Source organism: Leuconostoc carnosum (assembly GCF_014207505.1).
Taxonomy (GTDB): Bacteria; Bacillota; Bacilli; order Lactobacillales; family Lactobacillaceae; genus Leuconostoc; species Leuconostoc carnosum.
In genome coordinates this window covers 1-57671 of sequence record NZ_JACHGL010000001.1, presented here as the reverse complement: position 1 = coordinate 57671, position 57671 = coordinate 1, and the positions used below count along the sequence as shown (strand labels likewise).

Genomic DNA, 57671 nt, shown 5'->3' with positions numbered 1-57671 from the left:
ATTCCGATACCACTTAAGGATTGTCCTTCCCAAAATCCAACAATAGCACGTGCTAAAAAAATACCTTGTGCTAGAATGGACAACCCTTGTAATCCCGTCATCAATACTAGCCCAATGAGCGTTTTAATGATCCCATTTAATTGAAATAACCTTTTATCGATCACTTATCTTTATTCCTAAACAAATTTATTTTTGATAACTTATTGATCATACTATAAAATCAAAAAACGTTTACATGTTAATTGTAAACGTTCCGCTCAGTATTATTCAACTACTTTATGTGAGATTATTCGCTTGCGAAATACCCAGAAACTCCATATTTGATACACTAAAGTAATTGGCAAAGCTGTTAATACAACGATTGTCATTAGCTTTAATGTATACGCTGATGAAGCAGTAGATACAATCGTTAGATTGTGTATTGGATTATTTGCCACGATAACACGCGGGAACAACCCAACAAATAATAGCGTAACAACACTAGCTAATGATAAACCGGATAATATAAATGGTATTATCTCATGTTGTTTCTTCAATGCAATGTACCAACCTGAAACAGTAATTAAGACAATAAATGCCAAAATGATGATTGTCCACATCGCTTTTGTTTGATAAAAATCGGTGTAGAAAAACAATAATACTGCAAATATCACTTCACCAGCTAACAAAACTGGATATAGGTATCGTAATTGTGTCAAAGCACGTTGCTGAATTTTCCCTTCGATGCGCAGGCGTGTATAATTCAAGCCATGCACATAACTCATCAAAGCAACGGCAACCCCACCGACAAGTGTCATTGGTGTTACATAATCAAAGAATCTAGCAGATAGATCACCATGTGCATCAATCGGCATACCTGAAACAGTTGCTGTTAAAATCATACCTAGGAAAAATGGTACCAAAAATGATGTTAAGGCAATTAAGCGTTCCCATAAGTGTGTTGCTTGAATCGTTGGCATGTGCTCACGAAATTCAAATGAAACGCCACGGTAGATCAATGATAACAGCACAATAAACAACATTAAGTAAAATCCTGAAAACAACGAGGCATACCATCCTGGAAAGGCAGCAAAAGTTGCCCCACCAGCAGTTATCAACCAAACTTCATTAGCATCCCAATTAGGTCCTATAGCTTGATATAAAGCTTCACGATCTTTGTCATCACGCGCATTAAAAGCGAACTGCATCCCAATGCCAAAATCAAATCCTTCTAAGAAAAGGAAACCTGCCCACAAGACACCAATCAAAATAAACCATACTAACTCTAATGTAGTCATTAAGCTTCGCTCCCTTCTATCAAATGCTCATAAGGATCTCTTGATTCTACCGCATCATCCGCTTCTTGCTCAGCAGATGGTCCACTATGCAACACACGACGTGATAACCAAATCATAATGCCGCCAATTGCCGCAAATGTCAAAAAGTAAATGATATTAGAAATCAATAATGATGCAACCGAGACATTAGGTGAAACCGCATCACTAATAGGCATCAACCCATAGACAACCCAAGGATAACGACCTAATTCAGTGACTAACCAACCAGCTGTATTAATCACAAATGGTATAAACGTAGTAATACCTAAAATCCATAAGAACCAACGCTGAGTGAGAATTAACTTTGATTTTTTACGATTCATCCACAGGGCAACAACGCCTAGCATCATCAAGCCACCACCACCAACAGCCATCACGCGGAAGGCATAAAATAATGTGTTTTCTGGTACATAGTAATTTTTAATATCACTATGCGTCTTACCATATTTCTTTTGGAACTCTTTTTCCAGTTCATTGGTTCCAGTTGTATTCCCACCTGTTAATGAGTGATTACCTAAAATAGATAATACGTATGGAATTTCAATTTTAGCAATGACCTTGTGAGTATCTGGATTAGTAACCGAAATTAACGACCAAGGTTGTGCCTTATCTTTACGTTCAGATGATGTGATAGTTTCATCAACACCTTCCATAGCAGCATATTTCATTGGCTGCATTGACTGCAGATCAAACGCATGCCGATCTCCAGTAATCAAGGCACCAACGACACCGATTAAACCAATTACCAGCGCAATATTGATTGATTTTCTGAAAAATGGTATTTGTATATCATTTTTCTTTAATTTCAATAATTTGAAAGCTGACATACCCGCAACAAGAAATCCGGCTGTAACAAATGTACCGACAATTACATGCGGAAACTGTACCCACAGCTGTTTATTGGTAATTAAAGCGCCAAAACTTGTTAATTCTGCACGCCCTTGATGATTATCAATCGCATAGCCAATTGGATTTTGCATGAATGAATTAGCTGCCAAAATCCATAATGACGAAAGACCAGATGCAATGGTAACAATCCAAATCAACAAGACGTGAAGACCTGGCTTGAAGCGGTCCCATGTAAACGACCATAAACCAATAAATGTTGATTCCGCAAAAAAGGCAACTAACGCCTCAATAGCTAGTAATGAACCGAATATATCACCAACATATCGTGAATATCTCGACCAATTCATACCGAATTGAAATTCTTGAATCAATCCTGTGGCAACACCAACAGCAAAACTCAATAAGAAAATTTTCCCCCAGAATTGCGCCATGTCTTTATATATCTTATCTTTTTTGAAAACATACATTGTCTCCATAACAGATACAACGAGACCTAGTCCGATAGACATTGGCACAAAAAAGAAGTGAAAAATTGTTGTCATTGCGAACTGAAAACGTGCCAGCTCAACAATGCCTACTAAAGTAACCATCTTTTCCTCCAGAATATACTGAATGATTGCACTATCTCAGTATATATTTCATATTCAAGAGACTCACATACATGTGAATATCTCCTCTGTATATAGTTTATCACTTGATAAGAAATAAAGTTGTTAAAAAAATGTAACAAAAAAACGCTTCTCGCGTTTTTTCTGTTTATGAAAAGTTAGTATCATCATCCAAGAAAGTATTCAACACTTCTTCAACCATGTCCCATTCCTTGTCATCTTCAATTTGGACAAGGTCTTCTTCTGTAGCATCGCCATTTTCATCAGGATTGAAAATATAAGCTTGAATATCAACTTCTTCGTCGTCCTCAACACCTTCCGGAACTAGCAAAATATAGTCTTTACTATACTCTTCTGAATGGAAAGTAAACAATATTTCGTATAGTGTTTCATCACCATTTTCATCAACTAAAGTTATTTTTTGTATTTCTTCTGGATTTGCCATTATTTTAAAAGTAATTGTCATTATTGCAAAATAACAATTACATTCCCTTCAAGTTTAATAAGTTCATTATAACGTAAAAACAACGTTTCGTATAGAAACGTTGTCAGCGATTATTTTGTCAACTTACCATTTGCATCTAAATAATTTTGTAAAATAAATTCAGCTGCTATTTTATCAATCACTTGCTTACGCTTTTTACGCGATACATCCGCTTCCTCAATGAGCATACGCTCAGCTTGAACAGTTGTTAATCGTTCATCTTGAAAATCTGTTGGTAAATTGAATTTCTCTGTTACCATCTTTGCGTAATCACGCGCAGCTTTAGCACGTGGGCCTTCGCTGTTATTCATATTTTTAGGTAAGCCTAAAACAACCCCATTGGCTTGTTTTTCTTTGATAATCTCACCTAATCGATCAAGACCGAATTGCTCTTCATCTTCGTTAATTCGAATAATTTCAACGCCTTGAGCTGTCCATCCCATAGGATCACTTACCGCTACGCCAACTGTTCGACTACCTACATCTAATCCAAGTATCCGCATTATTTTTTCAAATAGGCGTGCACAAGTTCCTCAATAATTTCATCACGTTCATGGCGCTTAATTAAATTACGCGCATCATTGAGACGTGGAATATAAGCTGGATCTCCTGACATCAAGTAACCTACAATTTGGTTAATTGGGTTATAGCCTTTCTCTTCTAAGGCATTATAAACAATCTCTAATGTATCATGAATATCTTTTGGCATTTGGTTACCAAAATCAAATATTGTTGTTTCGTCGTTTACTGACATAGTACACGCTCCTTTCTATAAGCTATTGGTGCTATTATCTTTTCTTGCCAATCATATCATCTATTTTACAAGAAAATTATGACAATCATATGACAAAAACCGTGATTCAGCATAAATTACTGTGATGATGTCTATAAATTAGCTAAGAAATCTCCTACTGCTGTAAAGGCATCATTAATACCAGCAGCATTTTTACCACCTGCTTGTGCCATATCAGGACGGCCGCCACCACCACCACCGACAAGTGGTGCAATTTGCTTTATTAATTGTCCTGCTTTGATACCCTTTTGGTTGGCATTAGGTGAAGCAGCAACAATCAGACTAACCTTTTCTTCAATTACTGCTGCTAATACCAATACATCAGATGGATAACTTTCTTTCCAATTATCAGCAACTTGACGTAAGCCATCCATACCAGAAACTTGCAGTTGAGCTGTGATATAGGTGTGCCCATTAATTGTCTTCACATCACGGAACAAGTCACCAGCAGCTGCATTAGCCAGTTTAGATTCCAGTGACTCAACCAGTCGTTGTGCTGCTTTCAAATCATTTTGTAAATCTGCAACTTTTTCTGGTGTATCTGTTAACTTTTGTGCTTTAAGCTGCAAAGCAATCGCTTTTAGGGCTTGTTCTTCTGATTTATATATAGCTAATGCTGGCAAACCTGTGACTGCTTCAATACGTCTGACACCAGCACCAATACCAGATTCAGATACTATTTTAAATAAACCAAGTTCTGCTGTTGAGTTGGCATGTGTCCCACCATCAAATTCCTTATTGAAATCACCAATTGACACAACACGAACCTGTTTGCCGTATTTTTCACCAAAAACGGCAACTGCTCCCATCTTCTTAGCCGTTTCAATATCTGTTTCAACCCATGTTATAGGTAAATTTTTAGCAATTTCATCGTTAACAAGTGATTCAATTTGATCTAATGTGCTTGGATTGACCGGTCCTTCATGCGTGAAATCAAAACGTAAATAATCTGGTTCCACAAGTGAGCCAGCCTGATGTACATCGCCACCAATAACTTGACGTAATGCTTGATCAAGTAAATGTGTTGCCGTATGGTTTTGAGATACTGCTATGTGACGAGCCAAATCAACACGTAAGTTAACATGATCCCCTGAATTTATATCACTTAAAACATCGACAGTATGAATATGTTGCCCATTTGGTGCGCGTTGTACATTAACGACATGACCGATCACATCATTTTTATCATTTAAAATGTCTCCTAAATCTGCTACTTGACCACCCATTTCTGCATAAAATGGTGTACTATCAAAGACAAATTGTAACTGGTTATTGGCTTGAGCTGAATCTAATAAGGCATCAATTCCTTGCTCATCTTGACCAATAATAGCAACTACTTGTGCTTGTTCTACACGTGTAGTCGTCCAACCAACATATTTTGAAGCCACTTTCAAATCTGTTAATACCGCATTTTGAACGCCCATTGAACTGCTGTTATTATTTCTAGCAGCCCGAGCACGGATACGTTGTGCTTGTAATGCTTCATTAAATCCATTAACATCAACTGTTAAACCAGCATCTAGTGCTTGTTCTTGCGTTAATTCTAAAGGAAAACCATACGTATCAGATAGTTTAAATGCATCTACCCCTGAAATCTGTTTTTCTCCAGCTTGCTTAGCCGTATCAATAACATTATTGAGTAATACCAAACCACCTGTCAAGGTTGCATTGAATCGTTTTTCTTCGGCAGCAATCGTCTTTTGGATTTTAGTCATATTATCTGTGATTTCTGGATAATAACTGAACATAATTTGACCGACAATAGGCACAAGACTAGTTAAAAACTCACCTTTTATACCCAATTTACGACCATGCAAAACCGCGCGGCGTAACAGTCGTCGAATCACATAACCACGACCTTCGTTTGTAGGTAAGGCACCATCACCGATTGCAAAAGTTATAGCACGCACGTGGTCTGCGATAACTTTAAAACTAGTATTTGTTTCTGAATCTTTAGTCCCATCATAAGCAATCTTGTCAGACAATTTTTCTGTTGCTTGAATAATTGGTAAAAATAAATCAGTATCAAAGTTCGTTCGACCATTTTGGAAAACAGTCACGACACGTTCCAAGCCCATTCCTGTATCAATATTTTTATGCGGCAACTCTGGATACTTTGCATTATCTGTTAATCCAGGTAGATGATTGAATTGTGAAAAGACGATATTCCAAATTTCTAAATAGCGTTCATTTTCACCACCTGGATACATTTCTGGATCATTGTCTGGTAGATCTTGAAATGCAGGGCCACGATCAAAGAAAATTTCTGAATCAGGGCCTGAAGGGCCTTCACCAATATCCCAAAAATTATCTTCTACTTCATAAATATGTCCATCTGGCAAATCAGTTTTTTCTTGCCAAATCCGCTTAGCTTCTTGATCTTTTGGATAAACTGTCACATAAAGTAAGTTCTTATCTAAACCATACCATTCAGGACTGGTTAATAATTCCCAAGCCCAAGGAATCACTTCTTCTTTAAAATAATCGCCAATAGAAAAATTACCCATCATTTCAAAAAGTGTATGGTGACGTGCTGTTTTTCCAACATTTTCAATGTCGTTTGTACGAATAGCTTTTTGAGCATTAGCAATACGTGGATTTTCAGGAATTACACTACCATCAAAATACTTTTTAAGTGTCGCAACACCAGAATTAATCCATAGTAATGTTGGATCATCTTGTGGTATCAAGTTTTTTGACGGCACAATGTCATGCCCTTTTGTCGCAAAGAAATCCAAAAACATTTGCCGAATTTCAGATGACGTGAGTTCTTTCATTATTTTTCTCCTTAAAAATAAAAAAACCATTACAAAATGCGGACGAGCTACCGTGGTACCACCGCAATTTGTAATGACCTTTGATCTTTACCTTAATTAGCTCATAACGCTGAGGCGCGATGACTTTTCAGTCATGATTTATCCTGGGAGCACAACCTTTATTGCGTGTATTTTTCATTAACCAACACATTTCTGAGTATCGCTTATAAATGTTGCATATCCAGTTCATAGTTATTGTACCATATTTTAATTTAAGCGTGTATCATTTCAAATCATTCGATTACCAACCAATATGATTATCTGTTTCTGGTAATTTTAACAAACCATTATCTAACTCATCAAAGGCACGTTGCATAATCTCAAAAGCTTGGGACAACTCCTCTTCTGTGATGACAAGTGGTGGTTGAAAACGCAACGTATTGCCCCGTAAGCTAATCATAATCGCTCCAAGTTCGAAGATACGATAAATTAACTTAGTTGTTGCCTCATCATCTGGTTGTCCTTGTGCATCAACAATGTCAATACCACCATTCAAACCATATAGTCGCACATCACCTATAAATGCATGCTTTTGCGATTCTTGTTCAAAAAAATGTCGTGCGACTTCACCTAGACGATGAGAGCGTGCCACTAATTGCTCTGATTCAATGACATCTAAAGTAGCCAAAGCCGCTGCTGATGTTACCGGATTTCCTGCAGTTGTGTAAACGTTAGCTGGAGCTGATAAGCTTGACATGATATCTTTGCGACCAATAACAGCACTCAATGGTAAGCCACTGGCAATTGATTTTCCTATACTCATCAAGTCCGGCGCAATACCAAAGTGATCAATCGACCACATTTTTCCAGTACGACCAAGCCCTTGATTCACTTCATCAACCGCAAAAACAATCCCATGTTGCCGTGTAAATTCATATACTAACTCCATGTAATGCTGCGGTGCTTTAATAATACCACCATCACCTTGAATTGGTTCAATGATAACTAATGCCACTTCATCTGCAGGCAAATATGTTTCAAAAGGGAGTTTAAATGCTTTAAATAAGCGTTCAGAAAAGGTTATTTCATCTTCTCCTGCTAATCTTTGGCTTCTATCGGGGTATGGCACCTTGACAATGCCTGGCAATAATGGTCCAATATGGCGCGTCATATTCAAACTAACACCAGAAATTGAAAGCGCACCATAGGTCGATCCATGATAGGCGCCCGTATAACTCACAACATATTGACGTTTTGTATAAGCACGCGCAAATTTAATAATTGCATCATTAGCATCTGATCCAGAATTCCCGAATACTACTTGTTTATCAAAATCTCCGGGCGCCAATTCTACCAATTTTTTTGCTAATTCAGCCGTTGTTGTGTTGGCAAAATAAGCCGGCGTATATTGAATTAGTTTTTTAGCTTGCGCAGTGATCGCTTCAACCACTTTAGGATGAGAATGACCGACATTAATTGCACTTGCACTGGCTAGTAAATCAAGATATTCACGACCATCTGCATCTGTAATTTTAGCACCTTGACCATGATCGATTACAATGTCAAAATATTTAACTCGTGTGGCATCTGCTACATGCTTTTTCTCTTCATCTAAAATCTCTTTGTTTTTCGACATATTTACCAACTCTTTTCTACTTATTTTTAAATTTATATACAAAAAAAGCCCTGTAGAATCAGGACTTTTCTTGTCAATTTACTTTTGAGACAATTTACTATGTTTAGCGCCATATACGGCATAAATAATTAGGCCAAGGACAAACCATCCAAAAGCGTATAGTTTTGCTTGATTATCTAATTCATAGAAAATATATCCAGATCCCAACGCTGCCAATGCTGGCATAACTGGGTAAAATGGCATTTTAAATCCTGGTTCTTGAATGTCTTTACCTTCACGGGGGCGCAATGCGTAAATACCAAGTGATACAATCATAAATGCAATTAATGTACCAGCAGAAATCAAACCAGCTAATTCGGTAAAGCTAAATACTGAGCCAATCAAAATTGCAATAACTGACAATACCAATAAAGCATTGTTAGGCAAGCCTTTATCATTGACTTTTCCTAAGAAACTTGGCAATAAACCATCACGACCAAAAGCGTAAAGCAAACGTGATCCGGCAAGCATCATACCAATAATCGCTGTAAACATACCAACCAATGCCACAATTGACAACAAGTTAGATGTAAATTCATGACCCGAGTGCAACAATGCCCACGCAGCGGGCGCAGCGTTATTTGCATAGTCAGAATAATGGAACATACCAACCAAGACAAGTGAAACTGTTACGAACAATATTGTCGCAATGATCAATGACCCAATAATTCCGCGTGGCATTGTCCTTTTTGGATCCTTCGCTTCTGCTGAACTAGCAGCAATTGAATCAAAACCAATATATGCCAAGAAAATTTGAGATGCACCCATCGAGATACCTGTCCATCCACCAAATCCAGTACCAGGCTTATGTTCTGGAATGAATGGTACGTAATTACTTGGATGAATAGCAGTTAATCCAACACCAATGAAAATCAAAATAACTAATACTTTACCAACAACAAGTACATTTTCCACACGAGCCGTTGTATTCGTACCACGCCATAGCAACACTGCCACAATCAAAACGGCAAATAATGCGGCAAGATCAATGACCCCACCATTGCCAGCAGCAAATGATCCTGCCAGTGCAGGTGGTAACGCTAAATCATGTGAGCTAAGAAATAATTTAAAGTTCGCTGACCAACCTGAAGCAACAAAGGCCACGGCAATAAAGTATTCTGCTAGAAGTGCCCATCCGGCAATCCAACCAAACACTTCACCAAAGACAACGTTGGCCCAAGAATAGGCCGACCCTGCAAATGGTAAGGCTGACGCGAATTCAGCATAAGCAAATGCAGCTAACCCTGAAACAATCGCTGCAATCACAAACGAAATGGCGACTGCTGGACCAGCGTGATTAGCCGCAACAATGCCTGGTAGGGTAAAGATAGCTGTTGATACGATTGTACCAATACCTAAAGCCAGCATTTCTTTGACACCTAAAGTTTTACGTAAATGTTTATCACTGCTAGCAAAACTAGCTGGCGTTGCTTTATGCAGCCATCCTGTTTTTATTTTTGATTCTGACATATGTTTAAATCCCCTTCAACTTTATAAAAGTTACTTGATTATATTAACATTTTCTAATTTTATTGTCAATGTTTCCCATATATTTAAAGGGTCTAACAATGTGTCCTTTGTTTTCGTTGGAATTTGATAATAAAAAGCATTTTCAAATGTAAAATACTTAAGTCAGATGGTCACCTCAAAAATTTGTTTTTTCTCAAGTGTTTATTTGATTTTGGTTAGTCAGGACAAGATATTTAATATATTGCAATAAAAAAGCTATTCCCAGAGGAATAGCTTTTTTATTTAGGCAAATATTGTAGTCAAAATCAAAATAACTATCAAACCAGTCACAGAAATAATTGTTTCAAGCACTGTCCAAATTTGAAAAGTTTGTTTGACAGACAAATCAAAGAACTCTTTGAAAATCCAAAATCCAGCATCGTTAACATGTGATGCAATTAATGATCCAGCACCAATCGCCAACGCAACGAAGACTGGTAACAAGGTATTTCCTGGGTTTGCGGCTAAGATACCAGTAACGATACCAGCAGCTGTCATACCAGCAACCGTAGCTGACCCAACTGATACACGTAAAATCGCTGCAACACCCCAAGCAAACAATACAACAGCAATGGGGCTCATAGCACCACCGGCTTGGAACGTGGAAGCAATTTTATCTGACAAACCTGATGTCACTAAGACACCACGTAATGCACCACCACCACCGACAATAAGTAAAATACCAGCAACAGCACTCATACCTGAGTTTAAAGACTTACCAACTTCAGACATAGACTTGTGTTGCCAAGTACCCATTGAAAAGATTGCAAAAACCAAGGCAACTGTCATCGCAACAGCTGGATTTGCTGCAAATTCAACAATTTGATCAGCCATTGTTGGATTCTTCGGTGTGATCCCACCTGTATAAATCAACTTATAAATTGTAGCAATAATCATGAATATAAGCGGAAATACAGAAGTTAAGACCGACAAACCAAAATTAGGTGTTGTTTTTAAATCATATTCCTTCACAGGACCAACAGCTTCAATTTCTGTTTTGAACTGAAAAGCGTCTGGTGCATATTTTTGTGCTAATTTTGTAAATGCTGGTCCAGCCACAACTGCTGTAATGACAGAAACTATCAAACCAAAAATCAACATCATACCAATGTTAGCACCTAAAGCAGAGGCAACAGCCGTTGGCGCTGGCTGTGGTGGCAAGAAACCTTGTGCTGATGACAAAGCGGCTGTCATAGAAATACCAAGATACAGCAAAGGTACACCCGCCTCAATGGCAACAGCAAACACAATCGGAATCAACAAGACCATACCAACACCAAATATCATTGAAATACCAATAATAAATGACGCAATCAAAACAGCCCATTGCAAACGCTTAACGCCAAACCAGTCAATCAATGTCTTTGCAATACGATATGATCCACCGGCATCAGCGACTAATCGACCAATCATCCCACCAAAAATGAAGATGACTGAGTTTGGTCCTAGAATATTTCCTACACCTTCTGCACCTAAGACTGCATCTGGAATCTTCATAGGTTCCATACCCAGTAATAGCGCTAAAATAAAGGCAGTAATAATAAGTGCAACGAATGTGTTCAACTTTAATTTTGCAATCAAGAGCAGCAGAATTAAAATTGAAACAATCAACATGACAAATTCCATGTTATTTACATATAACGTATCTCCGTAACAATACGTTTTCTCCTAATTTATTTTTTATTTATGATAAACGGATATAAAACAAGTAATGTTCCCTAAAAATTGTTTTTACTTTGCATGTTTACGTTGATAATTAGCAATATTTTCATATTCTGTTTGTAATTGGCGTGATAACCGGATAAATATTGGTGCTAATTCACGATATGCTTCAAAATTTTCTGGCTTAGGTTGGTAAGTATTTGATGACCCTATATATTGTTCGATATCATAGAGATCATCAATCTTACCTAAGGCTTTTTGGGCAACAATGACCGCTGCTAAAGCGCCCGACTCAAAAGCTTCTGGAACAGTTACTGGTTGTTCAAAAATATCAGCAAACATTTGACGCCATAATGGTGAACGCGCAAAACCGCCTGTCGCTTGAATAGATGTCAATCCACCAACAACCTCTTCCAATGCCAAACTTACCATATAAACGTTAAATGTGATACCTTCCAAAACTGAACGTAACATATGTGCGCGTGTATGACTATGGTTCAACCCAAAGAATGAACCACGTGCATTAGCATCCCAGATAGGCGCCCGTTCGCCACCCAAGTACGGATGGAAAATTAACCCTTCCGAACCAGCTGGCACGCGCGAAGCAATTTGTGTCATCAAATCATATGCATCAGTGCCTAACAAAGCAGCTGTCGATTTCTCAGCATCAAACATATTATCACGTGCCCAACGGAATACATCCCCACCATTATTAACTGGACCACCAACGACCCAATGATCTTTATCCAACGCATAGGTGAATGTACGACCCTTTGGATCAATCACTGGTTTATCCGACACAACGCGTATTGCGCCAGACGTACCAATCGTAATGGCAGCAACACCTGGTTTAACAGCATTAACACCTAAATTAGATAATGGGCCATCACCAGCACCATATACAAATGGTGTATCATCAGGAATACCAATTACTGTGGCATATTCATGCACCATACTCGTTTCATATTCATAGGGTTCAACAGGTTGTGGTAACTGTTCTTTTTGCAAACCTGTAACTGCTAATGCTTGTTCATCCCAATCCAAATCAAAAATATTAAATAAACCTGTACCAGATGCGATAGAAATATCCATTTTATTAACATTAAATAAACGATGGAATAAATATTCTTTAATACCTAAATAATGCGCTGCATTGTTATAAATATCAGAATGCTCTGCTTTCAACCACAGTAACTTAGACAATGGTGCCATCGGATGAATCGGTGTACCTGTTTTGGCGTAAATTTCTTGGCCTAAACCTGATTTTTTTAACTCTTCTGTATATTTGACAGCACGCGTATCTGCCCACGTAATAACACGCGTTAGTGGTTGCCAGTCTTTATCAAATGCTATTAATGAATGCATAGCTGATGAAAATGAAACAGCGGTAATTTTATCATCAGCTTTTAAATTGGCTGAACGAACAATATCTCCCAGTGCATCAATAAATGCTTCAAAAATTTCATTTAAATCTTCTTCAGCCATATCAGAACTATCACGATAAAGTTGATACCCTTTATTGACAGTGGCAATGACTTGATTCTTATCATCAAATAACACAGCCTTTGTCGATGTTGTCCCAAGATCAACACCAATCATATAATCCATAATTCACCTCGTTTAATTGATAACCGTTCTTCAAATGCTCTTCAAGACAGAAAAAGCTCCCTTAGCGGGAGCATTGTTCCTGAATAGAACTGTTTTTATATTACTTAGCTGAATCTATTGCATGACCACCGAAGCCGTTACGCAAAGCTGAAACAACCTTACCAGTAAATGTATCATCTTGCAATGAACGGTAACGCATTGCCAATGATAGGTAAATAACTGGTGCTGGTACATCAAGATCTAGTGATTCTTGAACTGTCCACTTACCTTCTCCAGATGAGTGCATACGACCAGCAATGGCATCCAAGTGAGGATCCTTGGCAAATTGTTCTTCGGCCAATTCCATCAACCATGAGCGGATAACTGATCCGTGGTTCCACAACTTTGAAACAGCTTCATAGTCGTAGTCGAATTGTGAAGCTTCAAGTACTTCGAAACCTTCAGCAATAGCTTGCATCATACCGTATTCGATACCATTGTGGACCATCTTCAAATAATGACCTGATCCCAAGCGACCTGTATACAAGTAGCCATCTTCTTCAGCAATTGCCTTGAACAATGGTTCGATAACTTGCCATGCTTCGGCATCATCGCCACCAATCATGAAGTTACCACCGTTACGAGCACCACTCATACCACCAGAAGTACCGGCATCGAAGAACTTAATACCTGCAGCACTTGTGCGCTTGTTTTGTTCCAAGTTGTCCTTGTAGTTAGAGTTACCACCATCAATAATGATGTCACCCTTGTCCATCTTTTCAATCAAAGTATCAATCGTTGAGTTTGTTGGTACACCAGCTGGTACCATTACCCAAACAGCTTTGGGTGAAGGCAACTTTGACAACATATCGTCGATGTCTGATGCACCGTCGATTTTGTCAGAATAATCCGTTGCTTCCTTTACGAAGTCAGCGTTTAAATCAAACGCAACAACTTCATGACCGTTATCAACGGCGTTCTTAACCAAGTTCAAGCCCATCTTACCAAGGCCGATCATCGCAAACTTCATTGTTTACATACCTCTTTATTTTCTGTGTTTTTATTACTACTTAATTATATGAAAATTTTTTACACTTTGCAACCCCAATATTGAAAATTCTTTTCGTATCTTGTATTATTAAACTATTGGAGTAGAACATTATGTCAAATAATATTATTGCCCAATTACGGGCACAACGTAAACAATATAATATAACTGAACAAAAGTTAATCAATTTTATTATCAATCATACTTTGGCAGCTAAAGAAGCCAATATCCAAGAAATGTCTGATGGTTCTGGCGTCTCAACAGCGACCATTTCTCGCTTTGTTAAAAAAATTGGGTTTGACTCTTTTCGTGATTTTTCATTTACACTGGCAAATGCGATGATAGAAGACACGCCAACCGATTTTTTTGGTGAAATTTCTGATAACGACAATACTGTTGCCATCGCCAAAAAAGTATTTCGTGGTGCAGAAAATGCCTTATCTGCTACAATTGATAGTCTCACAGCAGCGCAACTCGACCAGGCAACCCATGAACTTATTACGGCTCACCGTGTTGGATTTTTTGGTATCGGTGGCTCCTCATTAGTAGCATTTAATGCCTACCATAAATTCCTTCGTACACCAATTGATGTGATTGCTCATCCGGATTACGATGTACAGCTCATGCAAGCAGTTAGATTAGATAAACACGATGTAGCCGTTATTATTTCACATTCTGGTCGTAACAAAGATACACTTTTGATTGCACAAAAATTGCATGAAAATCATGTTAAAATTATTGCTATAACATCATTTCCAGAATCACCACTTGCTAAAATAGCCGATCTTGTTTTGTTATCTTTGGCAGAAGAAGTCAATTTCCGGAGTGAATCTATGAGTTCATTAATTGCTCAGATTACTATTATTGATACATTGTTTACCCTTGTCGGCTCACAACTATCGCGCGAAACACAAGAAGTTGTTGACACGATGCGCGATGTCATTGAAGAAACTCGTGAACACTAAAAAGCATTGTTACCATATCTTCAAAAAGATGTGGCAACAATGCTTTTTTAGTCAAATTTTTTCAACATAGCTAAAATTTGATTAGCAATCATATCAATAGCTACCTTATTTTTGCCACCTTCAGGGACAATAATATTAGCGTAACGCTTTGTTGGCTCAACAAACTGATGATACATTGGTTTCACCGTTTGTAAATATTGTTCGATCACACCATGAACTGTACGCCCACGCTCTTCAATATCTCTTTCCAAACGACGCAAGAAACGAATATCATCGTCTGTATCAACATAGACTTTCAAATCTAATAAATCACGTACGCGACTGTCATTAAACAACAATACACCATCAACAATAATCACATCAGATGGTGCTACAGTAATCACTTCGCTCGAACGTGTGTGCTGTTCATAATCATACACTGGTTTATTAATCGACCGATGACGCAATAACCGTTGTAAATCAGCCACGAAAAGATCTGTTTCAAATGAATCAGGATGATCATAGTTGGTTTTAATCCGCTCTGCAAAAGGCTTATCAGATTGATCACGATAATAAGCATCTTGCTGTAGAAAAACTGGATGGTAATCAGCAATACGCGCCACCAACTCACGACTTACAGTTGTTTTACCGGAACCTGAGCCGCCAGTCACACCAATTACTAATGGTTTTTGTCCCATTATCGTTTACCACCTTCGCTCGCTTCAATACCTTCATGCAAACCAGACATATCTTGATTAATTGATCGGAAGGCCGAATTTTCAACAGGTAGATGTTGAATAAAATCATCAAATATTTGTAACGTACCAATGATTGAAACAGCTGAAAAATCTAATACATGACCTGCAAATGTATGATCATCTGATAGAAAATGCAAATGCCAACCTGGTGCTGAAACACCGCCAAACACAGCTGGTGAATAATAACCCAACAACGTGCCAGCAACATTCTCTCGCTCAAACTCTGGTTGCATCTGTGCCACTTCTAATAGGCTAGGATATGGTCTTGATTGTTTGGGTGCAATACGAACATGTACACGCGAAAATTGTCCATGTACTTTTAATGCAGAAAAAACGTTGGTAATTTGTTGATTACTTAATATATCTGAAAGATTTTCAAATGCTACTTTGTTCAAATTCAATTCTGAACTTGTTGCTAATTCATCAAAATGGACTGTTGCAAATGGCAGTGTCGTTAACTCATCTGTAATATGGTTAACAGTACCGGTACTATCTGCTTGATATGTCTCACCTGCCAGAAAAATAACCTCACCATCTAATCCGTCCAGAGTGCCAATACCGGTATCACCGTGCTTTTTCAACTCCTGAATCGTGATGGTACCTGCCATTTCTTTGGCCATAAGTTGCGCTAACGTACCATGTTGATATAATGTTGTCATAATCTGCCTCGTTTCTACTCTCTATTTTAAGTTAATAAAAAAAGACTGTAAAGTCTTTTTTAGAGAAGTATACACGAATAATCATATTTTATTTGTGCTCACGAATATATTTAGTCATCAACAAGCCAATTATTGGTACCAATATAAACCAACCACTTGTCAAAGAAAGTGATTGACCAATAGTCATTGATTGATTAAATGTCGTGACCAAAATTGAAGCAACTACGACACTTCCTGCACCAATAACTTGACGCATCGTTGTCACAATGGCCGTACCATGACTCACTAAATGTTTTGGCAGTGCATTATTAGCCGCTGTTACAGCAGGCATCATAATAAACGCATTACCACCTTCTAACAACATGGCTGCCACTAAACCAAAAATCCAAGATTGAGTACCAAAAACACCTAGTAAACTGTAACCAATGATCATCATCGTCATGCCCAAATAGACAAGTTTTTTCAAACCAATTTGATTTAATAAACGTCCAGCACGTGGATTCAGTTGACTCAGGAATACAGCTGCGGGCACCATGAGTAGCCCCGACCAAAGCGGTGTCAAATTAAAAACGCGCTGATAAAAAAGCGGCATCAAGACTGTTGCAATGATTAACCCCGAATAAGATAATCCAGTTAGCAACATTGCAGGTATAAATCCTTGATATTTAAAAACCATTAAATCTAAAAACGGTTGCTTTAATTTAAGTTGACGAGTAACAAATAACGCCAATAAAACTAAACTCCCAACCATCACTAGCCACCAAAAGACAGTTAGCCCACTCGTTGGTAAACTGGCAATTGCATATAATACACCACCAAATCCGATAAGTGTTATTGCAGACAACCAATCAAATTTCGACCGTTTAATACGATGTGTATTTTGAATCACGCGCTGTAAACTGATAATTAATATCGCTAGAACAATGAAAAATAGCGCAAATAATGCACGCCATGAAATCCATTGCAAAACAATACCTGAAATAATTGGACCAACTGCTAATGCGGAACCCATAACTAGGCCAACTACCCCCATCGTCACACCACGTTTTTCTTTATCAGTATTTTCCATGATAACACTTTGAAATGTGGGAAATAGCGCACCTACTGCGATACCTTCTAACAGGCGACCTATAATAATCCCTGCAAAACTGGGTGTTACCATAGCAATTCCTGTACCAACTAAAAAGACTGCAACAATAATGTTTAGCAATGTTTTTAATGTGATATTATCCAATAACCAAGGACTAAGTGGCATCACTAAAGTCATCGCCACCATAAACCCAGTTGTTAACCACTGTACCGTGCTCGCATCCACATGAAAACTCGCCATCAAAATTGGATAAGCTGTTGTCATTGTTGATTGACTGATTGACATGATAAAAGCTATCGACAATAGTCCCAAGGAAAATGGTGTTAATTGCCGTATGTTTTTAAACATAGATCCCCCCTAAAATCTTTATTTATAACCATTCTAAATTAAATACATCTATTTTACAAGTTATTTTCTGTCTCAATGGCTCTAAAATAAAAAAACATCCGAAGATGTTTTATTTAATATGATTAACTTCGGCAGTTTTCTCAATCAATAACCGAACATAATTAAAATCCCCAATCTGCCCTTGGTGAACGCCGTCATCAGCTAACCAATTTGTATTTTTCTTGGCTAAGCTATACCAATCAATCACATGTAGATTTTTATAATCTTTTTGCGCCGCTTCTAACATTTGATTATTACTATTTTGCCATGGTTTACTTTGAACAAAATTATTCATCCAATAAACTTGTCTTTTCTTCCCAATACTTTTCATCATCAAATCTAAATCATGACGTTTGATATCGCCATTCGTCCCTAACCCCATTAAAACATTAGTGGCTAACTTATCATTCTGAGCCATCTCTGCAACAATATCTGTTGCTTGGTAGGCTTGCCGACCAACTTCTGCATCAACATGAATTTTGGGATTACTATCTTGTAAATAAGGTCCAGCATCTAACATGACCGAATCACCAATTGCAGTAAATGACATGGATTTAAAAGCTAAATATTGTGTTGGCTTAACGTGATAATCAGAGACAATCTTTTGGTCTTCTTTTGATAATTTTTGAGAAACACCCATCTTTTTCTCATGCTTAGACGCTTTTTCTTCCTGATCAGCTAATTTGTTGCGCTTGTCAACTTCAGTGATATTCTTCGTTAATTTTTGTTGTAACTGAGTTGGTGGTTGCGGTAGCCCAGCGCGTTTATCAGTTAAACCAAAAGCAATAAACAAAAGGAACACGGTGATTGGCGTAGTTACTATGAAAAAGCGATTACGTGATCGCAGCAACCAGTCATTCACTTGGTGCCACTGTACGCCGTAACGAAAAACATTTTCAATGTAACGATAACTCAGCTCACTGACCAGAAAAACAAGAACTACTTCTATGACCATATGAAATAGTGTTGGTTGATAGTGTGGTATGAACTTTTCATAAAAAATAAAGATTGGTAATTGATATAAATAAATACTATATGATCGTGTGCCTAAATAATTCAACACCTTTTGATCTAGTAGTTTAGAATACCACGACGCTGGATGAGCTGTAACAGCGACAAGCACCGCCACATCCAAAGTAAATAAATACATCAATCCTTTGTAGGTTGCAGCTGCCTGCCCGTTCAAAAAAATCATCCCAACAACCATCATGATAAATGCACCAGTACCAATAGCATTCAAATAACGACGTGTTTCTTTTTTAGGATATTGAGCCAATCGCATTGAAGGCCAAACAAAAGCTAGTGCCGCACCTATTACAATCGCAAATATTCGTGTATCTGTACCATAATACACACGATTAATTGCTGAAGGATGGTATAAAATCCCCATCAAAAGTGCACTAATAATTGAAATAATAAGCAAAGTAAGTGAAATATGGTACTTTTTCAAGTTCTTTTTGAGTAAAAACCACACAATAAATGGCCAAATAAAATAGAATTGACCTTCAATGGCTAACGACCACAGATGTGTAAACGGTGACTCCCCAGCAAACTGTTGAAAATAAGATTGCCCATTATTAATAGCCCAAAAATTATAAGTATAAGTGACATTAGTCAAAATAATATAACGTAAATTATACATTAACTCTTTATCAAATAATAATATAACCGCTGTTGTAATCAACAGCATAACAATTAAAGCAGGATATAAACGCTTTAATCGCCGTTTATAAAATTGCAAGGGTGCAATTCCACCTGTACGATCATATTCCTGAATTAACAAGTCTGTGATTAAGTATCCCGAAATCACAAAAAAAAGTGGTACACCCAACCAACCACCGAAAATTTTTGTTGGCATTAAATGAAATAAGAGAATACCAATAACTGCTAACGCGCGAAGCCCGTCAAACCCAGTAATGTAACGTTTTGTTTTATTTTTCATGATTTAGTATCCATAAATCCCCAATAGTTAATATTTACTTTACCATCAAAATAAAAAAGTAAACTACACATTATAGTCTACTTTCATTAACAAATTATGTCAATCATTTCAATAACATTTCAATTAGTTTACTGTATGACGTGGTTCGGATTAATTGTGGTACCTCGTCGTTCTAAGGAATGTGGTAATTGTACTTGTGTTTCTTCAATTACCTCATTATTCATGAGTTTCGTTAACATACGCATGGCAACTGCGCCAATATCATACTTAGGTTGCCCAATTGATGTCAATTGTGGACGCGTAATAATCGTAAACTTCGTGTCGTTAGCTGTAATAATTTCGAAATCCTCGGGTATCCGTTTACCGTGTTCTCGCATGTAATTCATAATACCAAGCGCAATTTCATCATCATATGTCACAGCTGCTGAAGCCTCAGCCAAAAACAGTTTTTCAGCTATTTGTAACCCTGAAGCATAATCTTGATGTGCCGAAAATAATAAGCTCTCATCAAATTCCAGTCCTGCTTCTTCTAAGGCTGCCTTGTAACCCACCAATCGGTGTAAACGATTAATCGCATGTGTCATGGGTCCAGTAACCAGTGCCACACGAGTATGACCATTTTTGATAATTGCTTCAGTTGCTTCCTTCACAGCGTCAATATAATTAATATTGACACTTGGTAATTTACCTGCTTCATCGACTGAACCAGCCAATACTACAGGCGCATCAACACCAATAATGGTATTAATTATTTCATTATCCAACTCATTACCCATAAAAATAATGCCATCGACTTGTTTACTGGCCAAATTATTCACAGCCATGGTTTCACGTACTGGATCTTCATCCGTATTTGTAAGTAAAACATCATAGTGATACATATTGGCAACATCGTCAATACCACGAGCTAATTCCGAGTAGTACATATCTGTCACATCTGGCATGACGACACCAATTGTCGTCGTTTTCTTTGATGCCAAGCCACGGGCTACAGCGTTAGGATGATAACCTAACTCTTCAATAGCATCTAACACCTTACGTTTCGTTGATTCACGAACATTGCTATTCCCATTAACGACACGTGATACTGTTGCTAATGAAACACCGACACGATTAGCGACATCATAAATTGTTGCTGAGCTTTTTTTTTGCATGATTTGACCTTCTTTTATTGATTTTATCGTTAAAAAACAATTCTAATATTAATATACCTCCATTCATTATAGCAAATAAAACAAGAATTGCAAACGCTTACAACGCTATTTTTACAAGTTTTCATCGTATTTTCTTTTTGTTACAAGAAAAGACACATCCTAGTCAAAGTGATAGAATATGATTAACAAACAGAACGGAGTAATTTTATGAATACAGAAAAAATTGCAGCTCTTACAACTTGGCTCGAAAAATCCTCACTAAGTGGCGCTATTTTGACAAATTTCCACGATATTGCCTATTTATCTGGATTTGAATCTGATCCCATCGAGCGTGTGCTGGCTTTGGTCATTGTAACAGATAACGTCCCATTTATATTTGGTCCAGCGTTGGAAGTTAATAGCATAAAAGAAAGTGGTTGGCATTACCCTGCTTTTGGTTATGAAGATCAAGAAAATCCTTGGGAAATACTCACACAACATATTAAAGCGCGTACTAATGGCAAACATTTCGCCATTGAGGGCGATAATTTAACGGTTACACGGTTACGCGAGCTGAAAAAGGCTTTTCCTGAAGCAACCTTTGATGCAGATGTGACGGATCAAATCAATCACTTACGTTTGATAAAGACGCCTGCTGAAATCAAACATATGCTGGCAGCCGGTCGGGATGCTGATCGTGCATTTAATTTTGGTTTCGAAGCGTTAGCTGAAAATATTTCTGAACTCGAAGCCGTAGCAGAGTTGGAATATCAATTAAAAAAGACTGGTGTACCAGCCATGAGTTTTGATACTTTACTTCAGTTTGGTGATCATGCGGCTGATCCACATGGTTCGACATCAACACGTCGCCTCAAGTCTGGTGAGCTAGCCTTATTTGATCTAGGGACTATCACCGAAGGTTATGCTTCTGATGCCACTCGAACTGTGGCATTTGGGGAGGTTAGCGATAATGCAAAAGAAATACATGCGGTCACACTAGAAGCACAACGCACAGCACAGGCCAAAGCTAAAATTGGTATGACAGCTAGTGATTTAGATGCAGTAGCTCGTGATGTCATTACTAAAGCCGGTTACGGCGAATACTTCTCACATCGTCTAGGACATGGTTTAGGTACTTCAGTTCACGAATTCCCTTCAATTATGGCTGGCAATAATCTTGAATTACAGGAAGACATGGTCTTTTCCATCGAACCAGGTATTTACATACCCGGCGTTGCTGGTGTTCGCATTGAAGATTCGGGTTATATGAGCAAGAATGGGTTCGTACCTTTCACGGAAACGCCAAAAGATTTATTACAATTTTAGTAAAAAACCAAGCCCCATCAGCTTGGTTTTTTATATCTATGATAAAGCTAAAAACAATAGCGGTATCATAGATATCAAATTATTTAAAAAATGAATCATTATGTTACTTTGGATATCTCCAGTTTTCTTATAAACATAAGCTAACACCATGCCCATGCTCATATAAATCATAAAAGCTAATAAATCAGCAATATTCGTTGATAGATTCATTGTATGTGGCACGGCAAATAAAAAACCTGACAAAATAATACTTGCCCACCACCATGATTGGCGAAAAAAATAATTAATAACTAATCCACGAAAAATTAGTTCTTCAACAACGGGTGCTAAAAGCACCCCATAAATCATTGTACCAATCATAGCAACATTGATGTGCTTAGTTAATGCCTCAATAGCAGCCTGATTTTCAGTCGTTGATGTACCTGTTATTGCGACACGTAAATTGATAATTACCCCTTGAACAACCATCATCAAAATAAACATGCCAATAATATACCAAATATGTCGCCAATTTCGAATATCGATTCTGTGAAAAACAGGTTGATTGGCTGTTTTTTTAAGCAGACGATAGGCATAATAACCGACAGCGCTATATGCAATAATCATTACAATAATGCTCAGTACCTGTTGCCAGATCACATTAACAGCAGACGCCACAGCGATAAATATCGGTGCCAGCATTAATAGCAAGACAATAATTATAAAATTTAATATCCGATTTCCTAATTTTTTTGGGGTTGGCTCTCCTGTTAAATCAAGCAAATTCATTCATCCTCTTCATTAGTTAAATTCTGTTTACGCTGTTGCCAAAATAACCAAACATAACTTATATTGACAGCTATTAATAAAATAACAACCACGGTAACTGTGATGCCTAAGTGCCAGTTTTGATAATAAGCGAGTAAAAATATACCCACAAAAACTATAAAAATTATCATGCTAACAATGACACGAGCTAAAATATGTTTCATCACAAATTGTTTACTTTCCGACATAGTTTTCAATGAAATCAGCAACCGCTGCTTCATTGTTTGTTGTATTCAGTATGACATCAGCTATTGCTTTAATTTCTGGTTTAGCATTTGCCACTGCTACACCGACACCAGCAGCTTTTATTTGTGCCGCATCATTGAGACTATCACCAAGAGCTGCCGTTTCGTCGCGAGAAATACCCAAGATGCGCGCTAATTCTAAGCCAGTACTCCCTTTATCAACACCCTTCGGATTGAATTCAACATAACGATCAGAACTAAATGTAAGCAACACATCATCACCAACATCACCAGTCACAACATCCCCAATCCTTTCACGAACAGATGGTTCATGATGTTCAAATATAACTTTCATAATTGGTGCTTCGTCTTTCAAAAACGACAAATCATCACTATCTAGTTCAGTATAAGGTACATGGCGATCTTGCATGTATTGTTTATCAGCTGGTGAAATATTGTAAATGAATAGCTTATCCAGCGTATAAATATGTGTATCAACGTCTGACTGGACTTGACCTAGCGTAAATATTTTTTCAGCCAACTCTAAAGTCATACCATGTTGTGCAATGATTTTTTCGCCACCGTCTGGTTCAATGGCTGCAATAGCACCACCATTATAAGAAACAACATATTGTGTTGCCTTATTCAAACCAAGTTCATTCAAAGTACCAAAAACAGATTTATATGAACGCCCAGTATTTGGGACGAAATACCCCCCATTATTAACAAAATCTTGTACTGCAATAATATTTTTCTTGTTAATTGAACCATTATCATTTAATAATGTTTCATCGAGGTCGGATAGGATCAATTGAATCATGAGCTTCTCACTTTCATTTTACCTATCATTATACCTGAAGAGGCTACACTTGACTAGCTTCCCCCAATAAATGTACCCGTGTTTGACATCGCGCACAACGATAGTTATCAACGTTGAAACGTCGATGACGAATGATTTGATGCCCATTATCACAAGCATATAGCCAGGTATGCTTAGTTTTTGAACCTGATGCAGCTAAGCGCGGTGCAAAACGGATTCCGTTAACTTGCCTGAGTGCTTTTTTAAAATCTGCATCTTTATGCTGATATCCCATATGTCTTAAATGTAAATGATAATGCACCAACTCATGTTTTATAATGCCCTCAAACTCAGGCAAGTCAGTCATTTTAGGATTGAATTCAAGATTGTGGGTCTCAAGCAAATATCGACCACCTGTTGTACGTAAACGTTTGTTAAAACTTGCTATATGTTGAAAATCTTGCCCAAAATAATCAATAGAGACTCGTGACACTATGCTTTGTAGTTGTTCCTGATTCATTATCAACCACATCCTATATCTAATAAAAAACGAACCGTTTCAGTTCGCTGGATAAAACATCAATTCTGATGTTCAAAAATATAATCAACATTTTGCTGTAATGTTACTAAGTTCTCTGCATCTTCATCAGAGATTTCAACATTAAACATATCTTCAACTTCTAAAACTAATTCAACAAAGTCAATTGAATCAGCATCAATATCCGACAAAAGATTTAAATCAGGTGTAATCGCTTCACGTTTTACATTAAAACGGGTCGCAATCTCATCAGCCATCATATGATAGATCGCTTCTTTTTCCATAGCCATTGCTAATATCTCCATCTATTTAAAAAATATCTGTGCTTAGTATAACACAAATCAATCATTTGTTTGTTCACTCAATGCATCATTCCCTGCACGTAGCTCTTCAGTGTGCGCATTAATATATTGTTGAATGTCTGGTATTAATTGTGTATCTACCATGGTTTTTATTTGTCCCATTGTGTTAGCCACAGCTGTCGCTTTAGCAGAACCATGTGTCTTAACAACAGGCGCTTTAGTGCCCAAAATAACGGCACCACCAGCTTCATTATAATCTAGTTTCTTTTGCACTTCCTTAAAAGCAGGCTTGAGCAATGCCCCACCTATTTTACCACGTAAACCAGCTGCCAAAATAGATTGCTTGATTTGCTTGAGCATCATTAATGCCGTACCTTCAGTTGCTTTCAATGCAGCATTACCTGAAAAACCGTCAGCGACAACGACATCGGCTGTGCCATCAAGTAAATCACGTGCTTCAATATTACCAAGGAAGTTAAAAGAAGGTGAATTCTTCATCAGTTGGTGAGCTGTTTTATGAACTTCATCCCCTTTGTCTTCTTCTGCACCATTGTTCAATAAACGTACACTTGGTTCATCTATCTTTAAGACATGCGATGCATAAAAACTACCAAGAATACCATATTGATAAAGGTGTACAGGCTTGCTATCTGCATTAGCCCCTAGATCCATGAAAACAAAGTGATCATATTTACCACCAAAACTTGGTAAAGCCGTAGCCAAAGCAGGTCGATCAACACCTTTAATACGACCAACTAGGAAGATAGCGCTCGATAAGAGTGCACCGGTATTGCCAGCACTAAATAGTGCATCAGCCCGGCCTTCTTTAACTGCCATTGCTGCACGTACCATTGATGAATCTTTTTTCCGGCGCATAGCTTTAACTGGTTCATCACCCATAGCAATGACTTCAGTTGTTGGTATAAGCTCAATACGTTCCCAATTCTGAATTAAAGGTTTGACTTCACCTTCGGTACCATATAGTTGGAATTCAATATCTTTATAACGATCACGGGCAATTTCAACACCTTTAATTATTTCAAATGGCGCAAAATCCCCTCCCATTGCATCTATTGCTATTTTCATGATTTTATCATCCAGATATGCATATGCGCTTTATACAAACGTTTTACTTGGCTCTGAATACCTTTCTTTTCAAATTATCTTTGTTTATTTTATCATTTCTTTAATGATTCTGCTAAAATATGGTATTTAATTAGTAGATCGGCTTCTATGTGTCATGAAAAAAATAATAGACATCACAACTAAAAATATGAATCCAATAAGTAATGGCACACGTGTATCTGTGTTAATCACCATGTAGACTAACGTAACTAATAGCATGAGTATAGCAAAGTAGTTAGTAAACGGGGCAAATGGCATCTTAAACGGATGCTCAGCCATATGCGCTTTATTTTCTCGTCGAAATTTAATTTGGCTCCACAAGATGACAAACCATGGCACCATACCAGGCAAAGTACTAGCAGAATAGACAAGCACAAAAATATTGGCGCTACCATGCCAAAATAATGGTAACAAGGCATTTAAAATAATTCCTAAGAATATGCCACCTGAAATAGCTAACACTGGTAAGGTAGGCACACGATGCTTTGATAACTTTAGAAATTTGGGTGAAATTTCCTTACTTAAAGCTAACGTATAAAGCATTCGACTCGAACTAAACATCCCTGAATTCAAAGCAGAAATTGCAGCTGTCATCATCACAAAGTTAATAATACCGGCTGCTGCAGTTATCCCCACACGTGAAAATGTTTCCACAAAAGGTGACCCAACTTGATCTAACTGATTCCATGGATAAATCGTGATAATAACAAAGATAGCACCAATATAGAAAATTAATATACGTGCAACAATCGACTTGATTGCTGCAACAATCGCATGCTTGGGGTTTGCTGTTTCTCCAGCTGTTATCCCAATAATTTCAATACCTTGGTACGATGTGATCACAATAGATAAAGCAAACATGAAGCCTTTAAATCCACCAGCAAAGAATGCGCCATGCGTCCACAAATTTGAGAAACCAACAGGCTGCCAACCGTTGCCAAAGCCAAGCAAAATTACCATAAATCCTAAAATGATCATCAACACAATCGTAACCACTTTAATCATTGAGAACCAGGTCTCAAGATTCCCATAGGCCTTAACCGTACTCAAATTGGCTAATGTTAGCGTTGCTAACACCACAATGCCAGTTACCCAACCAGGAATGTTAGGGAACCAGTAATCAAGGTACATGCCCACGGCTATCGTCTCAGAGACCCCAACTGTTAACCACTGAAACACATTCGCCCATACCGTCAGGTAACCGGCTAAAGGATGAATATATTTTGTCGCATAATTGGCAAAAGAGCCAACAGCTGGATCAACATACAACATTTCTCCCAACGCACGCATGACTAAATACAAAATTATACCAGCAAGTGCATAGGCTAAAATGACAGATACGCCAGTCCATCTAATGGTTGAAGAAGCCCCCATAAATAATCCAACACCAATGGTCCCACCTAAGGCGATCATTTGCATTTGATTAGATGACAAATCACGATTTAATTCTCTATTATTGTGTTTCTCCGTCATAGTAGTAAATCCTCCACGTTTATAACCAAAAATAAAAAGCTGTAAAAAAAGCACTCCTAGAAACTATTCTCTAGGGGCGCTTTTGCGCGGTACCAACCCAATTTTAAGTATGACTCAGCATACCGCTTAACAATAATTAGGTTAACGACCAATTACACCGACAATAATTTCAGCTTCCGCCTACTCATATTATGCTTTAACGGTAGTTTTCATAAAAATGTATCATCACTCTCACCAACCATGATGTCTCTTAAATACATAAATTTACTACTTGTCCGCCTCAACGCTAGTACCAATGATACTATGATTTTGTTCTTTTTGCAAATATCGCTTATTAGCCAGCAACAGTTTTATGAACAATACTGAAACTATCTTAACGACAATAAAAAAACAGGTATTACCAAGTTGAACTTGATAATACCTGTTTAATGGAATATCCCAAAGGTCTCCTGATTGTTAAATCAGTGCTCCCTCTCGGACTCGAACCGAGGACCTTGGGATTAAAAATCCCCTACTCTAACCAACTGAGTTAAAGGAGCAAACATGCCGTAGCACATTTATATATATTACAGACATTTGTTAAAAAATGCAACCCTTTTTGAAATTTTTTTTAATTACGTTTTTAATATCACTGACAAATGTTGATATAATAAGCTTTTTTACAAAAAAAAGAAAACGCTACATCAGCAGCGTTTTCTAAATCATTACTTTTCAATATCACCGTCACTCAAATCATCAAGATCATTTGTGCCAGACAATTCTGTCAAATTATCATCAATTGATTCATCATCGCCAACTTTAACGTCATTTTCATCTTCATCATCGTCAACTTCAACTTCAGAATCAGTCGTATCATGATCAACTGATTCTTCTTCAACTTCTCCGAAGTCTTCATCTTCAGGATCATCATCATTATAGTCAATAACATCATCATCAGCTGCTGAATCAGCAAAGACATTAACCTTTTTAACAGACTTCTTACGCTTTGGTATCACATCTTCATCATCAATTTCATGAATCGATTCATCGATGGCATCAACTGGATACCATGCACGTAATCCCCATTCATTATTTCCTAAAGAAATAAATGAACCATCTGTGTTCAAATCAGTATAAAATTGTGAGAGGCGTTCTTTAAACGTCTCTGAATCAATGCCTAAAAATTCTTGAATTTCTTGAACTAATGAGCTAAATGGCATAACAGCTTTATTTTCTTCCAAGATTGCAGATGCAATTTCAACCAACGCTAATTCTTCTTTTGGGTGATTGCCAAATTGTGTAAGTGCCATAGTTGCACGTCCTTTCGAGTTTCTAACTAATTAAGTTTACTAGATATTTGATTAAATTGCAACCGAATCCTATATTCTCCAGCAATAATATCATTTGCATAAAGTTCATAATCAATATCAACTGTGCCCGAGTACGCTGTGGGGGCCATATTAACTCGCATGGCTGTTGTATGCGTCTCTAAATTCATTTGACCAATAGTTGTTTCATAATGTGCCGGTAGGCGTTTCTCATGTGCAAAGGCTAACTTAGTTAAACTATCGCCACTACGGTTTAATCGAACATGTTCTTTTTCAATTTTAAATAACACATTGGTAGGATTTTGCCCATCAATTAATTCAGTATAACGCAAGAATATAGTCTGATTTTTAACAATTAATTCTCCGACTGTATCAAATGTGAAAGTTTCTGACTCATTGTCTTGCGTAATCGTTGTTTTTAATTTAATGTCAACATCATTTTTTGTGGTTAACGTCATAGTTTTTCCCTTAAATCACGTATCCTTTAATTGTCAATGAGACAATAGTCATAATATATAGTGAAAAATATCATAATCATTATCTAAAATTGAAGCCAATATTATTGTAATCCTACAAATTAAATGGCTTTTTATTATTATTTCCTTTAATAATATATTATAACTTATTTTTCTTTTTTCAGTGTTTTTATATGCGTTAGAATACTTTTGATACACAATGCGAACCCAGTACAATATATTGCGCTTTATTGTGAACATATTACTTAAATTCTGAGTCAATTCATCATCTACTTTCATAATGTTCATCGATAATATTATATGATGACATGATTATTAAAATAGAAGCGTCTGCTAAAATTATTGGAAAATAAAAAAAGCCAAACCAGATAACCCAGTTTGACTTTTGCTTATATTATCATAAATATGTAACTCTATCAGCATATATTTATAACAAAATAAAAAGCCTAACAGGCTTCTTGATAAAAACTTCTATACATTACAAAACTAAATTTATTGATTAACTAAACTAACTTAATATTTTTGAGGTTGAAGATCTCTCTGTATCATTCAACATATATCAAATATGATATTAAAACCAGTAACTAATAATTTGACAAGTATTCTGCTAGACTGTTGAGTACACTCTCTGTTGTGCTCAATAAATTAATTATAGCACATATCTTAAATAATTGCTTGTTTTTCGTAAAGTCTTTAATAACCTGCCCAGTTTGCCATTTATAGACACTACTTTGTAAAGTAGCTCAATGTCATACTTTGAAGCCACTAATCTTCTGTGTTCATACTTTCCCTCCCGCGGTTGTTACGTCAGTCCGCCCTGCCATGAGTTAGGTATAAAAAATGAACAGTTTAGCGACATATTCAGATCGTGTTATGTAAGTCATCTCACATCATTCATTAGTGAGAATAATTTTTGTGCAAACAAATCAACCATTAAGGCGCTATCTATCGTAAACTATTAGCTGACTATCTCTCCATCAACAGTTAGAACATACCAAGTTCCTGATTTATATTTCACAGAATTCCTGCACTCATCTAAGTATGCCGAGTAAGAATTACCTTCATCCCAGACGTCATACCCCATTAAATAAATTTCATCTCAATCATTTGAAACAGCTTTAACTAACTTCTACATAGTAGAAAACATTGGGTTCTGTCTTTTGTTTGTCAAAATTGGATATAATGCCCAAAATGAAACATCTGATTTTTTGATAGCCAGTAGGCTGTTTTTTTGCTTTCATTCAACTTTTTATTTATTTTTTCTCCCAATAACAAGGCCATTTTACATCCTCCTTTCATTAATCATTTGGGTTATAATATAAGAAAGACAAAAAGGCAGCTTATGTTTACAGAAAAATTAGCAAAAGAAAAAGTTTTACGTGATCCTATTCACAACTTTATTCATGTACAGGATCGCATCATACTCGATTTAATTAACACCACCGAGTTTCAACGATTACGTCGCGTTCAGCAACTTGGTATTACTGGTGCCGTTTTTCATGGTGCTGAACACTCACGTTTTGGTCACTCAGTTGGTGCTTACGAAATTGCCAGACGTATTACAGAATATTTTGAACAATATTATCGCTCAAAATCACCAAATGACGGCCTTTGGCAACCTGAAGAACGCCTACTAACGCTAGTCGCTGCTTTATTACACGATATTGGTCATGGGGCATTTTCACATACTTTTGAGCATTTATTTGGTACTGATCATGAGGCCATTACACGCGAGATTATTGTTGGTGATACAGAAATTAATCAAGTGCTTTCCCAAGTATCACTAGATTTTCCAAATAAAGTAGCTAGCGTCATTGCAAAAACTTACGAAAATCCGCAAGTTGTTCAACTGATTTCTAGTCAGTTAGATGTAGATCGTATGGATTACCTCTTGCGAGACGCCTATTTCACAGGAACAAAATACGGAGAATTTGATATTGATCGTATTTTACGTACAATGCGCCCAACAGCTAACGGTATCGCTTTTGACATTGGTGGCATGCATGCCGTTGAAGATTATGTTGTCAGTCGCTACCAGATGTATTTACAAGTCTATTTCCACCCGGTATCACGTGGTATGGAGGTTTTGTTAGAGCATCTATTACACAGAGCACATGAGCTATTTACAGCAAGCGATACACATGAAAAAGATTTTGTGGGACCACTGCTAACCCCCTTATTTAACGATCAACCATTAACTGTTCACGATTACTTACAAATTGATGATCACGTGTTCATGACATATATTTCGATGTGGCGAAACCATCCTGATCCAATACTATCAGACCTTTCTCGAAGATTTTTAGACCGCTGGCCATTGAAATCAATCGTTATTAACGACGAGACAGCACCACTGCTAGAAGATCTTGAACAATTAGTTAATATTGCAGGCTACAATCCAAAGTACTATACAGCGCGTAATGATGCTTTTGATTTACCTTATGACGACTACAAACCAAATGTCGCTAAACCACGTACGCAAATTGACTTCGTATTAGGTGATGGTACCCATCGTGAATTATCAGAATTATCACCACTAGTTGCGGCCATTAAGGGTCAAGTATCTTTTGATAACCGATTCTATTTTCCAAAAGAAATGCTCAATATTGAGCCTGATGAATTATTTGCCGATACATTTAAGACATTCCGTAGTTACATTCATAATAATGCATTAACAACACCTAATCCAGAGAGTTAAAAAAGCTAATGACTAGTCATTAGCTTTTTTAATCATAAATTATATCCCACTCAGTAGTCACAGTGGCACCTATTTTATCGGTAACATGAGACTACTATGTGCAAGATCAATCGTATAAGTAATAGCCTGATTTCCTCGGATTGTCATTTCAAAGTCAGTAGCATATATAATAACGCCTAGCTGATGACTGGCACGAAGTCGGTACATCGTAGGCTGTAATGTTAATTTAACTGACACGTATTCATCAACCAACAAATCATCATTTTGCCAAGCACTATGCCGATTCTGCAAATTAATATGACCAATACTAATCATCTTGTACTGTCCTTTTTGACTTTCAAATTCTTGCAAAGGTGTCTTAGCAAAATTCATACCACGATCAATAGCTACATTCTGGCGAGTTAAATTAGGTTTCAAGTAATTATCCAGACCATAATCAACTAGCATGACACTAATAAGACCTACATTTTGTGACGATTTCACACGCAAATTAAGTATAGTCTCTCCATCAATAAACTGTGACTGAGATAAAGTCTCACATTTAAAATGAAGCTGTGTATTTGCTAATGCCGGTGCTTGCTTTAAAGTTTGCTCACGCCACTGATTAAAATTCTTTGTATATTGCTTAAAAAGCCCCTCCGGTAAGCCATCGGTAAACGATAAGGTACCGTTTGTTGGTTCAGAAACTAGTTGATTAGCTGTGAAATGATAAGTCTTTTCATGCGAGTTGTCCCCCCAATCTGTTAATTTATGCCAAGTTTGGACTTGTGTATTATCTTGCCATGTGACTGTTGGTAGGATATTTGTCGCGCCAACATCAACACCTAAAAGTTTCTCTGTGAACCATAAATTCATTTGATCAGCAAAATCTAATGACGCATTATCATTAATATTAATATGCTGTCCTTGGTGCAAAATCAGTTTGTTATGATGACCATTATCACGTAAAGCTTGCCATAAACGATACACTTGCCGCGGCTTGACATTCCAATCATTTAAACCATGAACTGAAACAATATCGATGTTAATTTGATTCGTGTGATTTAAATAATTGCGCGAATCCCAATAGGCATTATAATTACCTGTTTGACGATCTTGAAGTTGTGTAGTATTTTCTTGAAATAACTGCCACTGCTTTTTGTTCCGAAGCCAATCAGCAGGGTCTTTCATACGACTAAAAACTAATTCCGCTAAAACATCCATATCTTCTCCAGGAAAACCTCCTGGTGCAATAACTAATCCGTTATCACGATAGTACTGATACCAATCTGAAATAGCAGCTTCAGAAATAATCGTTTGTAATCCTTTAACCCCAGTTGTGGCAACTGCTGTAGCCAAGGTGCCTAAATAAGATCTTCCCGTCATCGCTATTTTATGATTTGACCAATCTGCTTTAATTGCAATTTGGCTCGTTCGATCTGTGAAAGCGACACGATCACCGGCTAGCCATTCTACGACATTTTTCATCGATTCAACCTGCATTGGCGAGCCAGTATCTTGCATACCATCAGAATGACGCGTGCCCACACCAGAAGCATAGGCCACAGCATATCCACGAGATAGGAAATAATTATTTAAGTCCCAGGGTTTTCCAGCTAAATCAACAAAAGTTTTCGTGGCTTTTGTTGATTGCCCGCTGACAACTCGAGGTTTTATGTCGCTCGTCAGTTCTTCATTATTGTTTGCCATATCCCCTGTGACATGGCTAACTGCTTTATGAGTTAACGGTTGATTAACCGAATGTATTTTAGCGTCGTTTTCTTGCACCATCATCCCTTGATAATAAGGTGAAGCAGTAAATAAAACTGGTAATTTTTCCGTTGTGTTCGGTCTTTGGATATCAACTTGGATTAAGTCTAGTCGCCCATCTCCATCTGAATCAACAGTTGTTTCAACCCAAACTGTTTCTTGAATTAAATATTTGGTATCATATGTCACCATGGATTTACCATTGAATAACAAACGTTGATTATTAGCTTCAAAGTAACCATGACTAGCTAAGTCATCAATCCATAAAAGGCCATTTTTAGTATGGGTATTTAATAATATATACCAAGCATGATAAATATCAGAAACGGCCACCGTTTCTAAACCAATTTTTTCAAACAATTTTTTTCCGTCATAATTATGGACAGCTAATTCTGCTTCAAAACCAAGTAACTGAGCCGCAATCGTATAAAAAATATGTCTATCCAGTATGCCTTCTTGTTCAAAAAAAGTTAATACATCAGTTTCTGATGTTGCAAGATGTTCACGTAACCACTCGTTTTCAGCGGCCACACCATGATATGTCACCAAAGCCCGTCTTATTAGTTTTTCGAATATATTTTGATCAGACCAATTATCATGATAGAACCCAATTGTTTTTAATTCTGATATTTCTGTTGCTTTATCCACATTTAGTTGACCGTATTGTTGTATTTTTGTCATTTTTTACACCTTTTTTAATTAATGACATTATACAATAAAAATACATCCCCATAATATATCTCATTTTTTGATAGCAATGATTCTAGAGTTGGCTAAGTTTATAGGCATATAAAAAACCAATTAGTTTATCTGACAAATAGATATACTAATTGGTTTCATGACGTTTAATTAATATTTCAATGTTGGTAACTACTTGTTCCTAATTTTTTAAAATCAGGAATAGTTAACATGAATAGCAAGCTAACCACATACATTGCTGCCAAACTCAGCATAACTGCACCAACACTATAGTTATCCATAATCCAACCAATAACTACTGAAGAAAAAGCACCAATCGCTCTTCCCGAACCCATAAGGGTATTAGCTGCCGTAGCTCTAATTTCTGAGGGGTATAAACGGCTAATAACCGCTCCAAAACCACCGTACATACCATTAGAGAAGAAACCGACGACTGCACCTAATATAGTTAACGTCCACATATTATAGGCGAAAGTGAAAGCGTATATCATTAATGCAGAAGCAACTAAGAAAATTGCAAATGCCTGGCGCGGTCCAATTTTGTCTAAAATTGTTCCAAATGTCAGCATACCAATAGCCATTCCCATGATAATTGGTATCATGCCCAAGTTGACATATCCAGCTGTTACAGTTGAAGTAATCCCCAATTGTTTACGCATAATTGTTGGCAACCAATTCATCAAACCATAATAACCAGATGTTTGGATGGTTAGCATAATAATCAAAACAAGTGACGTATAAGCACGCTTGGGCGTATTAGCAATGAATTTAAAGCTGAACTTCTTCTTCCCAGACTTATAATCTGCCTGCAACTGCTCAAAAGCTGGTGTTTCTTTCAAATGACGACGCACAATGTAAACGACAATCAAAGGTAAGAAGCCAATCATGAATAGTCCACGCCAACCAAAAGATGGCATAATGAGTGTTGCTAAAATGGCTGCCAGAATAGCACCTACTTGTCCACCAATGGCCGTAATAGAGCTCACCCTACCGACTCGGTTGGCCTTAAAGCTCTCAGCAATCAGTGCCATACTCACACCATACTCACCACCAGTTCCCATACCAAGTAAGAAACGTGACCCATAAATCGTGTATGCATTATCTAAAAATGCCAAAATTACAGTGGCAAACGTGACTAACATAATGGTATACGACAAAACGCGTACACGACCAATGCGGTCTGCCAAAATACCAAATAGTACACTCCCTAATAATGCACCCCAGTTAGACATTGCAGCAATGATACCACCTTGTGCGCCACTGATGTGTAACTCAGCAATCATTGGTGCTAAGGCAAATGATAAGAAAGTCGCATCCATATGATCTAAGGTAAACCCTAGTGTCGTCGAACCCAAAACAACTTTTTGTTCCTGGGTTAGCTTTTTGGATACGGCATCCTCTGCTGTATTACTGACCTGACTTATTGCCATTATATTCTCCTTCAAAATGATCGCTCACCGGCAATCTTTATTTTGTCTGTTAAATATTAAACCATACATCATCAAAAAACACAATTAAACGTTTAACATTATAATTAAAAATTGATAATAGGAATCTCGCTTAACTCAATTAAAATATCTAAACACTTCATACGCTTATCATTATTACACTCAAAACATTTTTTCAAATACAATTTTTTATTCTCTTTCATAAAAAGAGCACCCGATCATCATCAGGTGTTCTTTTGGCTCAGTTATTTTCAATGATAGCCGCATTAACTGCTGCCTTTTCAGCTGTAATTAGCGCCACACGAGTACTAATTACGCGTGTATCCATCGTAATTTCACGTGTCAGTCCTGGCTGATTAATCTTAGGTTCAAAGAATGTTTTGAACTCCTCCAATCGTGTTGCTGTCTTCAAAATACCAGCAACCACAGTAATATAAGTTGTGAATTCCATGTCTCCGCCAACCTTAGATTCAAGCCATCCCCACTCCTGACGTAACCAATCCCAAGCGATTTGCTCACCCTGTGCATTTCTCAAGACGCTACCAAACCAACCACGTAGGTCTTGCGGTTTAATCACATCAGCATCTTCAAATTTTGCTACTAACTCTGTCATGAATTTTAAATTCTTGGTGCTGGTAATGGCACCACGTAAATCTTGTTTATAGCTAGCATCTGAACTAGTAATATACTCAGATAAAAGGTGGCTAAGTAGATCATCACGACCAAAATTTTGTACTTCATTACGTAAAACAAAAGGTCTCGTGTCTGCCGGCAAGGTGAGTAAGTTCTGTGCATGCGCTTTAAAAATAGCATGTCCTTGAGCAATTGCAGTAGTATTTTCAGCATATAATGCAGCAGAAATAATATAAGGACGTGTCAGTTGATCATCAGCAGTTTCATTTTCTTTAGCCTGCCAACCCAAACGTTCAAACTGTTGGTCACTCAGTTTGCCATAAAATTGCTTCAGTGCTTGCTCATCCTCACTATCAGGCAATACAAACTGGCGTAGATTTCCCGCGACACGATAAAGTGCGTCATTTACGATTGTGTCCGAACTATGAGCAAATCGTAATAATAACGGTACGATATCCGCATAAGAAATTTGACTACCATCAGCCAACAAACGTAAATCTTGCAAAATCTGTAACTGTGAAATAGCGTCTAATTGATCGACCTCAGTTAAAATGTCACGTAATAAGGTGTCATCATAATGCACAATAACATGTGAATCGTTACCGACATTGACACGAAATGGTTCCCCTGCAGTTGCACGCAAAACATCATAATCACCCAATGACAAAGCTTTTTCTGTCAAAATAGTAGGTGCGTTATCATAATTACTATTCAATGGTACCTGCCACTGACGGTCAACGTCCTGACCTTCTCCAATAAAGAACTGTTGCTGTGATAGTGTTAATTGACCATCAACAACTGCAACATGAATGACGGGGTAGCCCGGTTGTTCCAACCATGAATGCATAATAGCTGACACATCTTTACCAGATGATTCGCCCAATGCTTGCCACAAATCCGATCCAGTTGCATTGTGATATTGATGTGCCGCAAAATAGTTTTTTAACCCTTCACGAAGGGCTTCATCTCCGATTAAAGCACGCACCATCACTAACATACGAGCGCCCTTAGCATAGACAATAGCAGAATCAAATAACGAGTCAATTTCAGCCGGATGGTTGACTTCAACATGAACTGATTGTACGCCGTCCGTTGCATCGCGACGCAATGCAGCAGGAACATCATTCGTTTGGAATGTTTCCCAAATATGCCAATCTGGTTGAAGCGCGTCAATCGCAACATATTCCATCATATTGGCAAAACTCTCATTTAACCACAAATCATCCCACCATTTCATTGTAACCAAATCACCGAACCATTGGTGTGCTAACTCATGAGCAATCACAGTGGCAACAACTTGTTTCATTTGTAATGATGTATTATCCGGATCAAGTAACAAGTAAGCTTCACGATAAGTTACCAATCCCCAATTTTCCATAGCGCCAGCTGAAAAATCAGGTAATGCTAACTGGTTAGATTGTGACAATGGATACGGCGTTTGGTAGAAATCTTCGAAAAATTCAATCGAACGTTTCGCAATATCTAAAGCAAAATCAAGCGCTTTATCTTCATGGGCTTTGGTTGCATAAACACCAATATTAACACCGCTTGTTGTTTTTGTTTGCTTGCTTTGTAGATCCCCAAACGCAAAAGCAACTAAGTAGGTTGACATACGTAAAGTGGTATCAAAATAATGGATGCCATTTTCAACATGATTTTCTGGCATATTGGCTAATACGGTTTCGCCAGCTTCTTCGTCAAATTTAATTGCTAGATCAAATGTTGCTTTGGCTTCTGGTTCATCAATACTCGGAAAAGCTTGACGCGCAAAGTTTGTTTCAAATTGTGTGCCAATCAGTTGTTTCTTTTCACCATTCACTTCGTAATATGATGGATAAATCCCCATCATTGTATCTGTTAGTGGTGCAGAATAAGTGATTGTTAGTGTAATTTTCCCTGTCTCAGGTAAGTCGATGTTAAGCGCATCGATGTCATTATTTAGTGTAAAAGACACATCAACATCGTTTACTTTAACCGCACTGACTTTCAAATCTTTTTGATGTATTGCAATCTGATTAGTTTTCGCAGTTCCAGTGATACTTGTTTTCCCACTAAAAATTTTGTTCTGACGATTAATATCCAAATAGATATTGTAATGATCAGGTTGAAATTTCTTATACAATCGTTCAAATTCTGCCATGGTGACTCCTTTTTAATGCTAGAATAATTTCATTATACACTTTTGTCCGATTACACGGTATCAACATACAGTGAAAAACGGCGTTTGTTATAATTATCCTATGTTGTTGTTTTCAACGACTGAATCAATCTCAAAACTGCGATTAATCATTTAACGAGAGGAAATAACGTGACTATTTTATATACTTTGGCATTACTATTAATTGGTATTATTGGTACCAACATCATTCAACCTTTTTTACCTAAAATTCCAGAAACATTTATTCTAATCATTGTTGGTATCTGTTTGTCCTTTACCCCAACATTTAAAAATTTTGAACTAGAGCCTGAATTCTTTATGCTTATGGTTATTGCCCCACTAATGTTTTTGGATGGTCAAAGGCAATCTTTTAAAAAAATAAGAGAACGATTTAAAGTTATTTTTTTACTTTCTGTTGTTTTGGCGATTGGTTCAGCAGCAGCCGTTGGCATCATTGCAAATCGCATCGAAGTTGCATGGACTTTCCCTTTAGCGATTACTTTGGCCGCTATCGTGGTCCCAACTGACGCTGTCGCTGTTAAATCTCTCACGTCTGGTACTTCGATGCCAAAAGGCGTAAACGAAGCATTAGAACTCGAATCTTTATTTAATGATGCCACTGGATTGGTGATGTTAGACCTCGCGCTATCCGTTCTAGAAAAAGGCTCGTTTTCTATTTTTAGTGGCTTACAACATTTTCTATTCGTTGCTATCGGTGGTGTTATTATTGGTATCATCAGTGGTTTTGCGCTTGTTTGGCTTCGAACAACGTTAAATTTCCGAGCCAGCGATCCTGAAACAACAATTCTACCAATCGGCCTATTAACCCCTTTTGCTGTCTATTTACTTGCTGAATTTTTCAACACATCCGGTATTTTGGCTGTAGTGGCAACAGGTATTGTTCATAATTGGGAATCAAGTAAGTTACGATTAACATCTACTCGTGTGCAATTAACACAGTCAGCCGTTTGGCATACTATTTCTAATATATTAAACAGCATCGTGTTCCTCATTCTAGGTATCTCGCTGCGATCCGTCTGGCATGAAGTAACGAATATTGGCATTCGGTTGTCACTACAATTAGTTGTCTTAGCACTTTTAATTTACCTCACAATGTTCATCGTCCGCTTCCTGTGGGCAAAAAACGCAGATGATCGAGATACAACAGCTTTCTTTGGTGATCGAAGTGACAAGCATCATACTTTAAATGCGCGTCTTTTTGCCATTAGTGGTGTGCATGGCACGGTGACGCTAGCAATGGCTTTCTCACTACCAACTCAAATTGGGGGTCAAAATTTCCCTTATCGAGAAGAACTCATTATCGTCGCCACACTTGTTATCTTAATTAGTATGTTAATTAGTGCTGTTTTGCTTCCTATCCTATTACCATCAAAAGCCCAGTCATTTACGGATAACGAACTTAATCATACACGCGATCAAATGGTCGATTACGCCATATTACAAATACATCAAAATATTAATGATCATGATGTTCGTGAAAAATTAACAGAACAATTACAATCTCAAAAAGGCTTTATACGAATCAATGACAGACAAGAAATGCTCAAGAATTATCAAGACTTACTCTCCCAAACAAAAACATTTGTTTTAACATATCTTAATAGTGATCAAGTCAATAATCACTACACTCGTCCGGTCATTGATACTTATCAAAAAATAATTAATCGTCTCTATCCTGCCGCTCATCCACATAATCCAAAGGCCATGTTACAATCTGCTAAACAACGGTTCCAAAATCAATATAAACATACGAAGTTGTACCATCAGAACAAAAAACTAGTAAAAACGCAGAAAATGCTATTACAGGAAAATTGGCTATCCCAAAATGAAAACCAGCGACAAGATTGGCTAAATACCAGAGATGAACTGCTGGAACTAAATTATGATGTGATTGAGGCAGTAGATGCTTACTTAGATGATACTTTAAGCCAACGACTTGATGACCAGTATACCGATAATCAGTATATCGATTACGTCCGCCATGAAATAAATCATTATTTTTCTATCATTAAACGTGATTACAAAAAAGATAAACCAGATATTGATAATGGTTTTTATATGCAAGCATTCCAATCAGAATATAATTTCGTCCAACAAGCACTCATGGATAATCGAATTTCTGATACTATGGCTAACATTTTATATAGTGAAATTAATCAAGCACAAACTTTACAACTACAACAAATACGCCAATTACAATCTCTGAATTAACTAAAAAATCAACGCAGCATGCTGCGTTGATTTTTTCTTACAACCACTTTTTAAGCAGATTCGTTAACTCATCTTGTGCTGTTTCCCCTTGCACCCATATCAAACCAGGTATTTGATGACGGAGGTAGGTTAATTGCCGTTTCGCATAGCGTCTTGAATCTTGCTGCAATTGTGTAATGGCTTCTGACAATGACACATGTCCTTGTAAATATGGGAAAAATTCCTTATAGCCAATCGCTTTTCCAGCCTGCAATGATTCACCGCCTGCTGTAAGAATCTTACACACTTCGTCCAAGATCCCGTCATCAATCATGTCTTGCGCACGTGCATTAATGCGTTGATATAACACTTCGCGCGGCCAGTCAATACCAATCACACAGGCATCATATTGTGGCCGTTGAATGGGCTTATCGTGCTGACCATGACGTGAAATTTCAATCGCACGTATGACCCGTTGTTTGTTGTGCAAATCTACTCGTTGAGACAAATCTTCATCGCGTAACTTTAGCTCATCTACAAGCACCGCTAATGGTTGCTGTTTTAACATGTCAACTTCGTGAGGATCACTCGCGACAAAATCGAGCACCTGCTCGCCTAATAACGCTTTGACATAAAAGCCAGTCCCACCAGCAATAATTGGTAACTTACCTCGTGACACAATATCTGCAATGATTTGATCGGCTAATTTCACAAATTCAGCGACGGAGAAACTCGCCGTCATATCTAAGATATCAATCAAATGATGTGGCACCATCTGTTGCTCTGCCAAACTAATCTTCGCTGTGCCAATATCCAAATGACGATAAACTTGTAAAGCATCTGCGGAGATAATCTCACCATTAAATTGCTGTGCCATCGCAATAGCTAAATCACTCTTTCCAGAAGCTGTTGGCCCAGCAATCACTAATATTTTAAGTTTGTTTGTCATTGTCATCCCCTTGTATTTCTGCACGAATTTTTGTTGCTAAAGCGACTTGATTAGTAATAATTCCTTGTAACCCCGCTTTAAAAATGCGACGCATATCCGCTTCATTATCTACTGTCCAAGTCCGCATATGATTCTTTGCCCGCCAAAAAATAGTCGGTTTCTGTTTTAAAATACGAATATCAGCATGAATATAGTCAAAAACACCTCGTATTTTTAACCAATATACTTTTGGTGTTGCCCAAAAAACCAGTGCAGCAATATCAGCATTTGGACTTAAAAGGCGAATTTTTTTCAAAGTTGTTAAATTAAAGCTTTGATAGATCACACGATACTTTGGTTGAAAGCTAGCAACCATATCCAATACTTCTTGTTCAATACCGGGATAATCAACGTGATCCGTCTTTATTTCCAACAATAATGTTTGCTCAAAACCAATATCACGCAAAAAATTTAAAAATTCAATAAATGTTGGAATTCTTACGCCTTGCATGATTGGTTCTTTATAACTACCCGCATCTAATGCCTTAATTTCAGCCAAAGTTAAATCTTTAACATACCCAGTGCCATCAGTTGTGCGATCTACTTTTTCATCATGAATAACAATCAAGTGCCCATCTTTTGTACGATGAACATCCATTTCCAACATATCTGGCCGATAAGCAAGGGCCGCCTGGAATGCCGGTATTGTATTTTCTGGTGCCACTATGCGGTAACCACGATGAGCGACAATATTTGTTTTCATTTTCATAACTTAATTATACTAAATTCATTTACAAATATACTAAAATAGTTGATAATAGACTTTAGAGAAACTTAAGAAAAGGAAAACAATATTATGAACTCATTTAAAACAGGTGTATTTGTTGGCGTTCTTAGTTCAGTAGCAGTAGCAGCCGCGGCAGCACTTAGCTACCACCAAACAGTTATCAAGCCAGCTGAAGAAGCGGAAGAACATCATGAAGAAGTGTCAAAGCAGGCTATCCGTCGTAGCGTTGCAGCGCACCAATCACGTTACTAAAATTTTAATAATAACAGTTAAAAGCCTGTCAATCACTAACTTGTGTTAGCGATTGACAGGCTTTTACTTTTGACAATTTTTTTAAATTAAATATGATATTTCAATCAAACCGGCCAACTGTACCAAGTTTATCAAGTGCTTTCATCATTGTTTTTGTTATCTGTTCAGGTTTTTCTGGGGTTTCTGACATTAACCATATTTCCAATATCTGCCAAAGTCCGCCAATAGAATAGGCTAGTACGTAATTAATTTCTGTTGGTGTACCAGTAATATGCCAAGGTGCGTGAAACTTTTGATATATCTGAGACGCGTGATTATTCCATTTATGAAAGATAATATAAAATAAATCTTGCTGAATTAATACCCTTGCATAATTACGGTGCTGTGCCCAAAACTCAAAAAATAATTGCACAATGTCATCGAATTTCATCATCTGACCGCTCACTTGATCTAATGCTTCAATATATTCGTGAATGAGTTCATCAGCATAAACCTCCAACAATTCTTGTTTATCTTTGAAAGTACGATAAAACGTTCTGCGCGATAACCCAGCTGCTTCAGCTATTTCGGTCACAGATATATCCTGAAAAGATTTGTCTTGCATTAACTCAAACAAAGCTTTCAGCAACCATTCTTTTGACTGTAAAACTAACTTTTGATGTCCATCCATATTCTACTTATCCCTCCGCCTCACTTTTTCATTTTTGTGCCACTTCCACTATTATTCTGGTATTTATCAACTCTTAACTTTATACTCAATTATGGAAGTGTCGCACGTGAGACACTTTTAGTCTAACAAAAGTAAGGAAAATTGCAAATGAAAAAATTTAAATTTATTTTACCCATTCTATTGATTGCCAATATACTTTGTATGATGGATGTATCAATCATGACCATTGTTATTCCAGAGATACAAAGCGCTTTTAACGAGAGCCTTTCAGATCTTTCTTGGACAGTTAACGTTTACACAATTGTCTTTGCTGCACTCATTATTCCTTTTGGTCGACTCGCTGAACAGCTTGGACGAAATCGGCTCGTTTTTATTGGTCTAATGACATTCGGTTTAGGTTCTCTCATAACTGGTCTGTCACCCAATTTAACTGTCATGCTAATTGCGCGTGGTATACAAAGTATTGGTGCTGCAATTATTATACCTACCAGTATGGTTATTGGTCTTGAACAAGGTGGCGACCAAAATCGCAACAAAGTGATTGCTGCGTTGGCCGGTGCACAAGGTCTCGCTGTAGCTGTTGGTCCAACTGTTGGTGGCTTTATTTCCCAGTATGGCAATTGGCGATGGGTGTTTTATATCAATATCCCATTCATTTTGATATTGTTACTCGTCTACCCATTTGTTTTGAATATCAAACACGAATCTCGACGTATTGTGAAAATTGACTGGATTGGTACTGTTCTTAGCTGTGTTTCTTTGACAACTTTATCATTGGGATTGATTAAGGGTAATGACTGGGGTTGGTCTTCTATTACTACCCTAGCATCCCTCACTATTGCTATAACAGCATTTGTACTATTCTTATTACAAGAAAACCACACTGCATTTCCAATGATTAATTTGAAATTATTTAAACGTAATGATTTTAAGGCAGCCAGTTTAGCATTACTATTAAGCAATTACTTTATGGGTGGCATGGTTATTCTAATACCAACAATGTTAACAAAAGTTCAGGGTGAATCCGAACTGCATGCTGCATTATTAATTACACCCTATTCGATTGCCGTCATGATAACCGTTATTCTCACGTCAATGATCGTTAAAAAAATAAGTAATCAATTATTAATTGGTAGTGGTTTTATCATCATTGCTGTTAGTTACTATCTCATGTCGCATTTAAACTTACAAAATAATTATAATACACTCATCACGGCTGCTATTTTACTAGGCATCGGCTATGGATTAGTTGCCGCAACGGCAAATATTCTAGTTGCTGCCGATTTCCATGGTAGTCAGCTAACTGATGCTAATAGTGTGGCTAATATTTTACGACAAGTTGGCTTAATTATAGCTATTGCGCTATTTACATCTGTTCTCACCAACAATATGAAAACGGCAAAACAATCAACGTTAATATACGCACACGAAGAAATCAATAAAACTCGTTTAGCTACCCCACTAAAGCACAAGTTTACTAAAAAAATTAATGATAAATTAGATACCAACAGTTCAAGTACAACCAATGCTAATCAAACCATTAACCTGAATACTAATCCCTCAAAAATAGAAAGTGTCGCATTGCAGTCTGTTTACCAAAAGCAATTACGCCATGTTGCCAACCAATCACACCTCACTGTTGCGCAACTCCCTACACCTCTGAAAGAAAATATTAAAAATAATGTCACCAAAGTTGCGCTCCCTAAAATCAGACAACAAGAACAAATTAATGAAAAAACGGTTCAACAAACCATTACTAGCATTAAAGGGCACTTAAAAACACAATCTAGGCAAGCTTTTATGTCTGTCTACCAAACAATGAGTATCATTCCAGTATTCTCATTACTACTATTACTTCTCCTTAAGAAACATAAAAAAATTTCAGATTGATTAAATAAAGGCACCATTAAAGTTTATTCACTTTAATGGTGCCTTTATTTAAACTTCAAATCGCATTATTAATCAACTCAACTAAATTTCGTGGGTTTTCCGTACCCAATACTAAACGACTATATTTATCATCCTTCAGTTGTATCACAATAGGCGTACTGGATTGCTTAACATTAAAAAATGTTATTTCACTATCTTTATGAAATGATCCCGCCCAATATCCTGGCATAGCTGTCCCCGGCATTTTCAGTCCCTTCCTGTCGTTTAAAATACCAGTATCTATTGATGCCCCAACTATATGGTCAAGTGGCACAATTATTTCATCTTTTACTGCTGCTAATTTTGTAACCCCTTGCGGCACAACAATTAATTGACCATCTTGAATTTCAACTTTATTTTCCATGATTATCTTCTCCTTCAAAAATACCACTATGTGCTAACAATTGATGCCCTAACTCTGATGCTATATCTTCATGGGAATTTGTGTCATACCAATCTTTTACAATCTTTCTGACTGCCTCACTTCTTGAGGTTAATTCCAACATGGCAACCAATAAGAGCTGCCAAACGATGTCGTCATCAGCATGTTGTTGTAAACTATTCTCTAATGACGCAATAAACATGCCTTGTTTACTACCAAATGCACTGTACAAACTACCACGTAACAAGCCGGTTGCTTGAACTAAATCATCTAATGATGTCCCTTCATAGCCATGCATAATGAATACTTGTACCATCTTATCGATAATGTCATTTTGATTAAAATTTCTTTTTCTTCCCATAAATAAATTATATCATTTATTGACCAATCAGTCAAAAATATATTTGATGACGAAAAAAAATAATTACCTCTTGATTTTTCATTTCAAAACACTGTATACTAGAGATAGTTTAGAATCATTATAAACTAAGAAAGAGGAAAGTTATGCCAACTAATTTTATTGATACAGAAGTAACAGATTTTAAAGTGAATGCTTATCACGCAGGTGAACTCACAGAAGTGACCAAGCAAGATACATTAGGTAAGTGGGGTGTCTATTTCTTCTACCCTGCTGATTTTTCATTCGTATGTCCAACAGAACTCGGTGATTTAGCAGATCACTACGCTGCCTTCACTAATATTAACGCTGAAATTTACTCTGTATCAGAAGACAGTGAATTTGTACACAAAGCTTGGGCTGAAGCAACAGATACAATTGCTAAAGTTAAGTACCCTATGCTAGCCGATCCTGCTGGTAAACTAGCACGCTTCTTCAATGTTTTAGATGAAGATGCTGGATTGGCTTACCGCGCAGTATTTATTGTTGATCCTGAAGGTAAAATTCAGTCATACACAATCAATAATATGGGTATTGGTCGTAACGCTGAAGAAATTCTACGTACCTTAGAAGCTGCACAGTTCGTGGCCGAACATGGTGATCGCGTTTGCCCTGCTAACTGGCATCCAGGTGAAGACACAATTGCACCAAGTCTTGACTTAGTTGGTAAATTATAATTAAGGAGCCATGATGACAGAACCCCACATTTATGACACAATCATCATTGGTGGTGGTCCAGCTGGATTATCAGCAGGCATTTACGCTGGTCGTGCAACAATGGATACACTGATCATTGAAGGCGACCAAATTGGCGGCCAAGTAACAACAACCTCAACCGTCGCTAACTACCCCGCTGTCGAAACGATAGACGGTACAACGCTTGTTAATAAGATGAAACAACAGGCCACAGATTTTGGCGTCAAATTCACTTTTGATACCGTAGTTGATTATAATTTTGATCCCAAAGATATTAAAACGGTAACTGGTAAAACAACGACGTACCATGCACGTAGCATCATTATTGCTACTGGTGCCAAACCACATGAAATCGGATTCAAAGGTGAACAGGATTTTCGTGGTCGTGGTGTTGCCTACTGTTCAACGTGTGATGGTGAACTTTTCAGTGGTTTAGAAGTCTTTGTCATTGGTGGCGGCTATGCTGCTGCTGAAGAAGCTGATTATCTCACACGTTTTGCACGTCATGTCACAGTAGTTATGCGTTCTGATGATTTCACCTGCCCACCATTAACCGCTGACCGCGCACGTTTAAATCCAAATATTACTATCTGGCCAAATAGCGAGGTAAAATCAGTTACTGGACAAAATTATCTGACCGATGCTACTTTTATTAATAATAAAACACATGAAGAAACAAGCTATCATGTGACTAAAGATGATAATACGTTTGGTATGTTTATCTATGTTGGTACTGATCCACAAACTGAATTATTCAAAAACACCATCATACTAGATGATGACCAATATATTATCACAGACCAGCAAGGGCAAACCAATATTCCAGGTGTGTTCGCAGCTGGAGATGTGATCTCTAAACCATTACGTCAAATTGTAACTGCTGCTGCCGATGGTGCTAGTGCCGCAACAAGCGCTGAAATTTACGTTTCTGCGCAAAAGCATCGCCTGCATGTACCTATTACCCGGTCAACAGCTACTAAAAAAACCGAATCAAAACCAACATCTGGTCCTTCAAGCACAATATCTGACCATGATACCCAGCTACCAATGCATAAAGGTCAATGGTTTACCAATGAATTGGTACAACAACTACAACCAATTTTTGACAAACTGAATCATGATATTATTTTGCATCAATTGACTGACGCTTCAGAAAAAAGTCATGAATTGTCTTCATTTTTAACAGAATTTAGCCAATTGAGTCCGCACATGACACTGCAAATAGAAGCTGCTACAGATGAAATGTTAGACAAATGGCATGTGACACACCTCCCTAATTTCAGCTTAGTGTCGACTGACGGCCAACCAACTGGTATTAAATTTAGTGGTATTCCCACAGGTCATGAATTGAATTCATTGGTACTAGCTGTTTATAATATGGCTGGTCCAGGACAGACAATTGATACACAACTTATTGAACGTATTAAGCATTTGCCAAAAACACAAATTGAAATTGGCATATCATTGACTTGCCATTTCTGTCCAGACGTTGTGGCTGCTTGCCAGCACATTGCTGCAATTAACCCCAACGTGTCAGCAGAAATGATTGATTTACAACTGTTCCCAGAGTTACGTGAAGCCCATCATATTATGAGTGTACCAGCTATGCTGATTAATCAAAATGAAAATGTTATTTTTGGTAGTCAATCTTTGGAAGAAATTGTTACTGCTATTGAAACTGCTGGTTGATTAATCCGTAATCGTGTGATTATGAGATATTTCCAAAAGGCGGATGTTGATTAACTTATTGTTAGTCAACATCCGCCTTTCAGTTTTTTATTTTATACTTGGTCAATAAATTTTAAGACGATCTGATTAAATTCATTGGCCCCTTCAATATGTGGCATATGTCCAACGTCTGCAATCACATAACTTTCCCCGTACTGTGTTAACTCTGCTGATAACTGCGCATGTTCAGCGGACCATAATGGTGACTTATCACCCGCAACAAAAAGATGCGGTACATGCTCTCGTCTGACAACATCACGCCAATCTTGGACTATGCTATCTATGAGTAATGGTTCATTGTAAACAAAATCAAACGGTCGGTAGTTTTTACCAATTTGACGTTTAATATCAATAGGGATATCAACCTGAATTAATTTCGTTTGTGGTAATTGCTTTGCTACTGTGACAAGCGTACTGATATCAGCATCGAGCAATCCAAATGGCCAATTGCTATCACGTAACATTTTTGGCACCTGATCTTCGGTAATGACTGCACGTAGATTGTCATCCCCATACAACGAAATATAAGCCCAAATTGTACTAGCTCCCATAGAATGCCCCAACAAAATCGGTTGATTTAAATGCAAAAAACTTATTAATTCGGCTAAATCTTGCCCGTGCCGTGAAATACGCATACCATACGCAACCGAGGCACTCTCACCATGATTTCGCCGATCGTAAGTAATGACTTGCATACCAGCTGAAACAAGTGCCTTAATTTGTGATGACCAAGTTGCCTGATTACCTGAGTAACCTGCAATCAACACTATTGGTTGCCCTTCACCATAAATATGATAATCCAATGCAACACCGTCATTTGTTTTAAATTTTGCCATTTTAACCCACTACTATCTTAAACAAGCCAGCACAATCGTGCTGGCTTGTTTATTTTATATTATTATTAGATATGAATTGGCAAGCCATCGGCTAATTCTGCCGTATCCATAATTGCTTCTCCTAAAGTAGGATGTGGATGAATCGTTAGTGAAATATCAGTTGTCGTTAACCCATTTTCAATTGCCAACGACAATTCGGAAATCAAATCAGAAGCACTTGGTCCGACAATTTGAGCACCTAACAAAGCACGCGTACTTTTGTCACTAATTAGTCGAATAAAACCAACCGTATCATTCATTGAAATGGCACGACCATTAGCCGCAAACGGGAACTTTGCTATGTTCACATCTAAATTAGCGGCTTTTGCCGTTTCAGGTGTTTCACCTGTCGTTGCTAGCTCAAAGTGCGTATAGGCAACAGCCGGTAGTGAATAATGCAAATCACGAGCTTGTTTATCACCAGAAATCGCTGCTGCTGCAATTTTCCCTTGAAAACTAGCCTTATGAGCTAATTGCGGTCCAGCAGTAATATCACCTACAGCGTAGATATGTGGCACACTAGTTTGCATATTATTGGCAATCTCAATTAACCCATGATCTGTTAATTTTACATCAGTATTATTCAAACCAAGATTATCCGTATTAGCATGTCGACCAACAGCAACTAAGAGATAATCACCAGTAACTGTTTGTGATTCACCAGCCACTTCGTAAGTTAACGTCACACTATCATCTGTTTGCACTGCGGATTTAGCGGTAGCAGAAGTAATTATCTCACCACCCTGTTTCTTAAAATCATCCAAAACAGGTTTTGTCATTTCTTTATCAAAGCCATTAAGTGTGTGATCCAATCCTTCAACAATGGTAACTTGAGTACCAAGATTGGCATATACCCCACCTAATTCAGAACCAATAACACCGCCACCAACAATAATTAATTTTTTAGGGATTTCTTGCAGTGACAGGGCACCAGTTGAGTCAATAATGCGACCACTAAATACGAAACCAGGAATTTCTATCGGCCGAGATCCTGTGGCAATAATCGCATTATTGAATTGAAATAATTCATGCCCATCTTCTTGGACAACATTAATTGTTTCATTATCATTAAAAGTTGCTTCCCCTTTGATAATTTCAACCTGATGCTTTTTAAGCAACATTTCAACACCTGAAGTTAACGCATGGACAACTGTATTCTGTTTCCAGTCTTGTGTCTTAGACCAATCCAATGATGTCTCTGTCGTCTTTAATCCAAATGGCGTATCAGAAATTGCTTCACGATAATGGTGACCGACATTAATTAATGCTTTTGATGGTATGCACCCAATATTTAAGCAAACACCACCAATATTATCACGTTCAACCAAGGTCACTTTTTGGCCTAATTCTGCTGCACGAATAGCAGCTACATAGCCACCAGGTCCAGATCCAATGATTACTGTATCAATATCTCGTGCTTGTGCACCAACAACCATAATTAAACCTCCATCAACATATATGCTGGGTCAGCTAGCAACTGCTTTAAGTAATTCAGTGCTGTTTGTCCTAACATGCCATCAATCAAACGATGATCATAGCTTAGCGATAACTTCATATTTTGACCTACCGCAATTTCACCATTGTCATCAACAATAGGTTCTTTTACAATAGAACCTAGTCCTAAAATAGCCGCTTCATTCGTATTAATAATTGGTGTAAACCAAATACCACGTGCCGAACCTAAGTTAGAAATTGTAATGGTACCACCTTGCATCTGTTTTGGAGAAATCGAACCATCTCGTACTGCCTCAGCTAATGTCACAACCTCTTTGGCAATTGTTATAATAGATTTTTGATCAGCATGCTTAATTACTGGTACATACAAACCTGCTGGCGAATCCACAGCGATACCCATGTTCACATCTTCATGATAAACAATTTCGTGGCTTTCCATGTCAACACTGGCATTTAACTCTGGGAATTTCTTAGCAGTTGCTGCTAATGCTTTAATGGCATAAGCTAGATAAGTCAATCGAATACCATCTTCTTTGGCCTGTGCCTTAAATGTATTACGATGTGCTACTAATTTGCTAACTTCAACTGTATCAAAGTTTGTAACTGCAGGAACAGTCGTATTTTGTGTTCCCATTGCTTTAGCAATAGCGCGACGAGTTGGGGTCATTGGTTGACGACCTTCACGTACTGTTTCCGGTATTTCCACAGCAATTTTAGTTTCTTCAGACGCGACTTCTGGTGCAATACTTACTGGTGCTTCAGACTCCGCATGATTAAACGTTTCAACATCGGAAAGCGTGACGTGACCATGGCGCCCTGTTGCTGGTACCTGAGTTAAGTCAATTCCTTTCTCAAAGGCTAAGTGACGTACCGAAGGCATCGCTAGCACGTGCCCATTAGCAGTTTTGACACTTTCAGTTGCCACAGGTTGTGTTTTTTCACTTGTTTGTGATGTCTGTGTATCTTCTACTGGCGCTGTTTCAGGTGATACAGACACTGTATCAGAGCTGACATTTTCAGCAGTTTCCGTTGCATCACTACCATCCCCATCAAATTCAATCAATGGATCGCCTACCGTGACCGTCGTGCCAGGTTCAACAAATAACTTGGTTACTGTTCCCGCATAAGGTGATAAGATTTCTTGAATCAATTTATCATTTTGAACTTCAGCGACAGAATCATCCATTGCAACTTGATCACCGACTTTGACTAACCATGACGTGATATCGCCTTCAGCCATACCTTCGCCTATATCAGGCATTTTAAAAATTTCAGTCATAATTAACAACCTCCAATGCTTTGGCCACAATGTCATCAGCTTTAATCATCCAATCATTTTCTGCTTGTCCAAAAGGATATACAGAATCTGGTGCTGCAACACGACCAATTGGTGCTTTCAAACTTAGTATAAAGCGTTCTGAGATTTCAGCCATCACATTTGCCCCAATACCTGCCATTCGTTGTGCCTCTTGGACAACAACAACACGACCAGTCTTTTGAATGGTTTGACCAATAGCTTCAATATCCAATGGTGATACTGTCCGTAAATCAAGAACCTCAGCTTCAATATCTTGTTTGGCTAGTTCATCAGCGGCTTTGACAGCTACCGGCACACCGCCACCGTAAGAAATGATTGATAAATCTTTACCTTCCCGTACAATTGCGGCTGTATCTAGAGGCGTTGTGTAATATCCTTCAGGAACTTCTCCCTTAACTGAACGATACAAATGCAAATTCTCCAAGAATACCACAGGATCATTGGATTCAATTGAGCTGAGTAATAGTCCTTTCGCATCAGCTGGATTAGCGGGCATCACAACACGAATCCCTGGTACTTGGGCTACAATGCCTTCAAGATTGTCAGCATGCATTTCAGGCGTCTTAGTACCACCACCATAAGGAGAACGTACCACGATTGGGAAGTTACGTGTGTTGTTAAAACGAAAACGATTACGTGCCATTTGCCCAGCAATTGAATCCATCACTTCAAATAGGAAACCAAAAAACTGAATTTCCATAATTGGACGATAGTTTTGTGTTGTCAAACCAATAGCTAACCCACCAATACCTGATTCAGCTAAAGGTGTATTGAACACCCTATCTTCACCATGTTTTGCTTGTAACCCATCAGTTGCACGGAATACACCACCGTTCTCACCAACATCTTCACCAAAAATAAGAACATCTTTGTCTTTTTCTAATGCCAAGTCCATCGCTTCACGGATGGCATCAATATAGCTCTTCACAGCCATGTTATTTTCCCTCGCTTTCAAACTTAGCAATTTGTTCTTTCATTGCATACCCAGGTACTTCAAGCGTATTCTTAATGAAATTAGAAATTTTCTGTTTATCAACTTTATCAGCAATTTTGATTTGCTCATCAATTAATGTATTGACTTCAGAAATGTAAGCATTTTCTTTATCTTCATCCCAAATACTTTTTTCTGTCATAAACTGACGCATACGAATGAGTGGTTCTTTCTTCCACCATGCATCAATATCTTCTTGCTTACGATAACGTAATGGGTCATCACCAGCTGTTGAATGTGCTTCTAACCGGTTAGTTAAGGTTTCAATCAGCACCGGTCCGTTCCCACTAACTGCCCAAGCACGTGCTTCTTTAGCGACAAGATAAACCGCAAGAGGATCATTACCATCTACCACAACGCTAGGTACACCAGCTGCCCAACCTTTTGCAGCTAAATGTGGCGCTGCTGTTTGTAACGCTCTCGGTGTTGAGATAGCATAGCCATTATTTTGTACAAAAAATACAGCATTAGCTTTATAGGCACCAGCAAAATTGATTGCCTCGTAAAAGTCACCTTGCGAACTACCACCCTCACCAGTATAAGCATAAGCAACAGCATCCTTTTGCCGTTTCTTTAGTCCCAAAGCAATACCAGTAGCTTCAACATATTGTGCACCAATAATAATTTGTGGCATCCAAGAATTAACAGGTTCACCTTCTTCGGTTGTAAATTCATTTCCTAAGGCGTGACCTCTTGACCATAAGATAGCTTTCCAAATCGGCCACCCCTTGGCAACAATCTGAGGAATATCACGGTACCCAGGCATTAACCAATCATCATGATTGAAAGCATAAGACGATGCCATTTGTGATGCTTCTTGCCCTGCTGTTGGTGCAAAGAATCCAAATCGCCCTTGTTTGGCTAGTTTTGTGGATCGAATATTTAATTGACGACTTAATAGCATACGTTTCATAATATTGATCAAATCATCATCTGACAAATCGGCTCTCTTCAATGCCTCCTCATCAACAATATCTCCATTATTATTTAAAATACTTAGAACCGGAAACATATCATTTTGTGCTTTTAATTGCTTGGTAAAATCGAGAATTGTTTCATTATTTACAGTTATATCAGCCATTAGTTTTTACCTCATCCTTCTGGAAAAATGTTTCTAATAATTCGCTCGTCGTAATGCTACCAAAATATTGACCATCTTTATTATCTTCTAGAACTCTAGTAATCACCTCACGTTTAAACGGTATACCAATTAGATCGGATTTCATTTCACGCCAATCACGCACACCAAGAAAATCACCTGTGAAATTAATATCTGTGATGAACCCATTATCCACATCAATTTGAACATTAATGCTACCGCCATTATACTTAGCGTGATTGTTGTACATGAAATTGGGACTTTTACCATAATTCCAAGCCCACTGTGAGAACTTTTCATCGCGTAGTTTTAAAATGTCTGCTTTTTGCTCAGGCGTTAATTCAAATTCGCCATCTCGCCCTTCATCAGTTAAGTAATACATTAATTTGTTAATAAACTCATCAATCGTTAAATTTGCCGGTGCGTAGTCCTTAATATTACCAACACGAGCACGCACGGACTTAGCCGCTTTTGAAATAAATTTCTCATCCGCAACATTTAAAGAACGAACCATCGCATCAACATCAATATCCCAAAGCAAGGTGCCATGATGCATGAGATAACCACCTGCATAACGTTGGGCATTTCCAGACACTTTTTTTCCGGCAATTTCTAAATCATTTCGGCCAGAGATTTCAACATTTATTCCAACAGACTTCAAAGCATCGGCCATTGGTTGAACGAATTGATGAAAGTCAACAGTTGCGCTGCTAGCCACTGGAACAAAGAATGTAAAGCAAATATTACCTAAATCGTGGTAAACAGCTCCCCCACCTGACACACGACGAACAACTTGAACATCATGTGAATCTATATAATCAGAATTCACCTCTGCAAATGTATTTTGATTTTCACCAATAATAACAGCACGTTTGTTCTGCCACAATGAAAAGACAGGTTGTTCTGGTTTTAAATTTTTTAACAACCAGGCATCCATAGCGATATTCGTATAGGCATCCTGGTTAAAATACTTAATATATTGCATACTGTTCTCCTTCTGCAAGCGCTTACATTACACTATTAATTATACGCTTGTTTTCTGAAAATAACAGCCTCTCATATATACTTCAAATATAATTAATAACAGTATAAATTGATTTTAGTTTATTGTAATAAAAAAACTGAAGTCGAAATATTCAACTTCAGTTTAAGACACTTATTTTGTTGTTTTTCCTTGGTATTGATTATAGCCACCACGTAAAATAAAAATTTTATTTTTATCATATCCCTGTTTTTTGAGGGACTTGCTAGCACGAGTGACCTCTTTTAAACGGTCATCATACAAAAAAATGTCGCGATCTTTACGCAAACCAGATTTTCCTTGAGTGAAATTAACTGATGGAATACTTCTAGCACCCATAATGTGTGACCGCTTGTATGCTGATAATTCACGAACATCAACAATTTGGCCGTTTTCTTCAGTTATGCGTTTCGCAAACTCATCTGCTTTAACCAAATTACCTGTTTTTTTGGCAGTTAAAAAAATCCACAACCAACTACCACCAGCAAACAAAATCCACAATACAATAACTAATATCACACTAACCAATAAATTCATACAATACCTCTTCTAATAAATTGAACTCTTATATTATAACAAAAAAAACGCTTGATTTGCGCTTTTAAAATATATCTTTAATTTGTTGTAAAGCATCACTACTCATGACCTTCTCAGCATGCTCATATAATACATCACTTTGAATTGTGCTTTCTTTAGCAAACTCTATTGCTAAAGCCTTCTGTATTGATATTACATCTGAAGTAACTCCAGCTGGAAATTTCAACGTAAGATAGAAAACATTGTCATAGCGATATAAATTTGATAAAATTTCACTGTCTGAAATGACATACGCTACGGAAATAGCTGACTCAAATTCTGGTAGTTCCAAAGTGATAATAGTAGCCGCAGCAGATGAATTTGCCGTTTGAACATTCTCTGCTACTTTTTTATTCTCATCCGAATTTTTTAGTTCTGTACGTCGTTCTTCAGATAATTCATCAACTTTATCAGACTTATTTTTGGCATAAGCCATCAAATTATTGATGACATCGCCGACTTCATTATCATCGTCCAGTTTAGAAATAAAGAGTTCTAAACCATTACGATTGGGCAAAATTTGAAAAGTAATTTGATCATCCTCTTCGAAGTCATGCTCAGTATCAACTTCCGAAAGAATATTGTAGAAAAAAGATTCGATTCTATCGTGATTTTCTAACAATTCCATTACCGAAACACCACGCTCTTTAAGATCAGCATTTTCAATCATAACACGAATTGTATTGTCATTAATGCGTTCCATTTCCATAATATAACCCCACCTTTCTTTCACATTACAAAATAAGTATATGTAAGTGATATAGAAAACTTGAATTCTTTTAATTTTCCTCGATCACCAAATTTTTTGTTTGTTCCCGAAAATCTGATCTCATAGTAGCTAAAACTAATTCACGTTGGCGAACCTCTCGAGGCAAAAATTGTCGAATGTCATCATCATTATAACCAACTTGAATTCGACTATCATCCATCATAATTGGTCGCTTTAATAAAGATGGATGTTGTACTACTAAATCAATAAATTCATTAGTAGAAACAGTATTAAAATCTAAATTCAACTGTGAAAAAGCTTTTGATCTTTTTGATATTATTTCTTCTGTACCATCTTCCGTAAGACGCAGTATTGCCTTTACTTCATCAGCACTTAATTTATCTTTTTTTACATTACGTTCTACATATGCAATGTTGTGACTTTCTAACCACTGTCGAGCTTTGCGACAAGAAGTGCAACTTGGTGATAAAAACAATGTAACAACCATACTCGCGCTACCCTCCTTAAACTAGAAACTGAATACTCCAATTATAACAAATTTCTAGGGAAAAGTATATAAAGCTCATAGTACAGCAAAAAAGAATGTTATTTAAAACATTCTAAATTAAACCTATGTACGGCACCGCATCTTCCTATCCTCGCAGCCAGCGATCCGGCAACTACTTTCGGCGTGATAGAGCTTAACTTCTGTGTTCGGGATGGG

The 57671-nt window shown here is 37.5% G+C and carries 51 protein-coding genes, 1 tRNA gene and 1 other annotated feature (1 of these 53 running past the window's edge); of the genes, 8 read left to right on the top strand and 44 right to left on the bottom strand.

What is annotated here, in order from left to right:
- From cydD to gnd, 12 genes are all read right to left on the bottom strand, one after another.
- On the bottom strand, window positions 1–164 hold the 5' end (the start) of the coding sequence (gene cydD, locus HNQ98_RS00260; protein WP_135197644.1) for a thiol reductant ABC exporter subunit CydD. Its footprint begins 1558 nt before the window's first position; 164 of the gene's 1722 nt are visible here — the first part of the coding sequence; the start codon lies at window positions 162–164; its stop codon lies beyond the left edge, outside the window.
- A gap of 99 nt (window positions 165–263) precedes the next feature.
- Window positions 264–1277 (bottom strand): cytochrome d ubiquinol oxidase subunit II, encoded by a 1014-nt coding sequence (cydB, locus tag HNQ98_RS00255; protein ID WP_014974655.1) that lies wholly within the window; start codon window positions 1275–1277, stop codon window positions 264–266.
- Window positions 1277–2755, bottom strand: coding sequence for a cytochrome ubiquinol oxidase subunit I (locus HNQ98_RS00250; protein WP_135197645.1), 1479 nt, complete (start codon window positions 2753–2755; stop codon window positions 1277–1279). Before HNQ98_RS00250 ends, cydB begins: the two co-directional genes overlap by 1 nt.
- Window positions 2756–2921: 166 nt before the next feature.
- On the bottom strand, window positions 2922–3218 hold the full coding sequence (locus tag HNQ98_RS00245; RefSeq protein ID WP_014974657.1) for a DUF1292 domain-containing protein: 297 nt from the start codon (window positions 3216–3218) through the stop codon (window positions 2922–2924).
- 110 nt (window positions 3219–3328) lie between these two features.
- A complete protein-coding gene (gene ruvX / locus HNQ98_RS00240; RefSeq protein WP_014974658.1) occupies window positions 3329–3760 on the bottom strand; it encodes a Holliday junction resolvase RuvX in 432 nt (143 codons plus the stop codon).
- A complete protein-coding gene (locus tag HNQ98_RS00235) occupies window positions 3760–4011 on the bottom strand; it encodes an IreB family regulatory phosphoprotein (protein WP_014974659.1) in 252 nt (83 codons plus the stop codon). Before HNQ98_RS00235 ends, ruvX begins: the two co-directional genes overlap by 1 nt.
- 131 nt (window positions 4012–4142) lie before the next feature.
- Window positions 4143–6827, bottom strand: coding sequence for an alanine--tRNA ligase (gene alaS, locus HNQ98_RS00230; RefSeq protein WP_135197646.1), 2685 nt, complete (start codon window positions 6825–6827; stop codon window positions 4143–4145).
- Between the two features lie 280 nt (window positions 6828–7107).
- Window positions 7108–8442 carry an aspartate aminotransferase family protein gene (locus HNQ98_RS00225; protein WP_135197647.1) on the bottom strand — a complete coding sequence of 445 codons (1335 nt, stop codon included), beginning with the start codon at window positions 8440–8442 and terminating at the stop codon, window positions 7108–7110.
- 78 nt (window positions 8443–8520) lie between these two features.
- Window positions 8521–9951, bottom strand: coding sequence for an APC family permease (locus HNQ98_RS00220; RefSeq protein ID WP_014974662.1), 1431 nt, complete (start codon window positions 9949–9951; stop codon window positions 8521–8523).
- A 282-nt stretch (window positions 9952–10233) separates the two neighbouring features.
- Window positions 10234–11616, bottom strand: coding sequence for a gluconate:H+ symporter (locus HNQ98_RS00215; RefSeq protein ID WP_014974663.1), 1383 nt, complete (start codon window positions 11614–11616; stop codon window positions 10234–10236).
- Window positions 11617–11721: 105 nt separating this feature from the next.
- Window positions 11722–13260: a gluconokinase gene (gene gntK / locus HNQ98_RS00210; protein WP_135197648.1), complete on the bottom strand. Its 1539-nt coding sequence runs from the start codon at window positions 13258–13260 to the stop codon at window positions 11722–11724.
- A gap of 100 nt (window positions 13261–13360) precedes the next feature.
- A complete protein-coding gene (gnd, locus tag HNQ98_RS00205; RefSeq protein WP_150260727.1) occupies window positions 13361–14269 on the bottom strand; it encodes a phosphogluconate dehydrogenase (NAD(+)-dependent, decarboxylating) in 909 nt (302 codons plus the stop codon).
- A 131-nt stretch (window positions 14270–14400) separates the two neighbouring features.
- On the opposite strand from gnd, the gene HNQ98_RS00200 reads away from it, so the two are divergent.
- Window positions 14401–15252 carry a MurR/RpiR family transcriptional regulator gene (locus HNQ98_RS00200; protein WP_014974666.1) on the top strand — a complete coding sequence of 284 codons (852 nt, stop codon included), beginning with the start codon at window positions 14401–14403 and terminating at the stop codon, window positions 15250–15252.
- Between the two features lie 47 nt (window positions 15253–15299).
- Here HNQ98_RS00200 and udk read toward each other — a convergent pair whose 3' ends face one another.
- The 5 genes from udk to ccpA form a co-directional block, all read right to left on the bottom strand.
- Window positions 15300–15929 carry a uridine kinase gene (gene udk, locus HNQ98_RS00195; RefSeq protein ID WP_135197650.1) on the bottom strand — a complete coding sequence of 210 codons (630 nt, stop codon included), beginning with the start codon at window positions 15927–15929 and terminating at the stop codon, window positions 15300–15302.
- Window positions 15929–16648, bottom strand: a complete 720-nt coding sequence (gene budA, locus HNQ98_RS00190) for an acetolactate decarboxylase (RefSeq protein WP_014974668.1) — start codon at window positions 16646–16648, stop codon at window positions 15929–15931. Before budA ends, udk begins: the two co-directional genes overlap by 1 nt.
- 88 nt (window positions 16649–16736) lie before the next feature.
- A complete protein-coding gene (locus HNQ98_RS00185) occupies window positions 16737–18086 on the bottom strand; it encodes an MFS transporter (protein WP_135197651.1) in 1350 nt (449 codons plus the stop codon).
- 109 nt (window positions 18087–18195) lie between these two features.
- Entirely contained in the window at window positions 18196–20067 is a 1872-nt protein-coding gene (locus HNQ98_RS00180; RefSeq protein WP_135198170.1) for an acyltransferase family protein, read from the bottom strand.
- A 128-nt stretch (window positions 20068–20195) separates the two neighbouring features.
- The gene (gene ccpA, locus HNQ98_RS00175) at window positions 20196–21221 is read right to left on the bottom strand and encodes a catabolite control protein A (protein ID WP_014974671.1); all 1026 of its coding nucleotides are present in this window, start codon (window positions 21219–21221) and stop codon (window positions 20196–20198) included.
- A 207-nt stretch (window positions 21222–21428) separates the two neighbouring features.
- Here ccpA and HNQ98_RS00170 point away from each other — a divergent pair, with 207 nt between their 5' ends.
- Window positions 21429–22526, top strand: a complete 1098-nt coding sequence (locus HNQ98_RS00170) for a M24 family metallopeptidase (protein WP_135197653.1) — start codon at window positions 21429–21431, stop codon at window positions 22524–22526.
- A 36-nt stretch (window positions 22527–22562) separates the two neighbouring features.
- Here the strand turns inward: HNQ98_RS00170 and HNQ98_RS00165 are convergent, their stop codons facing one another.
- The 10 genes from HNQ98_RS00165 to HNQ98_RS00120 all read right to left on the bottom strand — a co-directional run bounded on the left by HNQ98_RS00165 (window position 22563) and on the right by HNQ98_RS00120 (window position 29520).
- Window positions 22563–23288 carry a CPBP family intramembrane glutamic endopeptidase gene (locus HNQ98_RS00165; RefSeq protein ID WP_135197687.1) on the bottom strand — a complete coding sequence of 242 codons (726 nt, stop codon included), beginning with the start codon at window positions 23286–23288 and terminating at the stop codon, window positions 22563–22565.
- A 2-nt stretch (window positions 23289–23290) separates the two neighbouring features.
- The gene (locus HNQ98_RS00160) at window positions 23291–23497 is read right to left on the bottom strand and encodes a hypothetical protein (protein WP_223822771.1); all 207 of its coding nucleotides are present in this window, start codon (window positions 23495–23497) and stop codon (window positions 23291–23293) included.
- Between the two features lie 10 nt (window positions 23498–23507).
- Entirely contained in the window at window positions 23508–24338 is an 831-nt protein-coding gene (locus HNQ98_RS00155) for a Cof-type HAD-IIB family hydrolase (RefSeq protein WP_135197654.1), read from the bottom strand.
- A 43-nt stretch (window positions 24339–24381) separates the two neighbouring features.
- On the bottom strand, window positions 24382–24837 hold the full coding sequence (locus HNQ98_RS00150) for a SprT family protein (RefSeq protein ID WP_014974676.1): 456 nt from the start codon (window positions 24835–24837) through the stop codon (window positions 24382–24384).
- A 59-nt stretch (window positions 24838–24896) separates the two neighbouring features.
- Entirely contained in the window at window positions 24897–25145 is a 249-nt protein-coding gene (locus HNQ98_RS00145) for an acyl carrier protein (protein ID WP_014974677.1), read from the bottom strand.
- A 51-nt stretch (window positions 25146–25196) separates the two neighbouring features.
- A complete protein-coding gene (gene plsX, locus HNQ98_RS00140; RefSeq protein ID WP_135197655.1) occupies window positions 25197–26243 on the bottom strand; it encodes a phosphate acyltransferase PlsX in 1047 nt (348 codons plus the stop codon).
- A 126-nt stretch (window positions 26244–26369) separates the two neighbouring features.
- On the bottom strand, window positions 26370–27755 hold the full coding sequence (locus HNQ98_RS00135) for an amino acid permease (RefSeq protein WP_014974679.1): 1386 nt from the start codon (window positions 27753–27755) through the stop codon (window positions 26370–26372).
- Window positions 27756–27824: 69 nt separating this feature from the next.
- Window positions 27825–28048, bottom strand: a binding site (T-box leader).
- 172 nt (window positions 28049–28220) lie between these two features.
- Window positions 28221–28294: transfer RNA gene (locus HNQ98_RS00130), tRNA-Lys, on the bottom strand.
- Window positions 28295–28459: 165 nt separating this feature from the next.
- A complete protein-coding gene (gene rpoE / locus HNQ98_RS00125) occupies window positions 28460–29044 on the bottom strand; it encodes a DNA-directed RNA polymerase subunit delta (protein ID WP_014974680.1) in 585 nt (194 codons plus the stop codon).
- Between the two features lie 26 nt (window positions 29045–29070).
- Window positions 29071–29520, bottom strand: a complete 450-nt coding sequence (locus tag HNQ98_RS00120; protein ID WP_014974681.1) for a YwiB family protein — start codon at window positions 29518–29520, stop codon at window positions 29071–29073.
- Window positions 29521–30880: 1360 nt separating this feature from the next.
- On the opposite strand from HNQ98_RS00120, the gene HNQ98_RS00115 reads away from it, so the two are divergent.
- Window positions 30881–32236 (top strand): HD domain-containing protein, encoded by a 1356-nt coding sequence (locus HNQ98_RS00115; RefSeq protein ID WP_135197656.1) that lies wholly within the window; start codon window positions 30881–30883, stop codon window positions 32234–32236.
- A 69-nt stretch (window positions 32237–32305) separates the two neighbouring features.
- Here HNQ98_RS00115 and HNQ98_RS00110 read toward each other — a convergent pair whose 3' ends face one another.
- From HNQ98_RS00110 to HNQ98_RS00100, 3 genes are all read right to left on the bottom strand, one after another.
- A complete protein-coding gene (locus HNQ98_RS00110; protein ID WP_135197657.1) occupies window positions 32306–34666 on the bottom strand; it encodes a Xaa-Pro dipeptidyl-peptidase in 2361 nt (786 codons plus the stop codon).
- Between the two features lie 176 nt (window positions 34667–34842).
- Window positions 34843–36114 carry an MFS transporter gene (locus tag HNQ98_RS00105; protein WP_135197658.1) on the bottom strand — a complete coding sequence of 424 codons (1272 nt, stop codon included), beginning with the start codon at window positions 36112–36114 and terminating at the stop codon, window positions 34843–34845.
- Window positions 36115–36373: 259 nt separating this feature from the next.
- Complete coding sequence (locus HNQ98_RS00100; RefSeq protein WP_135198171.1) at window positions 36374–38905, bottom strand: M1 family metallopeptidase; 2532 nt, start codon at window positions 38903–38905, stop codon at window positions 36374–36376.
- A gap of 168 nt (window positions 38906–39073) precedes the next feature.
- On the opposite strand from HNQ98_RS00100, the gene HNQ98_RS00095 reads away from it, so the two are divergent.
- On the top strand, window positions 39074–41155 hold the full coding sequence (locus tag HNQ98_RS00095; RefSeq protein ID WP_135197660.1) for a cation:proton antiporter: 2082 nt from the start codon (window positions 39074–39076) through the stop codon (window positions 41153–41155).
- A 37-nt stretch (window positions 41156–41192) separates the two neighbouring features.
- Here the strand turns inward: HNQ98_RS00095 and miaA are convergent, their stop codons facing one another.
- Both miaA and HNQ98_RS00085 read right to left on the bottom strand, forming a co-directional pair.
- On the bottom strand, window positions 41193–42083 hold the full coding sequence (gene miaA / locus HNQ98_RS00090) for a tRNA (adenosine(37)-N6)-dimethylallyltransferase MiaA (RefSeq protein ID WP_135197661.1): 891 nt from the start codon (window positions 42081–42083) through the stop codon (window positions 41193–41195).
- Window positions 42067–42831: a glycerophosphodiester phosphodiesterase family protein gene (locus HNQ98_RS00085; protein ID WP_135197662.1), complete on the bottom strand. Its 765-nt coding sequence runs from the start codon at window positions 42829–42831 to the stop codon at window positions 42067–42069. Before HNQ98_RS00085 ends, miaA begins: the two co-directional genes overlap by 17 nt.
- A gap of 87 nt (window positions 42832–42918) precedes the next feature.
- Here HNQ98_RS00085 and HNQ98_RS00080 point away from each other — a divergent pair, with 87 nt between their 5' ends.
- On the top strand, window positions 42919–43101 hold the full coding sequence (locus HNQ98_RS00080; RefSeq protein WP_019041597.1) for a DUF3042 family protein: 183 nt from the start codon (window positions 42919–42921) through the stop codon (window positions 43099–43101).
- 100 nt (window positions 43102–43201) lie between these two features.
- Here HNQ98_RS00080 and HNQ98_RS00075 read toward each other — a convergent pair whose 3' ends face one another.
- Window positions 43202–43771, bottom strand: coding sequence for a TetR/AcrR family transcriptional regulator (locus tag HNQ98_RS00075; RefSeq protein ID WP_135197663.1), 570 nt, complete (start codon window positions 43769–43771; stop codon window positions 43202–43204).
- Between the two features lie 147 nt (window positions 43772–43918).
- On the opposite strand from HNQ98_RS00075, the gene HNQ98_RS00070 reads away from it, so the two are divergent.
- A complete protein-coding gene (locus tag HNQ98_RS00070; protein ID WP_135197664.1) occupies window positions 43919–45661 on the top strand; it encodes an MFS transporter in 1743 nt (580 codons plus the stop codon).
- Window positions 45662–45716: 55 nt separating this feature from the next.
- Here HNQ98_RS00070 and HNQ98_RS00065 read toward each other — a convergent pair whose 3' ends face one another.
- Window positions 45717–46064, bottom strand: coding sequence for a hypothetical protein (locus tag HNQ98_RS00065; protein WP_135197665.1), 348 nt, complete (start codon window positions 46062–46064; stop codon window positions 45717–45719).
- Window positions 46054–46443: a TetR/AcrR family transcriptional regulator gene (locus HNQ98_RS00060; protein ID WP_135197666.1), complete on the bottom strand. Its 390-nt coding sequence runs from the start codon at window positions 46441–46443 to the stop codon at window positions 46054–46056. Before HNQ98_RS00060 ends, HNQ98_RS00065 begins: the two co-directional genes overlap by 11 nt.
- A gap of 143 nt (window positions 46444–46586) precedes the next feature.
- Between HNQ98_RS00060 and HNQ98_RS00055 the strand changes: the two genes are divergently transcribed.
- A complete protein-coding gene (locus tag HNQ98_RS00055; RefSeq protein ID WP_019040392.1) occupies window positions 46587–47156 on the top strand; it encodes a redoxin domain-containing protein in 570 nt (189 codons plus the stop codon).
- A 13-nt stretch (window positions 47157–47169) separates the two neighbouring features.
- Complete coding sequence (locus HNQ98_RS00050) at window positions 47170–48864, top strand: FAD-dependent oxidoreductase (protein ID WP_135197667.1); 1695 nt, start codon at window positions 47170–47172, stop codon at window positions 48862–48864.
- A 92-nt stretch (window positions 48865–48956) separates the two neighbouring features.
- Here HNQ98_RS00050 and HNQ98_RS00045 read toward each other — a convergent pair whose 3' ends face one another.
- The 9 genes from HNQ98_RS00045 to spx all read right to left on the bottom strand — a co-directional run bounded on the left by HNQ98_RS00045 (window position 48957) and on the right by spx (window position 57455).
- A complete protein-coding gene (locus HNQ98_RS00045) occupies window positions 48957–49739 on the bottom strand; it encodes an alpha/beta fold hydrolase (protein WP_135197668.1) in 783 nt (260 codons plus the stop codon).
- Between the two features lie 65 nt (window positions 49740–49804).
- Window positions 49805–51214 (bottom strand): dihydrolipoyl dehydrogenase, encoded by a 1410-nt coding sequence (gene lpdA, locus HNQ98_RS00040; RefSeq protein WP_135197669.1) that lies wholly within the window; start codon window positions 51212–51214, stop codon window positions 49805–49807.
- Between the two features lie 2 nt (window positions 51215–51216).
- Window positions 51217–52512 (bottom strand): dihydrolipoamide acetyltransferase family protein, encoded by a 1296-nt coding sequence (locus HNQ98_RS00035; protein ID WP_135197670.1) that lies wholly within the window; start codon window positions 52510–52512, stop codon window positions 51217–51219.
- Window positions 52505–53485: an alpha-ketoacid dehydrogenase subunit beta gene (locus HNQ98_RS00030; RefSeq protein ID WP_135197671.1), complete on the bottom strand. Its 981-nt coding sequence runs from the start codon at window positions 53483–53485 to the stop codon at window positions 52505–52507. Before HNQ98_RS00030 ends, HNQ98_RS00035 begins: the two co-directional genes overlap by 8 nt.
- Before the next feature lies 1 nt (window position 53486).
- Window positions 53487–54623 (bottom strand): thiamine pyrophosphate-dependent dehydrogenase E1 component subunit alpha, encoded by a 1137-nt coding sequence (locus HNQ98_RS00025; RefSeq protein ID WP_135197672.1) that lies wholly within the window; start codon window positions 54621–54623, stop codon window positions 53487–53489.
- Window positions 54616–55626, bottom strand: a complete 1011-nt coding sequence (lplA, locus tag HNQ98_RS00020) for a lipoate--protein ligase (RefSeq protein WP_135197673.1) — start codon at window positions 55624–55626, stop codon at window positions 54616–54618. Before lplA ends, HNQ98_RS00025 begins: the two co-directional genes overlap by 8 nt.
- 171 nt (window positions 55627–55797) lie before the next feature.
- Window positions 55798–56199: a rhodanese-like domain-containing protein gene (locus HNQ98_RS00015; RefSeq protein ID WP_135197674.1), complete on the bottom strand. Its 402-nt coding sequence runs from the start codon at window positions 56197–56199 to the stop codon at window positions 55798–55800.
- Window positions 56200–56263: 64 nt separating this feature from the next.
- Window positions 56264–56947: an adaptor protein MecA gene (locus HNQ98_RS00010; protein ID WP_019041076.1), complete on the bottom strand. Its 684-nt coding sequence runs from the start codon at window positions 56945–56947 to the stop codon at window positions 56264–56266.
- A 70-nt stretch (window positions 56948–57017) separates the two neighbouring features.
- Window positions 57018–57455 carry a transcriptional regulator Spx gene (gene spx / locus HNQ98_RS00005; RefSeq protein ID WP_135197675.1) on the bottom strand — a complete coding sequence of 146 codons (438 nt, stop codon included), beginning with the start codon at window positions 57453–57455 and terminating at the stop codon, window positions 57018–57020.
- Window positions 57456–57671: the final 216 nt, after the last annotated feature.

Bases quoted from the DNA above. Each gene is read 5' to 3' on its own strand.
- HNQ98_RS00215 (WP_014974663.1), bottom strand. From the start codon at position 11,616: ATGGAATTTGTCATGTTGATTGTTTCAATTTTAATTCTGCTGCTCTTG.
- HNQ98_RS00155 (WP_135197654.1), bottom strand. From the start codon at position 24,338: ATGATTCAATTGATCCTATCCGACCTCGATGAAACATTATTAAATGAT.
- ccpA (WP_014974671.1), bottom strand. From the start codon at position 21,221: ATGCAAAAAAAAAGCTCAGCAACAATTTATGATGTCGCTAATCGTGTC.
- HNQ98_RS00025 (WP_135197672.1), bottom strand. From the start codon at position 54,623: ATGGCTGATATAACTGTAAATAATGAAACAATTCTCGATTTTACCAAG.
- plsX (WP_135197655.1), bottom strand. From the start codon at position 26,243: ATGAAAATAGCAATAGATGCAATGGGAGGGGATTTTGCGCCATTTGAA.
- miaA (WP_135197661.1), bottom strand. From the start codon at position 42,083: ATGACAAACAAACTTAAAATATTAGTGATTGCTGGGCCAACAGCTTCT.
- HNQ98_RS00200 (WP_014974666.1), top strand. From the start codon at position 14,401: ATGTCAAATAATATTATTGCCCAATTACGGGCACAACGTAAACAATAT.
- HNQ98_RS00245 (WP_014974657.1), bottom strand. From the start codon at position 3,218: ATGGCAAATCCAGAAGAAATACAAAAAATAACTTTAGTTGATGAAAAT.
- HNQ98_RS00050 (WP_135197667.1), top strand. From the start codon at position 47,170: ATGACAGAACCCCACATTTATGACACAATCATCATTGGTGGTGGTCCA.
- HNQ98_RS00180 (WP_135198170.1), bottom strand. From the start codon at position 20,067: ATGAAAAATAAAACAAAACGTTACATTACTGGGTTTGACGGGCTTCGC.
- HNQ98_RS00065 (WP_135197665.1), bottom strand. From the start codon at position 46,064: ATGGAAAATAAAGTTGAAATTCAAGATGGTCAATTAATTGTTGTGCCG.
- alaS (WP_135197646.1), bottom strand. From the start codon at position 6,827: ATGAAAGAACTCACGTCATCTGAAATTCGGCAAATGTTTTTGGATTTC.
- HNQ98_RS00160 (WP_223822771.1), bottom strand. From the start codon at position 23,497: ATGAAACATATTTTAGCTCGTGTCATTGTTAGCATGATAATTTTTATA.
- budA (WP_014974668.1), bottom strand. From the start codon at position 16,648: ATGACAACATTATATCAACATGGTACGTTAGCGCAACTTATGGCCAAA.
- HNQ98_RS00115 (WP_135197656.1), top strand. From the start codon at position 30,881: ATGTTTACAGAAAAATTAGCAAAAGAAAAAGTTTTACGTGATCCTATT.
- HNQ98_RS00070 (WP_135197664.1), top strand. From the start codon at position 43,919: ATGAAAAAATTTAAATTTATTTTACCCATTCTATTGATTGCCAATATA.
- HNQ98_RS00110 (WP_135197657.1), bottom strand. From the start codon at position 34,666: ATGACAAAAATACAACAATACGGTCAACTAAATGTGGATAAAGCAACA.
- HNQ98_RS00085 (WP_135197662.1), bottom strand. From the start codon at position 42,831: ATGAAAATGAAAACAAATATTGTCGCTCATCGTGGTTACCGCATAGTG.
- HNQ98_RS00235 (WP_014974659.1), bottom strand. From the start codon at position 4,011: ATGTCAGTAAACGACGAAACAACAATATTTGATTTTGGTAACCAAATG.
- HNQ98_RS00105 (WP_135197658.1), bottom strand. From the start codon at position 36,114: ATGGCAATAAGTCAGGTCAGTAATACAGCAGAGGATGCCGTATCCAAA.
- HNQ98_RS00100 (WP_135198171.1), bottom strand. From the start codon at position 38,905: ATGGCAGAATTTGAACGATTGTATAAGAAATTTCAACCTGATCATTAC.
- HNQ98_RS00250 (WP_135197645.1), bottom strand. From the start codon at position 2,755: ATGGTTACTTTAGTAGGCATTGTTGAGCTGGCACGTTTTCAGTTCGCA.
- lplA (WP_135197673.1), bottom strand. From the start codon at position 55,626: ATGCAATATATTAAGTATTTTAACCAGGATGCCTATACGAATATCGCT.
- HNQ98_RS00145 (WP_014974677.1), bottom strand. From the start codon at position 25,145: ATGGCTATGGAAAAAGAAGCGATCTATCATATGATGGCTGATGAGATT.
- HNQ98_RS00185 (WP_135197651.1), bottom strand. From the start codon at position 18,086: ATGTTTAAAAACATACGGCAATTAACACCATTTTCCTTGGGACTATTG.
- HNQ98_RS00135 (WP_014974679.1), bottom strand. From the start codon at position 27,755: ATGACGGAGAAACACAATAATAGAGAATTAAATCGTGATTTGTCATCT.
- rpoE (WP_014974680.1), bottom strand. From the start codon at position 29,044: ATGGCACTTACACAATTTGGCAATCACCCAAAAGAAGAATTAGCGTTG.
- ruvX (WP_014974658.1), bottom strand. From the start codon at position 3,760: ATGCGGATACTTGGATTAGATGTAGGTAGTCGAACAGTTGGCGTAGCG.
- HNQ98_RS00030 (WP_135197671.1), bottom strand. From the start codon at position 53,485: ATGGCTGTGAAGAGCTATATTGATGCCATCCGTGAAGCGATGGACTTG.
- cydB (WP_014974655.1), bottom strand. From the start codon at position 1,277: ATGACTACATTAGAGTTAGTATGGTTTATTTTGATTGGTGTCTTGTGG.
- HNQ98_RS00015 (WP_135197674.1), bottom strand. From the start codon at position 56,199: ATGAATTTATTGGTTAGTGTGATATTAGTTATTGTATTGTGGATTTTG.
- HNQ98_RS00075 (WP_135197663.1), bottom strand. From the start codon at position 43,771: ATGGATGGACATCAAAAGTTAGTTTTACAGTCAAAAGAATGGTTGCTG.
- HNQ98_RS00150 (WP_014974676.1), bottom strand. From the start codon at position 24,837: ATGAATCAGGAACAACTACAAAGCATAGTGTCACGAGTCTCTATTGAT.
- spx (WP_135197675.1), bottom strand. From the start codon at position 57,455: ATGGTTGTTACATTGTTTTTATCACCAAGTTGCACTTCTTGTCGCAAA.
- HNQ98_RS00120 (WP_014974681.1), bottom strand. From the start codon at position 29,520: ATGACGTTAACCACAAAAAATGATGTTGACATTAAATTAAAAACAACG.
- HNQ98_RS00010 (WP_019041076.1), bottom strand. From the start codon at position 56,947: ATGGAAATGGAACGCATTAATGACAATACAATTCGTGTTATGATTGAA.
- HNQ98_RS00170 (WP_135197653.1), top strand. From the start codon at position 21,429: ATGAATACAGAAAAAATTGCAGCTCTTACAACTTGGCTCGAAAAATCC.
- gntK (WP_135197648.1), bottom strand. From the start codon at position 13,260: ATGGATTATATGATTGGTGTTGATCTTGGGACAACATCGACAAAGGCT.
- HNQ98_RS00225 (WP_135197647.1), bottom strand. From the start codon at position 8,442: ATGTCGAAAAACAAAGAGATTTTAGATGAAGAGAAAAAGCATGTAGCA.
- HNQ98_RS00220 (WP_014974662.1), bottom strand. From the start codon at position 9,951: ATGTCAGAATCAAAAATAAAAACAGGATGGCTGCATAAAGCAACGCCA.
- gnd (WP_150260727.1), bottom strand. From the start codon at position 14,269: ATGAAGTTTGCGATGATCGGCCTTGGTAAGATGGGCTTGAACTTGGTT.
- HNQ98_RS00060 (WP_135197666.1), bottom strand. From the start codon at position 46,443: ATGGGAAGAAAAAGAAATTTTAATCAAAATGACATTATCGATAAGATG.
- HNQ98_RS00055 (WP_019040392.1), top strand. From the start codon at position 46,587: ATGCCAACTAATTTTATTGATACAGAAGTAACAGATTTTAAAGTGAAT.
- udk (WP_135197650.1), bottom strand. From the start codon at position 15,929: ATGGGACAAAAACCATTAGTAATTGGTGTGACTGGCGGCTCAGGTTCC.
- HNQ98_RS00080 (WP_019041597.1), top strand. From the start codon at position 42,919: ATGAACTCATTTAAAACAGGTGTATTTGTTGGCGTTCTTAGTTCAGTA.
- HNQ98_RS00045 (WP_135197668.1), bottom strand. From the start codon at position 49,739: ATGGCAAAATTTAAAACAAATGACGGTGTTGCATTGGATTATCATATT.
- HNQ98_RS00035 (WP_135197670.1), bottom strand. From the start codon at position 52,512: ATGACTGAAATTTTTAAAATGCCTGATATAGGCGAAGGTATGGCTGAA.
- lpdA (WP_135197669.1), bottom strand. From the start codon at position 51,214: ATGGTTGTTGGTGCACAAGCACGAGATATTGATACAGTAATCATTGGA.